Source organism: Streptomyces sp. NPDC037401, assembly GCF_055602345.1.
In genome coordinates this window covers 1-57,671 of the sequence record NZ_JBVJWO010000018.1, presented here as the reverse complement: position 1 = coordinate 57,671, position 57,671 = coordinate 1, and the positions used below count along the sequence as shown (strand labels likewise).

44 protein-coding genes and 8 pseudogenes (1 of these 52 running past the window's edge) are annotated in these 57,671 nt (G+C 70.4%); 30 read left to right on the top strand and 22 right to left on the bottom strand.

Annotated elements, in window-relative coordinates:
* Nucleotides 1–31 carry the 3' portion of a hypothetical protein gene (locus ACZ7H1_RS20825; protein WP_470788535.1) on the top strand. The gene continues 293 nt to the left of window position 1, outside the view, so 31 of the gene's 324 nt are visible here — the last part of the coding sequence; the start codon falls outside the window, past its left edge; its stop codon occupies nt 29–31.
* A gap of 203 nt (nt 32–234) precedes the next feature.
* On the opposite strand, the gene ACZ7H1_RS20820 is transcribed toward ACZ7H1_RS20825, so the two are convergent.
* Entirely contained in the window at nt 235–2,202 is a 1,968-nt protein-coding gene (locus tag ACZ7H1_RS20820; RefSeq protein ID WP_470788533.1) for a CHAT domain-containing protein, read from the bottom strand.
* Between ACZ7H1_RS20820 and ACZ7H1_RS20815 the strand changes: the two are divergent.
* Together ACZ7H1_RS20815 and ACZ7H1_RS20810 are read left to right on the top strand one after the other, a co-directional pair.
* Nucleotides 2,157–2,600, top strand: a pseudogene (locus ACZ7H1_RS20815) (ATP-binding protein); the annotation flags it as partial. The gene ACZ7H1_RS20820 and the pseudogene ACZ7H1_RS20815 sit on opposite strands and share 46 nt — an antisense overlap.
* Before the next feature lie 31 nt (nt 2,601–2,631).
* Nucleotides 2,632–4,530 carry a helix-turn-helix transcriptional regulator gene (locus tag ACZ7H1_RS20810; protein ID WP_470788532.1) on the top strand — a complete coding sequence of 633 codons (1,899 nt, stop codon included), beginning with the start codon at nt 2,632–2,634 and terminating at the stop codon, nt 4,528–4,530.
* 372 nt (nt 4,531–4,902) lie between these two features.
* On the opposite strand, the gene ACZ7H1_RS20805 is transcribed toward ACZ7H1_RS20810, so the two are convergent.
* From ACZ7H1_RS20805 to ACZ7H1_RS20790, 4 genes are all read right to left on the bottom strand, one after another.
* Nucleotides 4,903–5,355: a DUF6069 family protein gene (locus ACZ7H1_RS20805; protein WP_470788530.1), complete on the bottom strand. Its 453-nt coding sequence runs from the start codon at nt 5,353–5,355 to the stop codon at nt 4,903–4,905.
* Nucleotides 5,356–5,500: 145 nt separating this feature from the next.
* Nucleotides 5,501–5,803, bottom strand: a complete 303-nt coding sequence (locus ACZ7H1_RS20800) for a hypothetical protein (RefSeq protein ID WP_470788528.1) — start codon at nt 5,801–5,803, stop codon at nt 5,501–5,503.
* A gap of 161 nt (nt 5,804–5,964) precedes the next feature.
* Nucleotides 5,965–6,264 carry a hypothetical protein gene (locus tag ACZ7H1_RS20795; RefSeq protein ID WP_470788527.1) on the bottom strand — a complete coding sequence of 100 codons (300 nt, stop codon included), beginning with the start codon at nt 6,262–6,264 and terminating at the stop codon, nt 5,965–5,967.
* 132 nt (nt 6,265–6,396) lie between these two features.
* Complete coding sequence (locus ACZ7H1_RS20790; protein WP_470788525.1) at nt 6,397–8,037, bottom strand: helix-turn-helix transcriptional regulator; 1,641 nt, start codon at nt 8,035–8,037, stop codon at nt 6,397–6,399.
* A 214-nt stretch (nt 8,038–8,251) separates the two neighbouring features.
* Between ACZ7H1_RS20790 and ACZ7H1_RS20785 the strand changes: the two genes are divergently transcribed.
* Nucleotides 8,252–8,779, top strand: a complete 528-nt coding sequence (locus ACZ7H1_RS20785) for a DoxX family protein (RefSeq protein WP_470788524.1) — start codon at nt 8,252–8,254, stop codon at nt 8,777–8,779.
* Between the two features lie 287 nt (nt 8,780–9,066).
* Here the strand turns inward: ACZ7H1_RS20785 and ACZ7H1_RS20780 are convergent, their stop codons facing one another.
* The 4 genes and pseudogenes from ACZ7H1_RS20780 to ACZ7H1_RS20765 form a co-directional block, all read right to left on the bottom strand.
* Complete coding sequence (locus tag ACZ7H1_RS20780) at nt 9,067–10,032, bottom strand: restriction endonuclease (protein WP_470788523.1); 966 nt, start codon at nt 10,030–10,032, stop codon at nt 9,067–9,069.
* A gap of 311 nt (nt 10,033–10,343) precedes the next feature.
* Nucleotides 10,344–12,920: a sensor histidine kinase gene (locus ACZ7H1_RS20775; protein ID WP_470788670.1), complete on the bottom strand. Its 2,577-nt coding sequence runs from the start codon at nt 12,918–12,920 to the stop codon at nt 10,344–10,346.
* A 361-nt stretch (nt 12,921–13,281) separates the two neighbouring features.
* Nucleotides 13,282–13,572, bottom strand: a pseudogene (locus ACZ7H1_RS20770) (GNAT family N-acetyltransferase); the annotation flags it as partial.
* Complete coding sequence (locus ACZ7H1_RS20765; protein WP_470788522.1) at nt 13,455–14,153, bottom strand: recombinase family protein; 699 nt, start codon at nt 14,151–14,153, stop codon at nt 13,455–13,457. The pseudogene ACZ7H1_RS20770 and the gene ACZ7H1_RS20765, both read right to left, overlap by 118 nt.
* A 265-nt stretch (nt 14,154–14,418) precedes the next feature.
* Between ACZ7H1_RS20765 and ACZ7H1_RS20760 the strand changes: the two genes are divergently transcribed.
* Complete coding sequence (locus tag ACZ7H1_RS20760; protein WP_470788520.1) at nt 14,419–15,669, top strand: MFS transporter; 1,251 nt, start codon at nt 14,419–14,421, stop codon at nt 15,667–15,669.
* A 90-nt stretch (nt 15,670–15,759) separates the two neighbouring features.
* Here ACZ7H1_RS20760 and ACZ7H1_RS20755 read toward each other — a convergent pair whose 3' ends face one another.
* The 5 genes from ACZ7H1_RS20755 to kdpF all read right to left on the bottom strand — a co-directional run bounded on the left by ACZ7H1_RS20755 (nt 15,760) and on the right by kdpF (nt 21,215).
* Entirely contained in the window at nt 15,760–16,086 is a 327-nt protein-coding gene (locus tag ACZ7H1_RS20755) for a Tn3 family transposase (RefSeq protein ID WP_470788518.1), read from the bottom strand.
* Nucleotides 16,083–16,607, bottom strand: a complete 525-nt coding sequence (locus ACZ7H1_RS20750; RefSeq protein ID WP_470788517.1) for a hypothetical protein — start codon at nt 16,605–16,607, stop codon at nt 16,083–16,085. The genes ACZ7H1_RS20755 and ACZ7H1_RS20750 overlap by 4 nt, the downstream gene beginning before the upstream one ends.
* A gap of 159 nt (nt 16,608–16,766) precedes the next feature.
* Nucleotides 16,767–17,573, bottom strand: a complete 807-nt coding sequence (locus ACZ7H1_RS20745; RefSeq protein ID WP_470788516.1) for an SDR family NAD(P)-dependent oxidoreductase — start codon at nt 17,571–17,573, stop codon at nt 16,767–16,769.
* Nucleotides 17,574–18,209: 636 nt separating this feature from the next.
* Entirely contained in the window at nt 18,210–20,690 is a 2,481-nt protein-coding gene (locus ACZ7H1_RS20740; protein WP_470788514.1) for a DUF4118 domain-containing protein, read from the bottom strand.
* Nucleotides 20,691–21,125: 435 nt separating this feature from the next.
* Complete coding sequence (gene kdpF, locus ACZ7H1_RS20735; protein WP_362044984.1) at nt 21,126–21,215, bottom strand: K(+)-transporting ATPase subunit F; 90 nt, start codon at nt 21,213–21,215, stop codon at nt 21,126–21,128.
* A 243-nt stretch (nt 21,216–21,458) separates the two neighbouring features.
* On the opposite strand from kdpF, the gene ACZ7H1_RS20730 reads away from it, so the two are divergent.
* The 5 genes and pseudogenes from ACZ7H1_RS20730 (at nt 21,459) to ACZ7H1_RS20710 (ending at nt 28,254) form a co-directional block, all read left to right on the top strand.
* A complete protein-coding gene (locus ACZ7H1_RS20730) occupies nt 21,459–23,342 on the top strand; it encodes an APC family permease (protein ID WP_470788513.1) in 1,884 nt (627 codons plus the stop codon).
* Nucleotides 23,343–23,593: 251 nt separating this feature from the next.
* Nucleotides 23,594–25,744 (top strand): potassium-transporting ATPase subunit KdpB, encoded by a 2,151-nt coding sequence (gene kdpB / locus ACZ7H1_RS20725; RefSeq protein WP_470788512.1) that lies wholly within the window; start codon nt 23,594–23,596, stop codon nt 25,742–25,744.
* Between the two features lie 36 nt (nt 25,745–25,780).
* Entirely contained in the window at nt 25,781–26,008 is a 228-nt protein-coding gene (locus tag ACZ7H1_RS20720; protein WP_470788510.1) for a hypothetical protein, read from the top strand.
* 61 nt (nt 26,009–26,069) lie between these two features.
* A pseudogene (locus ACZ7H1_RS20715) lies at nt 26,070–28,006 on the top strand (APC family permease).
* Between the two features lie 77 nt (nt 28,007–28,083).
* Nucleotides 28,084–28,254, top strand: a complete 171-nt coding sequence (locus ACZ7H1_RS20710; RefSeq protein ID WP_470788508.1) for a hypothetical protein — start codon at nt 28,084–28,086, stop codon at nt 28,252–28,254.
* A gap of 43 nt (nt 28,255–28,297) precedes the next feature.
* On the opposite strand, the gene lysA is transcribed toward ACZ7H1_RS20710, so the two are convergent.
* From lysA to ACZ7H1_RS20690, 4 genes and pseudogenes are all read right to left on the bottom strand, one after another.
* Nucleotides 28,298–29,740, bottom strand: coding sequence for a diaminopimelate decarboxylase (lysA, locus tag ACZ7H1_RS20705; RefSeq protein WP_470788507.1), 1,443 nt, complete (start codon nt 29,738–29,740; stop codon nt 28,298–28,300).
* On the bottom strand, nt 29,629–29,985 hold the full coding sequence (locus tag ACZ7H1_RS20700) for an SAV_915 family protein (RefSeq protein ID WP_470788505.1): 357 nt from the start codon (nt 29,983–29,985) through the stop codon (nt 29,629–29,631). The genes lysA and ACZ7H1_RS20700 overlap by 112 nt, the downstream gene beginning before the upstream one ends.
* Nucleotides 29,986–30,203: 218 nt before the next feature.
* Nucleotides 30,204–30,418: pseudogene (locus ACZ7H1_RS20695) on the bottom strand (helix-turn-helix domain-containing protein); the annotation flags it as partial.
* Nucleotides 30,419–30,657: 239 nt separating this feature from the next.
* Nucleotides 30,658–31,749, bottom strand: a complete 1,092-nt coding sequence (locus ACZ7H1_RS20690) for a PP2C family protein-serine/threonine phosphatase (RefSeq protein WP_470788504.1) — start codon at nt 31,747–31,749, stop codon at nt 30,658–30,660.
* 363 nt (nt 31,750–32,112) lie between these two features.
* Here ACZ7H1_RS20690 and ACZ7H1_RS20685 point away from each other — a divergent pair, with 363 nt between their 5' ends.
* From ACZ7H1_RS20685 to ACZ7H1_RS20675, 3 genes and pseudogenes are all read left to right on the top strand, one after another.
* Nucleotides 32,113–32,757, top strand: coding sequence for a dihydrofolate reductase family protein (locus tag ACZ7H1_RS20685; protein WP_470788503.1), 645 nt, complete (start codon nt 32,113–32,115; stop codon nt 32,755–32,757).
* A gap of 228 nt (nt 32,758–32,985) precedes the next feature.
* Nucleotides 32,986–33,192: pseudogene (locus ACZ7H1_RS20680) on the top strand (hypothetical protein); the annotation flags it as partial.
* Nucleotides 33,193–33,584: 392 nt separating this feature from the next.
* A complete protein-coding gene (locus tag ACZ7H1_RS20675) occupies nt 33,585–33,749 on the top strand; it encodes a hypothetical protein (protein ID WP_470788502.1) in 165 nt (54 codons plus the stop codon).
* Between the two features lie 154 nt (nt 33,750–33,903).
* On the opposite strand, the gene ACZ7H1_RS20670 is transcribed toward ACZ7H1_RS20675, so the two are convergent.
* Entirely contained in the window at nt 33,904–34,101 is a 198-nt protein-coding gene (locus ACZ7H1_RS20670; RefSeq protein ID WP_470788501.1) for a DUF1272 domain-containing protein, read from the bottom strand.
* A 353-nt stretch (nt 34,102–34,454) separates the two neighbouring features.
* On the bottom strand, nt 34,455–35,330 hold the full coding sequence (locus tag ACZ7H1_RS20665; RefSeq protein ID WP_470788500.1) for a hypothetical protein: 876 nt from the start codon (nt 35,328–35,330) through the stop codon (nt 34,455–34,457).
* 353 nt (nt 35,331–35,683) lie between these two features.
* Between ACZ7H1_RS20665 and ACZ7H1_RS20660 the strand changes: the two genes are divergently transcribed.
* Nucleotides 35,684–36,073, top strand: a complete 390-nt coding sequence (locus ACZ7H1_RS20660) for a hypothetical protein (RefSeq protein WP_470788498.1) — start codon at nt 35,684–35,686, stop codon at nt 36,071–36,073.
* A gap of 65 nt (nt 36,074–36,138) precedes the next feature.
* Here ACZ7H1_RS20660 and ACZ7H1_RS20655 read toward each other — a convergent pair whose 3' ends face one another.
* A complete protein-coding gene (locus tag ACZ7H1_RS20655) occupies nt 36,139–36,786 on the bottom strand; it encodes a TetR/AcrR family transcriptional regulator (RefSeq protein WP_470788496.1) in 648 nt (215 codons plus the stop codon).
* 131 nt (nt 36,787–36,917) lie between these two features.
* Here ACZ7H1_RS20655 and ACZ7H1_RS20650 point away from each other — a divergent pair, with 131 nt between their 5' ends.
* The 4 genes and pseudogenes from ACZ7H1_RS20650 (at nt 36,918) to ACZ7H1_RS20635 (ending at nt 41,239) form a co-directional block, all read left to right on the top strand.
* On the top strand, nt 36,918–38,651 hold the full coding sequence (locus ACZ7H1_RS20650) for an ABC-F family ATP-binding cassette domain-containing protein (protein WP_470788494.1): 1,734 nt from the start codon (nt 36,918–36,920) through the stop codon (nt 38,649–38,651).
* 70 nt (nt 38,652–38,721) lie between these two features.
* A pseudogene (locus ACZ7H1_RS20645) lies at nt 38,722–39,637 on the top strand (virginiamycin B lyase family protein).
* Nucleotides 39,638–39,714: 77 nt separating this feature from the next.
* Nucleotides 39,715–40,368 carry an HAD family hydrolase gene (locus tag ACZ7H1_RS20640; RefSeq protein WP_470788493.1) on the top strand — a complete coding sequence of 218 codons (654 nt, stop codon included), beginning with the start codon at nt 39,715–39,717 and terminating at the stop codon, nt 40,366–40,368.
* Between the two features lie 334 nt (nt 40,369–40,702).
* A complete protein-coding gene (locus ACZ7H1_RS20635) occupies nt 40,703–41,239 on the top strand; it encodes a hypothetical protein (protein WP_470788492.1) in 537 nt (178 codons plus the stop codon).
* 177 nt (nt 41,240–41,416) lie between these two features.
* On the opposite strand, the gene ACZ7H1_RS20630 is transcribed toward ACZ7H1_RS20635, so the two are convergent.
* The gene (locus tag ACZ7H1_RS20630; protein ID WP_470788490.1) at nt 41,417–41,887 is read right to left on the bottom strand and encodes an RICIN domain-containing protein; all 471 of its coding nucleotides are present in this window, start codon (nt 41,885–41,887) and stop codon (nt 41,417–41,419) included.
* Between the two features lie 665 nt (nt 41,888–42,552).
* Here ACZ7H1_RS20630 and ACZ7H1_RS20625 point away from each other — a divergent pair.
* From ACZ7H1_RS20625 to ACZ7H1_RS20570, 12 genes and pseudogenes are all read left to right on the top strand, one after another.
* Nucleotides 42,553–44,013 carry an amino acid permease gene (locus ACZ7H1_RS20625; RefSeq protein ID WP_470788488.1) on the top strand — a complete coding sequence of 487 codons (1,461 nt, stop codon included), beginning with the start codon at nt 42,553–42,555 and terminating at the stop codon, nt 44,011–44,013.
* A 706-nt stretch (nt 44,014–44,719) separates the two neighbouring features.
* Nucleotides 44,720–45,403: an MmyB family transcriptional regulator gene (locus ACZ7H1_RS20620; RefSeq protein ID WP_470788487.1), complete on the top strand. Its 684-nt coding sequence runs from the start codon at nt 44,720–44,722 to the stop codon at nt 45,401–45,403.
* Nucleotides 45,404–45,794: 391 nt separating this feature from the next.
* Nucleotides 45,795–47,282: an FAD/NAD(P)-binding protein gene (locus ACZ7H1_RS20615; protein WP_470788485.1), complete on the top strand. Its 1,488-nt coding sequence runs from the start codon at nt 45,795–45,797 to the stop codon at nt 47,280–47,282.
* 31 nt (nt 47,283–47,313) lie between these two features.
* Complete coding sequence (locus ACZ7H1_RS20610) at nt 47,314–48,549, top strand: ATP-grasp domain-containing protein (protein WP_470788483.1); 1,236 nt, start codon at nt 47,314–47,316, stop codon at nt 48,547–48,549.
* 14 nt (nt 48,550–48,563) lie between these two features.
* Complete coding sequence (locus ACZ7H1_RS20605; RefSeq protein ID WP_470788481.1) at nt 48,564–49,520, top strand: EamA family transporter; 957 nt, start codon at nt 48,564–48,566, stop codon at nt 49,518–49,520.
* A gap of 379 nt (nt 49,521–49,899) precedes the next feature.
* Nucleotides 49,900–50,343 carry a peptidase inhibitor family I36 protein gene (locus ACZ7H1_RS20600; RefSeq protein WP_470788480.1) on the top strand — a complete coding sequence of 148 codons (444 nt, stop codon included), beginning with the start codon at nt 49,900–49,902 and terminating at the stop codon, nt 50,341–50,343.
* 69 nt (nt 50,344–50,412) lie between these two features.
* Nucleotides 50,413–50,609 (top strand): annotated as a pseudogene (locus ACZ7H1_RS20595) (GNAT family N-acetyltransferase); the annotation flags it as partial.
* Nucleotides 50,610–51,346: 737 nt separating this feature from the next.
* Nucleotides 51,347–52,846 carry an AbfB domain-containing protein gene (locus ACZ7H1_RS20590; protein ID WP_470788478.1) on the top strand — a complete coding sequence of 500 codons (1,500 nt, stop codon included), beginning with the start codon at nt 51,347–51,349 and terminating at the stop codon, nt 52,844–52,846.
* Nucleotides 52,847–53,021: 175 nt separating this feature from the next.
* Nucleotides 53,022–53,609 carry an RICIN domain-containing protein gene (locus tag ACZ7H1_RS20585; protein ID WP_470788477.1) on the top strand — a complete coding sequence of 196 codons (588 nt, stop codon included), beginning with the start codon at nt 53,022–53,024 and terminating at the stop codon, nt 53,607–53,609.
* Between the two features lie 31 nt (nt 53,610–53,640).
* The gene (locus ACZ7H1_RS20580; RefSeq protein ID WP_470788476.1) at nt 53,641–54,261 is read left to right on the top strand and encodes an RICIN domain-containing protein; all 621 of its coding nucleotides are present in this window, start codon (nt 53,641–53,643) and stop codon (nt 54,259–54,261) included.
* Nucleotides 54,262–54,464: 203 nt separating this feature from the next.
* Nucleotides 54,465–55,667, top strand: coding sequence for a hypothetical protein (locus tag ACZ7H1_RS20575; protein ID WP_470788474.1), 1,203 nt, complete (start codon nt 54,465–54,467; stop codon nt 55,665–55,667).
* Between the two features lie 38 nt (nt 55,668–55,705).
* Nucleotides 55,706–57,671 (top strand): annotated as a pseudogene (locus tag ACZ7H1_RS20570) (hypothetical protein); the annotation flags it as partial.

Below are 57,671 nucleotides of genomic sequence, written 5' to 3'. Positions count from 1 at the left end.
GATCACTGTCACCGACATCTTCTGGACCTGACCGGCATCCACTACGCAGGGATGGTCGCGCCGATGGCTCCGTCGATGGGCTCCGGACGTGCCGGGTATCCGCCGTCACGGCGCCGTCGAGCGTCTTCGGTACAGGGGGCGGGTGGTGTCGGCTGCGGCTCCGTCTCGCCCGTCATCGTCGTCCTCCAGGGGTCGGGGTCACCGGTGTGGTCACTGCTGTGGTCACTGCTGTGGTCACCGCGCTCCATAGGCCGTGATGCCGGCCCACTTGCCGGTCTGCGCAGGTGAGTCGTCCTCGTCCAGCAGTGCCACCGCGGCCCGTCGGGCGGCTTCCAGTGGGGCAGTGCCGTGGCAGCGGTGGTCGATCCACTTGTCGCAGAAGCGGAGCGCCGGCCCCGACCACATCGAGAAGGGGCAGGCCAGGACGAAGCCCGCTCCCGCCTCGTGGAAGGCGTGGACCAGCGCGTTGGCGACATCACCGGCCAGTTCGAGCGGGCGCGGCGTCCGCGGCGTCGGCCCGGCGAGGGCCCCGTGCCCACCGCTGCGGTCGGCCATGACGCGTTGGCCGGTGCTGCACGCGATGAGCAGCACCTCCTCGAAGCACATCCGGCTCGTGAGGACTTCGCCCGTCTCGAGCAGGTCGTCGGCCATCTGGACGCCGGAGCCGAAGGGCGCCCCGGGGTCGGACAGGCCGTGGGTGATGATCTGGAGCACGTCCGTACGGCCGCGGACGGGCGGCCCCGAGTTCAGCAGGCCCCGCAGCGTCGCGGCAGTGGCACCGTGGCCGGTGATCGGTTCTTGGCGCAGCCGGTGCGCTCCCAGGAACACGGACAGCCGGTCCACCGCCTGCTCTGCCACTCGAAGCCGCTTGCCGTCCGGCTGATGGGTGACGCCCAGCAGAGTGGCACGGACCGGTCCGTCGGGCCGGTGGTCCAGGAGCGGCACACAGGACAGGTTGGGGACGATGCCGATGGCCGTTCCACGGATCACATGGCGGTCATGGTGGCGCACGACCGTCCAGGGCAGGTTGTGCAGGCGTCCGTGCGGGGACAGCAGGCAGGTGCCGCTGTCCGCGATCTCGTCGGCGAAGGCCGGGGGGATCAGGTCGGCGAGACCGATGCCGCGATGACCCCAGAAGTCCAGGGGTGCGTGTTCTTCGCGGAATTCGCGCTGGTGTGCCTCCAGCGCACCGAGGGTGTTCCCGTCCGGCCGGCGGATGTCCGTGTCAAGCGTGCCGTCCGGTCTGGCCAGGAGCGCCAGGATGCCGTCGGGGCGTTCGTACAGGCTCAGGAGCACGCAGCGGCCGGGATTGCTGCCCGGGGCCGCGGTGCCGTAGGCGGCCAGGAAGCGGGTGAGCCGATCCGGGTCGAAGGGCGGGTCGTCCCTGATGAGGTGCCAGCGAGGATCGGTCGCACGGATTCTGGTGAGCAGCTCGGCTCGCTCGGCGAACATCCGTTGGGCTTCCTTCACAGAGCCGCGTCGGTCGGCGTCCGCAATCCGTTCGGTCAGTTCGGCCAATGCGCCGTGGTCCGGCCCGCTCCGTGCGTTCCGTTCCGTGGTAGCGGCCGCGGCGTCCGGTGTGTTCCGCGCTTCCGAGCGGGCCAGCGACAGCCGTGCCGAGAAGGCGCGCGCCTTGAGCAGATCGGTGACGACGGCGCACAGCCGTGCGTCGCCGGTCACCTCGGCGAAGGCCAGCGCCTCCTCGAGCAGCGGTCGGCGAAAGCGCAGATGCAGGGTGTCGAAGCGGTGGCCGAGCGGCACTCGCAGTACCCGGTCGAGGGCGAGGGCCATCTCGTGATAGGCATGCGCCGCACCGGCTCGGTCCTTGCGGCCGCGGTGGGTCCGGGCGCGCTCGGCGTGCAGGCCGGCCGCGAGGGAGTCGTCGGGATGGTCGGCCGTGCAGCGCGCCCCGCGGTCGCACCAGTGCAGCGCCTGTTCCCACCACCCGTCCCCCTTCGAGCGCCGGGCCGCCTCGGCACGCATACGGCAGTACGCCGCGCCGCGCACCAACCGCAGGTGTGCCCGCATCGAGCTCCGGTCTTCGGCAAAGGCGTCCTCGAACAGCGGGGCGGCCAGATCCAGCCGGCGGGACGCCTCGGCCGGCGCGCCGCGGTCGAGCGCGCAACGGGCCAGCTGCAGCAGACCGGGGGAAATCTGTGGTGACGCTTGGGCCTGGACGGCGCGGGCTGCTGTCGCGCGCAAAGGAGCAGGCTCGCCTGCGGCAGCTCCTTGCGGATGCCCGCCGGGGGCGAAGCGGGGTTCTCGTGCTGCACGGCGAGCCGGGAATCGGGAAGAGCGCCCTACTGGAGAAGACAGTGGCGGAAGCCACGGGGATGACGGTGCTGCGAGCCACGGCGATCGAAATGGAGGCCGAACTCGCCTTCGCCGGGCTCGGTGAACTGGTGCGCCCCGTGGAGCAGCTGATCAACCGGTTGCCGTCCACGCAGGCGCGTGCTCTGCGTACGGCCCTGGCACTGGAGGAAGGACACGCTCCCGACCGGTCGACCTTGGGGGCAGCCACGCTGACGCTCCTCACGGATGCCGCAGCCACGGCACCTCTGCTGGTCGCCGTGGACGACGCCCACTGGATGGACGAGGCCAGCACCCAGGCGCTGCTCTTCGTTCCGGCGCTTGCAGGCCGAGGCAGTCGCGGTGCTGGTCACGGCACGCGACGGCGAGGGCTGTTGGTTCACGAAGGCCGGCCTGCCGACACTGGCTCTCACCGGTCTCGAGCCGGCGGCAGCCGCCAAGCTGGTGCAAGGGGTTGCCGACTTACCCGCCGACGGCGCGCCGTTCAAGCGGCTCTACCAGGAGACGGCCGGCAACCCGCTGGCCCTGCTGGAAGCAGCGCCTGCTCTGGGCAATTCCGAATGGGCCGTACAGCTGGCCGATACCGCCGCGCGTGCCCGCGACCGGGGCGCCCTGCCCGCCGCCGGCCGTGCCTACGAGCGTGCCGCAGATCTTTCGCCCTGCCCGGTCGACCGGGGCCGGTACCTGCTGGCGGCGGCCGAGGTGGCACAGCTCGCCGGCCGAGGGGACCAGGCATTGACTCTGGCCGAGGCGGCGACGAACGCCACCGACGATGCGGCGGTACGTGCCGGGGCGAGCGGGTTGCGCAGTCAGATGCTGCTCGTACGCCAGCCACCCCGCCGCGTACACGATCAGTTGGTCGACATGGCGGACCAGCTCGAGGCGGGGCGAGCGGTCCCCTTGCTGGTGGCCGCCGCGGGCGCGGCATGCATGGGAGGCGCGATCGTCCAGGCACGCGTGACCGCGGATCGAGCCTCGGCGCTGGCCCGCAACGGGGAAACGGCGGTCTTTGATCATTCTGCGGCTCTGATGCGGGCACACACGATGATGCTCGCCGGCGAACGCCGCGAGGCCACTGCCGTGTTCCGCTCCTGCGAGGAGTTCCTCACCGCGACCGACCCGCTCTCCATCGGGGTCGAGGTGATGAGCTTCTCCGCAATGGACCTCATGTGGCTCGAGCAGTTCCCCACCGCGCGGACGCTGCTGGAACGGGCCGTCCGGTGTGCACGCCAGATCGGCGCCTCCGAGCGGCTCGTCCCCTACCTGACCGTCCTGGCCGACACACAACTGCGCACCGGCCGTTGGAACGACGCCTACGCCCTGGCCGGCGAAGGAGCCGGCCTCGCTGCTGAAATCGGACAGCCGGTCCTGCAGGCGTACGCCATCTCCACGCTGGCCCGCATCGAGGCTGCCCAAGGACGCACCGCGGAGTGCACCGAGCACGCCCGTCAGTTCCGCGGACTCATCGAGGGCCGCGGCGCGGAACTGGTCAGCCCCTACATCGAAGCCGCCCTCGGTCTCCTCGAACTGGGCACCGGCAGGAACGCCGAAGCCGCAGCCCGCCTGAATGACCTTCAGCAGCAGGTGGCCGCTTCCGGGCTGAGGGAACCGACCGTGCTCCAGCACCAGCCCGACCTGATCGAAGCGTGCCTGGCCGCGGGCGACCCCTCCGGCGCCCAGGCGGCACTGGGCGAACTCGCGGGTCAGGTCCGGCAGGCGCCTTCCGCGTGGGGCCACGCGGTGCGTGCACGGTGCCGAGGGCTCGTCGACGCCGACGAGGATGCTTACGCGGAGGCTCTGCGGCACCACGAGCAACTCCCGGACCCCTTCGCCAAGGCCCGTACCGAGCTCGCCTACGGACGATTCCTGCGCAGGAAGAGGCAGCGTGGTGCGGCCCGTCGTCCCCTCACCGCAGCCCGACAGGTGTTCGAGCGCCTCCGTGCTGATCCGTGGACCGGGCTCGCCGAGCGGGAACTCCGAGCGGCCGGGTTCGAGACCCCCACCCGCCGCAGCCACGAACCAGTGGCACTGACCGAACGAGAGACGCAGGTCGCCGTCCTCGTCATCAAGGGTTACACGAACCGTGAAGTGGCCGCGGCGCTGTTCCTGTCGGACAAGACCGTGGAGTACCACCTCAACCACATCTACGCCAAGCTCTCCATTCGGTCCCGAGTCGAACTCGCCGGTCGTCTGGCCGTCGACACGCCCCTGCATGAGTGACACCACTGCCGACGCCAGGGCCAACCCTAGGGAGACCACTGGTTTCTCCAGGCCTGTTGCTGCGTAGCGTGCACAGCGCCACTGGCTCCTCGGCTGCCGCAGCGATGCCGCCGCGAACGCGAGCCGTGTGCCGCCCAGGGGAGGGACCGCGAACCGATGCGCAATTTCATCATCTTCGTCGAATTTCTGGCGGCGATCGTCTTTCTGCTGACCTTGGTGTCGACGTGCGCGGCTCCGGATCCTCCTCCCGCCAACCCCTACCCGCCGTACTACATGCCTGCACCGCCCCCGCCGCCCTGTTGCGACGTCGTCAGTTGCCGGTGCCCGCGGTGACACAGAGCACCGCTGACGACGCCGTCGGACGAGACCAGCTCATTGCTGGCGGCGCTGGAGCTTCAGGCTGGTGACGACCGCCACGCCGAGGGTGATGTGCATGAGGGACAGGGCTGCGACGGTGCCGCCGTCAGCGCCGGACGTCAGCGGGCCGGCAACCGACAACAGCGCCAGCCCACCGCCCACGTACTGCGCGATCCGCAGGAAGACCGGCTTCCACAGGCCCAGCAAGAGGGCAACGCCCGTCCCGACGACCAGCGGGACGACGGAGGCGCCGATGACTCCCCCGACCGTGATCGGGTGCTCTTTGCTGCCGTCGACGATGATGAGCGAGGCACCGGCCAGCTTGGCGACGCCGAGAACGATCAGATTGACCACGGCCGCGCCGACCGCGCTGGTGACCAGCACCTTCCACCACGTGAGGCCGGAACGGTCGACCGAGGGCGCGGCGGCCACAGCGGGGCCGGGGTTCGAAACGGCATTGCTCGACATAGGACTTCCTCCAACGTGTGCTGCGCTGCCCGACGGCCAGCGGCATACGAAGAAGCCTCCAACCTGAACCTCACTTGAGGTCAAGCCCTGTCCCGGGATCGGAGCTGAGTGGAGATCTGCCGGCGGTCCACGTGGCGTTGGGCCGTCAGGCGATGAACAGGCTCATGCCGGGGGCCGGTCGCACGACCTGACCCGGCAGGACGGTGCCCGTCACCTGCCCGTTGCAGAACGGTCCTGACCATACGAAGGCCACCTCGTCGGTGAGGTTGGCGACCTCCGAGGGCACGAAGTCACCGAGCGGGTAACAACCCGACGGATCATCGTGCAGCGCCCCGTCGATGATCAGCACTCCGTTGGCCGCCTGCGCCGTGCCCGGCGCCGCCAGTGCCAGCGTCAGCGCCGCCGCGCACGCTCCGAGCACCTGCGCCGCGCGTCGTGTCCCACGCATCCGTCGTCCACCTGCCTCTTCCGTCGTCCTGCAGCAACCACTGCCGTAACCGACGGTAGGGCATCGCTACTCAAGGTGACACGGTGTATGGGAGTGAAAGAGGAGCGCGCGAAACTCCTAGAAGCCCTCGACTCGCTGATGCGACGAAGTTTGACGACAACCTAGTAGGTGACAGGAGCCGGCGACTGCTTCAGGCCCAGTGGGCGGTCGGCGAACGCCTTCTCCGAGTCGACCTCGTAGCAGATGTTGACGCTCGAGTCCCCGAGCGTGCTGTCGGTGAAGCGCTGAACGTCCCCGACGGACTTCGTCTCCCAGAGGCACGTCACCACGGATCCGTCGACGTGCGGGTAGAACTGCAGCACCCGGGTGCCATCGGGTGCTCCGGTGCCGTCCATCAGAGCCTGGCCGCGGGGAAACGCGGTCTCCGGGTTCAAGATCTTGTGCTGGACCACGACGTACATGGCGTCCTCCTCGTTCCGTTCCGTGTCGTTCGGACGATTCGACGCTAGGCGTGCTGCGGCCGCGGCCGCATCGCGCACATTCACCAAACCGCGGTGGACGGCGATGGTCATTCCTGACCAGGCGGCCGCTGCTCAGGTGAGGTGGTGCTCCAGCGCGAAGGTGCTCGCCGCCGTCCGCGAGGAGACCCCCAGTTTGCCGAAGATGTTCTGCAGGTGCCGGGCCACGGTGTGCTCGCTGATCACCAGGGCGGCGGCGATCTGCCGGTTGCTCGCGCCCCCGACCACCTGGCGGAGCACCTCCAGCTCGCGTTCGGAGAGACCGTAGGTTTCCCTGCCCGGCCCGCCGGGAGCGAGGGAATCGACATGAGCGAGGTCGGGCCCGGCCTCGACCTCCGCGAACACCGCGCGAGCCGCATCGAGCTCCAGGGCAGCCGTGTCGTCGTCACCCAGCGAGCGGCAGGCAAGGGCCACGAGGACGCGCGCCCGTGCGGCTTCGTACGGCGCTTCGAGGTCCTGCCACGCGTGCCACGCCCTGCGCCCCGCGGCGAGACCGGCAGCGGCATCGCCCTTGGCCAACGCCACGGAAGCGAGGCCGTACGCCGCCGTCGCGCGGAGTACGTCGCTGTCCTGGTGCTCCGCGATGGCCGCGAGCTGATCGGCAGCCGCAGCAGCGTCGTCCACTTCGCCCCCCGCCAGCATGATCACGACGTACGCCGCGAGGAGGGCCGCTCGCTCCAGCTCCCGGGTGTGCTCGGCCACGGCACGACGGATCGTCGCCGCCGCGGCCTCCCCGTTGCCCTGCGCCAGCCGCAGCAGGGCGAACCCCGGCTGGGGCTCGAACCCACAGCGGTTGGCCTTGCGGTAGGCGTCCTCGGCCTCGGCCTGCGAGCCCCGCAGCCGGTGGATCTCGCCCTGCCGGTAGTACGCCTCTCCGCAGGCGATCTGGTTCAGCACTCCCTGGGTGAAGCGTTCGGAGGCTCGGCGGGCCTCGTCGAGTGCGGTGGTCCATGCGCCGCCGTACTGCAGCACTTCTGCCCGGTGCACCAGGCACAGACCGTTGTGCGCGACCATCTGCGGCCGGCGGCTGCACCAGCGGGTCAAGGCGTCCGTCCACTCACGCTCATGATGCAGGTCGAACAGGTTGCGGCAGAAGATGATGGTGTTGCAGTAGACGATGCCCCTGACGATCGGCGAGAGTGCACCGGACTCGACGATCACGAGCGTCTCGTCCACCAGCCGCAGGCCCTCGGGCACGCGGCCCAGGTTCACCAGGGCCCGGCCTTGCTCGTCGCGTGCCAGCCACAGCAGGTCCGCGTCGCCGAACCGCTCGCCGAACTCGGCGGCCTCGACCGCCGTCGTGTGGCCGGCCTGCCAGTCGCCGCCGCCCATCTGGCTCAGCATCACCGGGAGGAGCAGATACCCGCGTTCGACGCAGTCCCGCCCGTCGGCCTCCAGGAGGCGTTCCCCGAGGGAGAACCAGCCGTTCGCCTGGGCGTGGTGGCCCCGGAACAGCAAGCTGTGGCCGATCCAGAACGCGCAGCGGACGGCGCGGGGTACGTCGCCGGCATTCAGCCACATCGCGTGCGCGCGCTCCAGCCCGGCCACGTACTCCTCGTCCCGCCCGAGCATGTACGCGGACCTGGCCATCAGCTCCAGGTCATCGGGGCCCAGCGACATGGCTCCGTCGGCGGCGCTCAGGCTCTCGAAGGCCTCGGACCATGCCTCGTCGGCGTAGCACGTACGGCCCCGGGCAAGATCGGTATTGGCGTCCACGAGGCGATTATCGACTCGCCGCGCACGACATCGACCGAGGCGCTCCAAGGGCGGCCATGCGATCGCCAGGAGCACGTCGTTTTCGGCTTCAAGCCGCGCTCCGCCACCGGGGGCTCGTCCGTTCGGCGGATGTAACCCGGGGCGCGGGCCGTCACCGCCCAGAAGGGATACGGATGCTCCCGGTACCCGCCCCCGTCGTCTCAGGGAGACTCCGATGAGCTGCATCAACCGACGCGACCTCGCGCTGCTGGCCCTCCGTGCCGGAACGGGGGCCGTGCTGATGGCACACGGTACGCAGAAGCTGTTCGGCTGGTTCGGGGGCGGTGGCTTGGACAAGACCGCCGCCGCGATGGAGCACATGGGCTTCACCCCCGGACGGCAAAGCGCCCTGGCCGCGGGACTCGGTGAGACCGGCGGTGGGGCTTTGCTCGTCCTGGGGCTGGCCACCCCGGCCGCCGGCGCCGCGGCGGCGGGTGCCATGGCGGGCGCGGTCTCCGTTCACGCTCCGGCCGGGTTCTTCGCCCAGGCCGGTGGATTCGAGTACCCGGCATTCCTCGGGTTCACTGCGGCCACCATCGGCCTCGCCGGCGCGGGCCGCTACTCCCTCGACCACGCCACCGGCCACACCTTCGACCAGCGGTGGACGCTCGCACTGGCCTTCACCGCGAGCGCGGTCGCGGCAGCCGCGGTCGTTGCCAAACGGGCTCAGGGGCAGCAGGACGCCGATGAGGAGACCGGCTGACGGGACCGCGCCCCTCCCGGGCGGCGGATCCGTCCTCCTGCGCCCAGCGCGCCGAAGGCCGGGCCCGCCGGGAGGGCACCCGCATCCCGCCGGGAGGGCACTCGTACGTACCGTCAGCAGTTGTCCGGCGCCGGGCGGCCCGCGAAGCGGTCGGCGATCCAGGTCATTCTCTCTATAGCGCGATGACGACCCGGGCGTTTGGGCACGAGGCGCTGCGTAGCTGATTCCGCTCGTCCTTCACCACGCAACAACGTGAGGTTGGAATAGGACGAGTCCGGGCTTGCGGCTCAGAAGTCGGCGCCGAGCAGGGACAAGGCGCGTCGCTCGACGGTTGCCTGCCTGACCTTCTCCCGGATCCACTCGACCATGACTGCCTCCCGTTCCAGCAATAGGGCGATCTCACGCAGTTCGCCGAGCACCACGACCCTATGTGCAAGAGCGTCATCGCAGGCAGCCACGGCGGGCTTTGTGTAACCGGACGCGGAGATGAACAGGCCGCGGACCTCGGCCCTGCTGTACACCCGAACGAGCTGTCGACTCATGGGCTCGATGTCGACCGGCTTGCCCCACCATTTGACTTCGACGATGTACTGGCTGCCGTCGACTTCGATGACCCCGTCGATCTGCTCGTGGGGCACCCCTTCCTCGTCTCGCAGGGTGAAGGAGTCGCGGATCAGGACCCCCTCGACGGCAAACAGATCGTTGAGCAGTGCTTCGAAGCCCGGGCCGCGGACATACGGATCCTTCTCGGCAAAGAGCATCGACAGACGCGACCGCAGCTCTGCGAACTGATGGCGGCGCGCTGCTGTCCGCTCCTGCTCAGCGCGTTGCGCCGCGAGTCTGTCGTGCCGCTCGCTGTCCCGCTCCTGCTGCATGCGCGTAAACGAGTCCCTCGTGTTCACGACCTTGCGGATCTGAGCGACGAGGCCTTCGGCCTTCAGCTGGTCTTCGGGCCAGCAGGAGGAGAAGTTTTCGAAGTCGGTTACGCGCTTGAGCAGGGCTCGGCGGACTCCGAGGGCACCGTCTCCTTGCTCATTGAGTTGTCCAAGCACCAATCGCACGATCTTGAACTTGTTGACCTGCGCGGGATCACTCGCGAGCCGGCGTTGATGGGGCTGTAGCAACTGCTCGCTCACACCGGCTCCTCGGAGGAAGGTGAGCACGCCTTCCTTGCTCCTGATGAGGCGCGGCACGGTCTCGATCATGAGTTCCAGCAGCTCCGGAGGCCAGTGGTAGGCGTCGTCATGCCGCATGCAGCACTCCCTGCATTCGCAATGTCCGCTTCGTCGGTCCGAGTGCCGGCAGTCCTGGCGGAGTTCTCGGCTCCAGGTGATTCTCCCGCCTTCGCGCAGTTCATGGTCACCGGTTTGCAGAATTGATCACGTGGGGCCGCCGACGTGACCGGGTGCTTGACGCGCCTGGCATTTGGTTCAAGTTCATGTTCGATCAGTCCTGTCGTTTACCGAGCAGTCCGCGGGCGCTCAGCAGACCGGGGCGTACGGGCACCCGAGTCGGGTGCAGGGGCCACGGAGGCAAGGCCGGCCGCTCCAGAGGGCGCCGCGGGTCAGAGGTGTTCTGTGGCGGAACTGGCGGCGGGCAGGGACAGGACCATGGTCAGGCCGCCGCCGGGGGTGTCCTCGGGGGTGAGCGTGCCGTCCATCGCCTCGGTGAGGCCTCGGGCCAGGGCGAGCCCGAGGCCGAGTCCGGCGGTGTTGTCACGGTCGCCGAGGCGTTGGAAGGGTTCGAAGGCACGCTCGCGGTCGTCGGCGGCGATTCCGGGGCCCCGGTCGGCGATCCTGACCTCGACCCGGCCGGCCAGGGCACTTGCCGTCACCAGCACCGGACGGTCTCCGGGGGCGTGACGGATCGCGTTGCCGACCAGGTTGGCCAGCACCCGTTCGAGCAGAGGCGGGTCGGCCTGAAGAGCCGGTACCGTCTCCAGGTTCTGTACGTCGATGCCGGGCCCTCCCGCGGACTGCAGTTCCAGTGATTCGAGAGCGGCGGGCAGGACTTCTTCCAGGCTGGTGGCCCGCAGTTCGAGGGTGAGGGCGCCGGCTTGCAGGCGGCTGAGATCGAGCAGGTTCTCCACCAGCCCGTTCAACCGGTTCAGGGACACCTCGGCGGATTCGAGCAGTTCTGCCCGGTCCTCCTCGGAGAACTCCACGTCCTGGTTGCGCAGCGAGCTGATCGCTGCCAGCGCCCCTGCCAGCGGGGTCCGCAGGTCGTGGCTGACGGCGCGGAGCAGGGCGGTGCGCAGGCGGTCGGCGGCCTTGATGGGTTCGACTTCGGCAGCGGCCTCGGCCAGACGGGCCCGCTCGACCGCGGCGCCGACGTGCGCGGCGAAGGCGGCCAGCACGCGGCGCTCGGAAGACGGCAGCGTACGGCCGCGCAGGACGAGTGAGGCCCCGGGGCCGGCCGCGACCATCAGGGCGGGATCCGAGCCGTTGTGGATGCGACGTCCGCTCTCGGTACCGGAACTGCCGTCAGGGGCTTCCGGAGCCAGCTCGACGGTGTCCATGCCGAAGGTCTCCCGGGTGCGTTCCAGCAGTGCCGGTATCGTCTGGTCGCCACGGACGATGCTGCCCGCGAGAGAGGACATCGTCTCCGCCTCGGCTGTGGCCCGGGCGGCACGGCGGGAGAGGCGCAGGGACCGGTCCGCCGCGGCGGACACGGTGGCGGCGACGACGGCGAAGACCATCAGTGCCAGCACGCTGTCCGGGTCGCCCATGGTGAACTCGCCGATGGGCGGCATGAACCAGTAGTTGAGGAGCAGCGTGGCGGTCAGCGCCGCGATCAGGGCGGATACCACTCCGCCGATGCAGGCTACGCCCACGACGGCCGCCAAGAACAGCAGTGCCTCGCTGGTGAGGTTCAGCGTGCCGCGCATCCGGTCGAGGGCGAGGGTGAGCAGCACCGGGAGCACCACACCGGCCACGGGTCCGGCGATGAGCCGGGAGGTGGGGAGCGTACGGCGGCGGGACGGGAGCAGTCGGCCGTGGCCCGCCCGCTCGTGCGTGACCATGTGGACGTCGATGTCCTCGGAGAGCCCCACGACGGTCTCGCCGATTCCTCTGCCGGTGAGGAAGCGTTCCAGTCTGCGGCGCCGGCTCGTACCGAGGACGAGTTGGGTGGCGTTCTCCGCGGTGGCGAAGTCCACCAGTGCGGTGGGTACTTCGTCGCCGACGACGGAGTGGTAGCTGCCGCCCAGGTCCTCGACGAGGCTCCGCTGCGCGGCGAGCGCCGCGTGCGAGACCCCCGCGGCAAGCCCGTCGCTGCGCGTGATGTGCACGGCGAGCAGCTCACCGCCTGCGGATCGGCCGGCGATGCGGGCGGCGCGGCGGATCAGGGTCTCGCCCTCGGGGCCGCCCGTGAGCGCCACCACCACCCGTTCCCGGGTTTCCCAGACGTCCCCGATGCCTTGCTCGATGCGGTACGTCTGGAGGGCCTCGTCCACCCGCCCGGCCAGCCACAGGAGGGCCAGTTCCCGCAGCGCGATGAGGTTACCGGGGCGGAAGTAGTTGGCGAGGGAGGCGTCGATCTGCTCCGGGGGATAGATGTTGCCGTGTGCCAGGCGGCGCCGAAGCCCCTCGGGAGGTATGTCGACCAGCTCGATCTCGTCGGCGCGGCGTACGAAATCATCGGGGACCGTCTCGTGCTGCGGTACCCCGGTGATCTTCTCGACGACGTCGCTCAGCGACTCCAGGTGCTGGATGTTGAGCGTGGTGACGACGTCTATCCCGGCAGCGAGGATGACCTCGACGTCCTGCCAGCGCCTCGGATGCCGGTCGCCCCCCGGGACATTGGTGTGGGCCAGCTCGTCGATCAGTACCGTCTCCGGGCGCCTGGACAGCAGCGCTTCGCGGTCCAACTCCGTGTAAGGGCGCCCACGGTAGTCGTGGTCGGCCAAGGGAAGGATCTCCAGACCCTCGAGCTTCGCCTCGGTGTGCCGGCGCCGGTGGCACTCCACGAAGCCGGCCACCACATCCACGCCACGGGCCGCCCGGCGGTGCGCCTCGTCGAGCATCCGGTACGTCTTGCCGACGCCGGGAGCCGCGCCCAGGAAGACCTTGAGCCTGCCGGGCCGGACGACCGGCCGCGCCCCGGCAGCCGGGCCGGCCTCGTGCGTTGTCGCCACGATCAGAACTTCTCGGGGAAGTGCAACGCCGGCCCCGGACGCCCGACCGGGCTGACCTCGATGGCGATGCCTACGACACCCTCCGTGCCCATCCGTACCCGACTCCTTCGTAAGACCTCAACCTCACCAGCGAACACCAGCGAAGAGCTGAACGACACAGCCCTGACGCGCTCCTGACGCGAGCCGACTGCGACTTTGACGGGGTACTGACGGCTGCTCCGTTGAAAGGGGTGAAGGCGGAGTATCGGGGAGCCGGGCCGGCGTCGCGTTCACCGCGCGGTCAGCGCCGACTCGCGTGGAGGCGGAATGCGCAGCGTCGGAACGGTCCTGTTCCGAGAGGTGGCGACGGCGGGCGTGTGCTTGGCGTTCAGGCGGGCACCGGGGTCGACCGGACCTCGCGTGACAGGGCGCGCCCGGTGGCGTGGTGGACGTATTCGCGGGTCAGCCGGAAGCCGGCCGTCCAGGCCAGCAGCCTGCTGGGCCGGTTGTCGCGCGAGCAGCACCAGCTCGCTGTGTGTCCCCGCGCCTGGATGCCGGCCGTCAGGCCGGCGACAGAGGCCAGTGCGAGGCTCTCGCGGCGGCGATCGGGCACGGTGACGACCGCGATGTCCTCGTAGGCGCTGCCGAGGGAGTAGGTGCAGGCGATGGACAGGATCCGGCCCTTGGCGATCGCCGCCCAGGCGTGGCCGGAGGTGGCGAGCCCGGCGGGTCCGCCCCAACTGGCGCGCGCACGTCGGCGGTCTTGCCGGCCGGGACGGCGGGGCGGCGACCGCCCTTGCTGCCCCTGGCCTCGGCGGCGCGCAGTCCGTCGTAGGCCGGCTCGCGCTGGAGGTCGCGCTGGAGTTCGCCGGCGGCGGCCAGGGTCTGCACCATGAACTTCACGGTGGACAGCAGCTCGCCGGTGCGTGGGTGGCGGGCGGTGAGGTCCATCGCGGAGAACGCGCCGTCGTGGATGCGCAGGGCGACCTGGTCGCGGTGGAGGACGTCGAGCACGTCGAGGATGTGGCCGGTGCCGCGTACGAGGCGGAACATCTCGGAGATGTGCACGGTATCGCCCGGCCGCGCGTAGGTGAGCAGCTCGCGGAACGTCGGCCGCTGGAGCGGGTGGAGGCGGCTGGAGGTGCCGGGGTCCTCCTCGAAGACGACCGGGCCTTCGATCCCGGCCTCGGCCAGGACGAGGTTCTGCCGGGCGGTGGACTGCTGGTCGGTCGAGACCCGCTTGTAGACCAGGTTCGCCACTGAAGGGCCGCTCCGTACGAAGGATCGGACCTTATCTGTCGTCAAACCCTGTCAGCAACCACCATCGGATCTGATTGGATTCGCGCCGCCTCGAAGCCCCGGATTGCACGGGTTCATTGGACGGCCGGGCGTCCTGTCGTCAAACGATCGTTTGCCGACGCCGGCCTTCAGGGGATGGAACACGCGTCGGGGCCTGCGTCGCCGTTAGGGAACGAGATCTTCGTACGACTGCGGCGGGTTCTGCGGCGCTGTTAGCCTGCGGTCCATGATCAAGGGCGGTTTAGCAGGTCGAATAGGCCGGATGGCGGGGGACAGCGGGCCGGAGCGCGTGCTGATCGCCGCCAGTTTCGTCAACCGGGTCGGCAATGGTCTGTTCAACGCGGCGTCGGCGCTCTATTTCACCTTGGTCGTGGGCCTGCCGGCGGTGCAGGTCGGTGCCGCGCTCACCATCGCCGGAGTGATCGGCTTGTGCGCGGGGATACCTGGGGGGCATCTCGCTGACCGGCGCGGTGCACGCGTGATCATGATGCTGGCCCTCGCGGTCCAGGCGGTATCGATGGCGGCCCTCGTCCTCGTCGAGAGCTGGGCCGCGCTCACGATCATCGCGACGGTCGACCAGATCGCCGCGGCGGTCGGAGGGGCGGCGTGGGGGGCTCTGGTGGTCCGGGTCGGGGGTGAGCGGCCGGCCATGTTCCGGGCGAAGCTGCGCACCTTCGTCAACCTGGGCGTCATCCTGGGAACGGTGGGTGCCGGGCTGGCGCTAGCCGCGGACACCCGCGGCGCCTATGTCACGCTGATTCTCGGCAACGCGGCGAGCTTCGCCCTGTGCGCGGTGCTTCTGCTTCTGCTGCCCCGCTATCCGGTGCTGGCAGCGCCGCCACGTCAGCGGCGCTGGCTCGTCTTCGCGGACCGTCCGTTCCTGACGTTCACCGCCCTCTACGGGGCCATGGGACTGCAGTACCCGGTGGTCTCCCTGCTCCTGCCGATCTGGATCTCCGAGCACACCGAAACGCCGCGTTGGACGGTGGCCGCGCTGTTCGGAGTCAATTCGGCCTTCTGCGTACTGATGCAGACCAGGATCGGCTCCCGTATCGAGACCCCGTACGACGGCGGTAGGGCATTTCGTACGGCGGGGCTGCTCTTCCTCGTCAGCTGTCCGATGATGGCGCTGGCGGCGTACGCCCCTGTCTGGGCGGCAGCAGGACTGGTCCTGGCCGCGATCTTCGTTCATAGCCTGGGAGAAGTCTGGGAGTCCTCAGCCGCCTTCGCCCTGGGTTTCGGTCTTGCCCCCGACCATGCTCAGGGCCAGTACCAAGGTGTCTTCGGCCTCGGCTTCAACGCGGGCCAGGCTCTCGCCCCCGCGATCCTCACCACGGTGGTGCTAGGCCTCGGCACGGCGGGCTGGCTGCTGCTGGCGTTGTTCTTCGCAATGCTGGGTGCTGCTGGCCCATCTCTTGCCCGCTGGGGTATGCGGACCCGGCCGCAGCCGGGCGTTGCTGCGGAAGCGACGAGATGACCAGGGAGTAGGTGCCAGGAGCCTTCCGCGTGGCATGGAACAGTGTGTGTGCATCGCGTGGCCGCTGGAGTAGCGACATGACATGGGTGGTCAGGCCGCCTGACCGTAGCCGTCCGGCGCGGGCGGGGCGGCACCGCGCAGCGGGCTGAAGTCGACGTCCAGATGCGGGTCGTACGCCTCGGGCACGAGGCCGAGCTCATGGGTGGAGTACTCGCCGAAGCGGCGGACGTGCTCGGTCAGGTACGGCGAGATATGGGCCAGGTCCTCGGGGTCGATGACGTAGCCCTCCTCCTGGAGCTGGCGCACGATCTCGGCGATGTCCAGGGCGTTGTGGAAGATCACCGCGTTCGTGAGCAGCGCGTTGAATTTCGCGGTCTCCTTGTGGACCAGGCACACCAGCAGCGCGAGCCGCTTCACCAGGCTGTAGTCCCGCAGCTCCGGCGGTCGCCCTGGAAAGCCGCCCAGGCGTAGCCGGAGCGGGCGAGGGCGCCAGGACCGCCCCAGGTGCGGTGGATCCAGCTCATCGCGGGCGGAAGTGTGGTGAGTGCCCGGGCATCCCGTGCGTTCAGCCTGCGCAGGGTGACACCCCTCGGTGGTCGGGCGGCGGGCACGGGGGTGCGCTTGACGTACACCACACGCTGCCACGGCACCACCTGGCGAAACGCGGCTCCGATCAGCGGAAGGAAGTGGCCCGGGGCTTCCAGGTAGTGGTCCGCGAAGACGGTGAGGTCCCTCGGAGAGATGGTTTGCGGGTCTCCGCGCAGGAGCACGTGGTCCCCGCATTCGGCGGCGATCACGCGCGGCTGGATGGCACGGTCCACCCACCAGCGGCCGGCCTCGGTGGTCAGGACGTGTTCGGTCAGGGCGGCCGGGCCCGGGGCCCCGGTGGGGAACCACCGGGTGAGGGCCGGGAGCCGGTGGGACGGCAGGTTGGTCACGAGGGTTCCTTCGACGGCATGGAAGTGGGGCGGACCTGTCGGAGGACCGCCCCACGGGGTGGGCTGCTGGCTAGCAGGAGGGCTTGCTGCCGTGGTTGGAGCCCTTCTTGCGGCGGGCCCTCTTCTTGCGTGCGCGCTTCGACATGTCTTCCGGCCCCTTCAGGCGGTGTGGCCGACGAGGAGGTCGGCGAGCTTGTTGAGGCGTTTGACGGTGCGCTCCTCGGTGGCGGCGGCGGCCGGGGCGACGCGCTCGGAGCGGTCGTAGTAGGCGCCGTTGACGATCTCGGTGGCCGGGTCGCACAGATGCACGACGTGCTGGGCGCCCTCGGCGGCGGGCGCGCCTTCGAGTCCGTACAGCGGGAGCAGGCCGGTCTCGCACACGCCGGGGTTGACGGAGACGGCGGTGACGCGCGGGTCGGCGGCGAAGACGGTCAGCGCCAGCTGCGACTGGGCGTAGGCGGCGAGTCGGGCGTAACGTCGCACGCGCTGGGGGTCGTTCCACTGGATGGCGGCGGTGCGGTGCAGCGAGGAGGAGACGTTGACGACGCGACCGCCGGGGTCGCTGGTGAGTGCCTGCTCCAGCAGGTTGGTGAGGAGGTAGTGGGCGAGGAAGTTGACCTGGAAGGCGATCTCGTTGCCGTCTGCCGTGAGCGTGTGGCGCTCTGGCGCCGCGATGGCCGCGTTGTTGACGAGGGCGTGCAGGAGCGGGTGTTCGCGTACGACGGCGTGGGCGAGGTTCTCGACCTCCTCCAGGCGGGAGAAGTCGGCGGCGAGCGGGTGCAGGCGGGCGCCGTCGATGCACGCGGTGGCGACCAGCCGGTCGGCGGCCGTCCGGGCCTCCTCGGGGGTGCGGCCGTGGAGAAGGACGGTGGCACCGCGTTCGCCCAGCATGCGGGCGGTCTCGAAGCCGATGCCGGAGGTGGCTCCGGTGACGAGGACGGTACGGCCGGACAGGGATGAAGACATGTGGGATTCCCGGAATCGGGCATGGCCGATGCGCCCGGCGCCCCTGCGTCGGGCAGGGACGTGGGCTCAGGTCATGCGGTGAAGGTGAGGATGCGTACGAAGCCTCGATCAGCGCCCTTCAGGGGGCTGGTGGCAGGTACGCGCAGGACGCGCGGCCGGTGTCAGAAGGCCGGGCGGACAGCGGGCGCCGTCGGCCGCACCGACGTGACCCCGTCACGGCTTCGCCGTGACGGTGGCCGATCGTCGTAGCGCGGGCCGCTGTTCATGCCCGCAATCCCAGCGCATCGGGGGAACTCGGGCAAGCCCTGGGCGGCTCCTTGACGGCCTTCTGACGCCCGTCGTCAGGGCCGCGTCAAAGATCGGCTTCCGCCCGGAAGGAACGCGTCAAGGAGTGCTGCGAAGGCCGTCGGCCGTGCGCAGACTGGTGGTGCGACGGAGCGGGATGACGCTACGGCGGCACGCGGCTGGTGGGCGGTGACCCAAGCACCGCCGAAAGGGCGCATGGTCCCACCGTGGGGGTACGGACCGATGCGACCGCGTGCCGGTCACCCGTCGCACAACACATGAGCCGTCTGGCTCTCCGGTGTGGGGATACCGGGCCGGACGGCTCTCGTGTTTCGGTCGCCGACCGCGATGTCAGCTCACCGCTGAGGTCGGGAGCTCCGCGGTGACCGGCGGGGTGCCACCCGCTACGGGGAGGGTGAGGACCATGGTGAGTCCGCCGCCGGGGGTGTCCTCGGCGGTGAGGGTGCCACCGATGGCCTCGGTGAAGCCGCGGGCGACGGCGAGGCCGAGGCCGACTCCGGCGCCGCGCGGGGCGTCGCCGTGCCGTTGGAACGGTTCGAAGATGCGGTCCTTGGCTTCGTCGGGGACGCCGGGTCCGCGGTCGACCACCCGGAGCTCGACCCGGCTCCCCAGCGCGCTGGCGGAGACGTGGACCGGCCGGCCGTCGGGGCTGTACTTGACGGCGTTCTCGACGATGTTGGCAACGGCCCGCTCCAGCAGGCCGCGGTCCACGGCGACCATGGGGAGGGTTTCGGGGATGTCGAGTTCGACGCTGTCCTCGGGTACGGCGCCCAGGGCCATGGGGACGACTTCGTCGAGGTCGGTCTCGCGGATCAGGGGGACGACGGTGCCGGTGTTCAGGCGGGACATGTCCAGGAGGTTCCCGATCAGGGCCGCGAGGCGGTCGGCGCCGTCCTCGATGCCTTCGAGGAGGTCGGCCTTGTCCTCGTCCGACCATTCGACGTCGTCGGAGCGCAGCGAGGTGACGGAGGCCTTTATGCCGGCCAGCGGGGTGCGCAGGTCGTGGCTGACGGCGGCCAGCAGGGCTGTACGGATGCGGTTGCCCTCGGCGAGCTCGCGCGCCTTGCCGGCCTCGTCGACCAGGCGCTGGCGGTCGAGTACGACGGCTGCCTGGGCGGCGAACGCGCCGAGCACGCGCCGGTCCTCGGCGGGCAGGGGGCGGCCGGTCAGGGCCAGCGCCATGTTCTCGCCGATGGGCAGGTCCACGTCCGCGTCCTCGGGGCGGCTGACCGGGCCGGTGCCGACGGATGCCGCCGTGGTCCAGGGGTCGACGTCGCTGGTGCGCTCCAGGAGGACGACCGACTGCATGGCGAACGTCTCACGGAGCCGCTCGAGGAGGGCGTCGAGGGAGTTCTCGCCGCGCAGGATGCTGCCGGCGAGGAAGGAGAGGATCTCGGATTCGGCGCGCAGCCGGGCGGCCTGGTGGGTGCGCCGGGCGGCCAGGTCGACCACGGAGGCCACCGACACCGCCACACCGACGAAGATCGCGATGGCCACGATGTTCTTCGGGTCGGAGATGGTGAACTCGTGCAGTGGCGGGGTGAAGTAGTAGTTCAGGAGCAGGGACCCGAAGGCCGCCGACGCCAGGGCGGGCAGGAGTCCGCCGAGCAGGGCCGCCGCCACCGTGAAGGTCAGGAAGAGCAGCATGTCGTTCGCCAGACCGAGGTCGGGCACGACTTGGCTCAGCAGGACGGTGAGCAGGGCGGGGCCGCCGACGCCGGTCAGCCAGCCCCAGATGATGCGGGACCGGCCGAGCCGCGCGCCGCGGGCGACGGGCAGGCCGCGACCCTTGGCGGCCTCGTCGTGCGTGACGATGTGGACGTCGAGGTCGGGGCCGGATTCGCGGGCTACCGTGGCGCTGACGCCGGGGCTGAAGGCGTATTGCCAGGAGCGGCGGCGGCTGACGCCGAGCACGATCTGGGTGGCGTTGCACCCGCGGGCGAACTCCAGGAGCGCGTCGGGGACGTTGTCGCCTATGACGTGGTGGAAGGTACCGCCGAGATCTTCCACCAGAGTCCGCTGGACCGCGAGTTCCTTGGGCGAGGCCGAGGAGAGGCCGTCGCTGGCGGCGATGTAGACGGCGAGGACCTCGCCACCGGCGCCCTTCTCGGCGAGGCGGGCTGCGCGCCGGATGAGCGTACGGCCCTCCGGACCGCCGGTGAGGCCGACGACGATGCGTTCGCGGGCCTGCCAGGTGGAGCGGATGTTGTGTTCGCCCCGGTATTCCTGGAGGTATTCGTCGACCCGGTCTGCGACCCAGAGCAGCGCCAGCTCACGCAGCGCGGTCAGGTTTCCGGGCCGGAAGTAGTTCGAGAGGGCGGCGTCGACCTTGTCGGGCTTGTAGACGTTGCCGTGGGCCATGCGTCGGCGCAGTGCCTGCGGGGACATGTCGACCAGCTCGATCTGGTCGGCCCGACGGGCCACCTCGTCGGGGACGGTCTCGCGCTGGCGGACACCGGTGATCGTCTCGACCACGTCGCCGAGCGATTCCAGGTGCTGGATGTTGACGGTGGAGACGACGTTGATGCCGGCTTGGAGGAGTTCCTCGACGTCCTGCCAGCGCTTGGTGTTGCGCGAGCCGGGCACGTTGGTGTGGGCGAGCTCGTCCACCAGCGCGACCGCTGGGCGGCGGGCGAGGATCGCGTCGACGTCCATCTCGGTGAAGGTGGAGCCGCGGTACTCGATCTCGCGCCGCGGTACGAGTTCGAGCCCGTGCAGCATCACCTCCGTACGCGGACGGTTGTGGTGCTCGACGAAACCGACGACGCAGTCGGTGCCCCGTTCGATCCGGCGGTGCGCCTCGGAGAGCATGGCGTAGGTCTTGCCGACGCCCGGCGCTGCGCCGAGGTAGATGCGGAGCTTGCCGCGCGGCGCCGGCCTGTGAGGACAGCGCGACGGCCACCAAACGGGCCTCCTCGGGCGGCAGCGGGCGGCCGGGGTGCGCGTCGAGGAGGAAGCGGCCGTAGTACTGGCCGCCGCCGACGACCCGCAGCTCGGTCTCCCCGTCCGGCCAGTCCGCGTACTCCGTGATCCGGCCCGGGCGGCGCAGCCACAGGCCGCCGCCGTGTTCCAGCCGGGCAGGTGCCCCATCAGGGTTCCGTACTCGAAGCGGCAGCCGCGCAGCCCGAGCGCGAGCGCAACGATGAAGGGGGCCACGAGGGCCGCGAGCAAGGCGGCACGGTCGTGGAGCCGGTACCCGGACATGTGGTGCCTCCCGTCCGGAGAGGCCGATCCGGGTTCGGAAGTTCAGAACTTCTCGGGCCTGATCAGGGCGGCCACGAGATAGCCCAGCAGAGCCAGGGCGACGAGCAGCCCGACTACGTTCTCAGCATCCATCTGGAACTCCCTTTGCCGCCCGGCGGGCGCTGTCTCGCCCCACATCAAGCCTGCCCGCGGCCGGACGCGGAGCCGCGCTCCCTGATGAGGTCTTGACGCACCTCATACGGCTTCCCGGCATTGCCGTCAGGAGCGCGTGAAGACTGGGTCTGCAGCCGTATGGATATCGCCAAGAGCACTGGTATTCCAGTCATGCCATTCCGACGCTGTCCTCACTTTGCCCCAATGGAGGAACAGCAAGAGATGGCCATACACATGGGACAGCCGGGCACGGCAGGACAGACCCCTTGCACGGAGGAGCCGCCTGATACCGGCGTCGGCACCTCCTCGGCGGGGGACCGGCATCGGCTGACCGCCCTCCAGGGCTTGTCCGCGCTGTCGCTGGACGCGATGGCGTCCGTGGCATACGGCCCTGAGTCGATCGTGCTGGTGCTGGCGGCGGCCGGTGCGTACGGCATGGGGTTCACCCTTCCCGTCACGCTTGCCATCGCCGCGCTACTGGCGGTGTTGGTGGCCTCGTACCGGCAGGTGATCGCCGCGTTCCCGGACGGCGGCGGCTCGTACGCGGTCGCCAAGCGGCACCTGGGCCGGCGGACGAGCCTGGTCGCCGCGGCCTCGCTGATCCTCGACTACGTGCTGAACGTCGCCGTCTCCGTCACCGCCGGTGTGGCAGCGCTGACTTCGGCCTTTCCGGGGCTGTACGGGGAGCGGGTCTGGATCTGCCTCGGTGTCCTGGTCCTCGTCACCGCCGTGAACCTGCGCGGGGTCGTGGAGTCGGCGAAGGCGTTCCTCGTCCCGACCGCCGTGTTCGTGGGGTCGATCCTCGCGATGGTGGTGGTCGGCCTGTTCCGTGACGGGCCGGCCAGTACCGCCTCGGCCGCCGGGCACGCCTCCGCCCTCGGGGACGGCGCCACCACCGTCGGCGCACTGCTCCTCCTCAAGGCGTTCGCGGCGGGCTGCTCGGCCCTGACCGGCGTCGAGGCCGTCGCCAACGCCGTGCCGTCCTTCCGGGCGCCGGCCGCCCGCCGGGCCCAGCGCACCGAAGTGGCGCTCGGCGCCCTGCTCGGTGTGATGCTGATCGGCCTGTCCGTCCTGATCGGCCGCTTCCACCTCCAGCCCGTCGACGGCGTCACCGTCCTCGCCCAGCTCGCCGACGCCTCCTTCGGACACAACGCGGCTTTCTACGTCGTGCAGTTCGCGACCATGGTGCTGCTGGCGCTCGCCGCGAACACCTCTTTCGGCGGCCTGCCCGTCCTGATGAGCCTGCTGGCCCGCGACAACCACCTGCCGCACGTCTTCGCCCTCAAGGCCGACCGCCAGGTACACCGCCACGGAGTGGTGTGGCTGGCGCTTGTCTCCGGCGCTCTCCTCGTCTTCTCCGGCGGCGACACCAACACCCTGGTCCCGCTCTTCGCGATCGGCGTGTTCGTCGGCTTCACCGTCTGCCAGGTCGGCATGGTCCGGCACTGGTACGGCGAGCGCCCCAAGGGCTGGCAGGCCAAGGCGGCCCTCAACGGCTTCGGCGCGGCGCTGACAGGCGTCTCGGCGGTCGTCGTCACCGCCACCAAGTTCACCGAGGGCGCCTGGCTGATCGTCCTCGCCCTGCCGCTGATCGTCCTCGCCTTCGGACGCGTCCACCGCGCCTACACCGAGATCGGCGCACGCCTTGAACTCGGCCGCATCCCGCAGCCGCCCCGGCGCTCCCGCTCCCTGGTCGTCGTACCCGTCTCCGGGCTGTCCCGGCTGACCTGCCAGGCACTCACCGCCGCCCGCTCCCTCGGCGACGAGGTCCTCGCGGTGACCGTCACCCACCCGGCGCCCGAGGACCGGCAGGCCGCCGAGGCGCTGCGGCGGGACTGGGAGCTGTGGAAGCCCGGCGTCGAGCTGGTCGAGCTGTCCTCGGACACCCGCTCGCTCGGCCGCCCGGTGTCCGGCTACGTGCGCGAGCTGGCGCTGACGCACCCGGACGCGCAGGTGACCGTACTCATTCCGGAGACCGAACCCGCCCGCCTGTGGCAGCGGCTGCTCCAGAACCAGCGCGGTTCGGTCGTCGCCCACGCCCTCCGCCGGGACACCGACGCGGTCATCTGCCGGCTGCGTTTCCGCATCACCACCGACGCACGTTGACATGCCCTTGACGGTGGCTTTACGCGTCTCTTGCGCCGCCGTCAAGAAGGTGGCAATTCCCCCGGCCGGATGGCGGATACCTCCGGAACGGGCAGTAGTTTCCTGCCTGTTGTGCTGCCGGGAGACCGGGTCTCCACATGACGGCCGAGGGGTCGGTGGAGACATCCCCCGGTGGCGACGCCCCGCACCCGTCCTTTGCCAAGCCTTGCCGGCAGGGGGGTGCCCAGCCGAACCCACGAGAAGGTCGCTTCATGCCTCCCGCCGCCGCGCAGCACATTCCTCCGGGTCTCGGGACCCCTCCGCGGACTCCGGTCAACCGACCGCCACGGAAACGCTCCGGCCAGGTGAATGTGCTGGAGCCCGAGCTCCTCGCGGCCTCGACGCGGGAGGCCGCCGCCAAGCTCCACCCGCGCGAACTGGTGAAGAAGCCGGTGCTGTTCGTCGTCGCGGTCGGATCCGTCCTCACCACCCTCTCGGCGCTCGTCCACCCGTCCGTCTTCACGTGGGTGATCAGCGTCTGGCTCTGGCTGACGGTCCTGTTCGCCAACCTCGCAGAGGCGGTCGCCGAGGGCCGGGGCCGTGCGCAGGCGGAGTCCCTGCGGAAGGCGCGGACCGACACGGTCGCGGTCCGCCTCAACCACTGGACGTACGGGACGAACCTGCGCTCCGCCGAAACCGAGGTGGTCACCCCCGCCGACCTCCAGCCCTTCGACTTCGTCCTCGTCGAAGCGGGGGAGCTCGTCCCCGCCGACGGCGATGTGGTCGACGGAGCGGCGATGGTCGACGAGTCCGCCGTCACGGGCGAATCGGCCCCCGTGCTGCGGGAGTCGGGCGGCGACCGCTCCGGCGTCACCGGCGGTACGACCGTACTCTCCGACGCGATCGTCGTACGGGTCACCTCCCGCCCGGGGAACAGCTTCATCGACCGGATGATCGCCCTGGTCGAAGGGGCGTCCCGGCAGAAGACCCCGAACGAGATCGCGCTCAACATCCTGCTGGCCGCCCTCACCGTGATCTTCATCCTGATCGTGGTGAGCCTCCAGCCGATGGCCGCGTACGCGGGCGCCGCCCAGTCGACGACCGTGCTCGTGGCCCTCCTCGTCACCCTGATCCCGACCACGATCGGCGCGCTGCTCTCGGCGATCGGTATCGCGGGCATGGACCGGCTCGTCCAGCGCAATGTGATCGCGATGAGCGGACGCGCCGTCGAGGCGGCGGGAGACGTGAACACCCTGCTCCTCGACAAGACCGGGACCATCACCCACGGCAACCGGGAGGCCGCGGCCTTCATCCCGCTGCCCGGTGTCGACCAGATCAAGCTCGCGGACGCCGCACAGCTGTCCTCCCTCGCCGACGAGACTCCGGAAGGCCGGTCCGTCGTGAACCTGGCCCAGCGGCACGGGCTCCAGCCCGCCGCCGCCGAGGAGCTGAGCAACCCCCGCTTCACCGAGTTCAGCGCCCGCACCCGCATGAGCGGCGTCAACCTGAGCTGGGACAACGGCGCGGGCTGCGCCATCCGCAAGGGAGCGGTGGCTCAGGTCTGCGACTGGGTGGTGGCGCGCGGCGGGGTCCTGCAACCCGAGGCCGCCGAGTGGTCGGCCGCCGTGTCGCAGTCCGGGGGCACCCCTCTGCTGGTCGCGGTCCACGACTGGGACGGCCCGAGGGTCCTCGGCATCATCCACCTCAAGGACGTCGTCAAGGACGGCATCCGGGAGCGGTTCGCGGAGCTGCGCGCCATGGGGATCCGTACGGTCATGGTCACCGGTGACAACGAGCTGACGGCCCGCGCCATCGCCGCAGAGGCGGGGGTCGACGAGTACCTCGCCGAGGCCACGCCCGAGGACAAGATGGCCCTCATCAAGCGGGAGCAGGCCGGCGGCAAACTCGTCGCGATGACCGGTGACGGTACGAACGACGCCCCGGCGCTGGCGCAGGCCGATGTCGGCGTGGCGATGAACACGGGCACCTCGGCCGCCAAGGAGGCCGGGAACATGGTGGACCTGGACTCCAACCCCACCAAGCTCATCGAGATCGTCGAGATCGGCAAGCAGCTCCTCATCACCCGCGGAGCCCTCACCACTTTCTCCATTACGAACGACGTCGCGAAGTACTTCGCGATCATCCCCGCGATGTTCACGGCCGCCTACCCCGGCCTGGAAGCGCTGAACGTCATGGGCCTGAGCAGCCCGACCTCCGCGATCACCTCGGCGATCATCTTCAACGCCCTGATCATCGTCGCCCTGATCCCGCTCGCCCTGCGCGGCGTCCGCTACCGCCCCGCCTCCGCACACGACCTGCTGCGCCGCAACCTCGCCGTCTACGGCCTCGGCGGCCTGATCCTGCCCTTCATCGGAATCAAGCTCATCGACCTGCTGGTGTCCACCATCCCCGGCATCGGCTGAAGCCCTTGCGCCCCGAGAACGAGAACATTCAACGTCATGGTGTTCAAGACCGTGGGCACCGACCTGTATGACACCGAGTGGTTTACGAACGAGCAGAAGCGGACCTACAACGGTTACAAGTTCCGGGCGGCCAACGGCAAGTGCCTCGAAGCAGGAGTGGTCCTTGCGGCTCCGCTGACCGGCAACCCGGCCTTCACTACGCCACACGTGGCTCTGTTTGCGTTAAGGACGCGTCAGGGTTTGCTCGCTCACGTGCATATTTGATCAGCCTGCCTACGCTTGCGCAGCCGTCGATGTCGTTTGCCGTACGACAGGAGCCCCCACGATGGCCACCCCTGCCCGCTCCTCGCGCCTGCGCGCGTGGATGCTGGAAGGCTTGACCGCCCAGACGAGTTCGCCCGCCGCCAAGGAGGCGGCGGCCCAGCCCCATGGCCGGCCGTGGTGGCGGGTGATGTGCCTGACGGGTCTGGACTACTTCTCCACGCTCGGCTACCAGCCCGGTATCGCGGCGCTGGCGGCCGGTCTGCTGTCGCCGCTGGCGACCATCGTGCTCGTCCTGCTCACCCTCTTCGGCGCACTGCCCGTCTACCGGCGGGTGGCCGAGGAGAGCCCCCATGGTGAGGGCTCGATCGCCATGCTGGAGCGGCTGCTGACGTTCTGGAAGGGGAAGCTGTTCGTCCTGACCCTGCTGGGGTTCGCGGCGACCGACTTCCTCATCACCATCACGCTGTCGGCCGCGGACGCGACCGCGCACCTGGTGGAGAACCCGCACCTCACGAGCACCCTGCACGGGCACGAGGTGCTGATCACTCTGATCATGATCGCGCTCCTCGGGGCAGTCTTCCTCAAGGGGTTCAGCGAGGCCATCGGCGTGGCCGTCGTCCTGGTGGTGACCTACCTCGGCCTGAACGTCGTCGTCGTGGCGGTCGGCCTGTGGAACGTGGTCACCGAGCCGCACGTCATCACGGACTGGTCGCAAGCGCTGACGACAGAGCACGGCAACCCGTTCATGATGATCGCCATCGCGCTGGTCGTGTTCCCGAAGCTGGCCCTCGGGCTGTCGGGCTTCGAGACGGGCGTGGCGGTCATGCCGCACGTCCAGAGTGACCCGGACGACACCGAGGACAAGCCGACGGGCCGGATCCGCGGGGCGAAGAAGCTGCTGACGACCGCGGCCATCATCATGAGCGTCTTCCTGATCTGCTCCAGCTTCATCACGACGCTGCTCATCCCCGCCGACGAATTCGAGCCGGGCGGCGAGGCCAACGGCCGCGCGCTGGCCTATCTGGCGCACGAGTACCTGGGCTCCGCCTTCGGCACGGTCTACGACATCTCCACGATCCTGATCCTGTGGTTCGCCGGCTCCTCGGCCATGGCCGGGCTGCTCAACCTCATGCCCCGTCACCTGCCCCGCTACGGTATGGCCCCGCACTGGGCCCGCGCGCTGCGGCCGATGGTCATCGTGTTCACCCTGGTCGCGTTCCTGGTGACGTGGATCTTCGACGCCGACGTGGACGCGCAGGGCGGTGCGTACGCCACCGGTGTCCTCGTCCTGATCACCTCGGCGGCCGTCGCCGTGACCATCGCCGCCCGCCGGGCCGGCGAGCGCGGCTGGACCATCGGCTTCGGAATCATCTCCGCCGTCTTCATCTACACGACCGCGGTCAACGTCGTGGAGCGCCCGGACGGCGTGAAGATCGGTGCCTGCTTCATCGCGGGCATCATGGCACTGTCGCTGCTGTCCCGGCTCGCCCGGGTCTTCGAGCTGCGCGTCACGCACGTCGAGCTGGACGACATGGCGCAGCGGTTCATCCGCGACACGGCCAGCCGCACGATCAGGTTCATCGCGAACGAGCCCGACAACCGGGACAAGGCCGAGTACCGGGAAAAGGTCGAGCAGATCCGTCGGGGCAACGACATCCCGACCGGCGATGACGTCATGTTCGTCGAGGTCACCGTCCTGGACCCGTCCGAATTCGAATCCGGCCTCCGGGTCCGAGGCGAGGTCCTCCACGACCGCTACCGCGTCCTGACCCTGGAGAGCTCCACCGTCCCCACGCGCTGGCCGCCCTCCTGCTCCACGTACGGGACGAGACCGGGCAGCGCCCCCACATCTACTTCGAGTGGACCGAAGGCAACCCGATGGCCAACTTCCTGCGCTTCTTCCTCTTCGGGCAGGGCGAGGTCGCCCCGGTCACCCGCGAGGTCATCCGCGAGGCCGAACCGGACCGCGCCCGCCGCCCCCACGTCCACGCGGGCTGACCTGTTCGCATCAAGACGCCGACAGGAATCCCGTTGGACCCTCGCCATGGCGAGGGTCCAACGGGATTCGCACTACTGTGACCACTCGATCGCGCCCCGACCGTGGAATCCGCCGGACCGTACTCGTCCTGGGGGCGGCGGGCCTGACCGTCAGCACCACAGGCGCCGCCCTCGACGCTCTATGGCTGCTCGGGATCGGGGTCTTTGTCATCACCGCGATGGTGATCGAGCTCGTCTACCGGCCGTAGAGCAGCACTCCACAGTGTCCTCCGTAGGCGCGACGTGGCGGGCCTAGCCGCCGATGTCCCGGCTGCGGAAGTCCTCCAGCGTCTCGCGCCGGACCAGCACCCGGGCGGTACCTTCGTGGACCGCGATGACCGCCGGGCGGCCGACGAGGTTGTAGCCGGATGCCATGGACAGCTGGTAGGCGCCGGCCACCGGTACGGCGAGCAGGTCGCCGGGGTGGAGGTCGCCCGGCAGCTCCACGTCCGCCGCGAGGACGTCGCCGGCCTCGCAGTGCCGGCCGACCACGGTCGTGGTGCGGGATCCGGCAGTGGAGCGGCGGCCGACGAGTCGAGGCGCGTAGCGCACCCCGTACAACGCGGGGCGCGGGTTGTCGCTCATGCCGCCGTCGACGGCGACGAACACCTTCTCACCGGTGTGCTTGACGGCGAGCACCCTGTAGAGGGCGACTCCGGCCGGACCGACCACCGCCCGCCCGGGCTCGATGGTGAGCCGGGGAACGGTCAGCCGGGCGGCGGCGCAGCCCTCGACGAGTTCGGCGCGCAGCCGTCGGGCCAGTGCGGTGAGGTCGAGGGCGGGTTCGCCCGGTCGATAGGCGATGCCGTGGCCGCCGCCCATGTCCAGTTCGGGCAGGACGACGCCGTGCGCGTCGCGGATGCGGGCCATCAGTCCCACCATCCGGCGCAGGGCCACCAGATAGGGTTTGACCTGGGTGATCTGTGAGCCGATGTGGCAGTGCAGGCCGGTCAGTTCGAGCTGCGGCTGGCCGAGGATCCTCGTGACGGCGTGCTGCGCGCCCCCGTCGGTGAGCGAGAGCCCGAATTTCTGGTCGTCCGTGCCCGTACGGATCTTGTCGTGCCCGCCGGCGGAGACGCCCGGAACCACCCGCACCATGACCTTCTGGCGCCTGTCGGGCCCGACGGCGGCCGCGATCCGGGCGATCTCCGAGGGACCGTCGATGACGATCCGCCCCACCCCGAGGCGCAGCGCCGCCTCCAGGTCACGGGGCGACTTCGCGTTGCCGTGCAGCACGATCCGCTCGGGCGGGAAACCGGCCGTGACGGCCAGTTCCAGTTCGCCGGCGGAACACACGTCCAGACCCAGTCCCTCCTCCCGGACCCAGCGCACCATGGCGCGGGAGAGGAACGCCTTGGCGGCGTACAGCACCTCGGCGTCGGGGAAGGCATCCCGGTAGGTCCGGCAGCGCCCGCGCACCTCGGCCTCGTCGACGACGTAGGCCGGTGTGTCGAAGCGCTCGGCCACCTCCGCGAGAGACACCCCGCCGACGGCCAGGCCACCGCGCGGGAGCCGCTCCGTCGACGCGGGCCATATGGACAGGTCCTCCGCGCCGGCGGCGACCTCGGAGAGAACGGCAGTGGTCACCGGGACCCCCCTCGCAGAGCACGGGCCGGAACCGCGGGCGTCCGCGCCGGCACCGGTACCGGGGTGACGGCGGGAGCCGTGAAGGTCGGGTCGATCGTCAGGCGGCACGCGCCGAGCGGCGCGGCAAGCGCGCGGAGCGCCGACTCGGACAGCCGGATCCAGGGCTGCTCCGCGCCGAGCGTGGTCGCCAGCAGGTCGGGGCGGGTGAATCCGACGGCGGTGCGGTCGCCCAGAGGGGTGCGGAACATCCGGAGCACCACCTCCGCGGTCCCCGGCCGGACGGGCACGTAGAGGGGTCCGGCCGGGACCCGTTCTTCAGGCTCGGGGTCGTCGTCGTACTGGAACAAACACATGGGGCCCTCCCAGAGGAACCACGAGTGGCAGGTGGGGCCCCGGATGCGGGGAGGCGGTCCGGGGCACGACACCGAAGCTACCCCCGTGTTCCCGCACCTGTGGTCGTCCCATAACGGGGCTCTTACGGCGACCGGCCGAGTCCATACGCATCGCTGACGGCCTGCGTCGGGCGGCGTCAGGAATCCGTCAGGGTCGTCGATCGCGGCGTGAGAGGGCCCAGCTCCCGGATGATGGAGGCCGCGGATTCCTGCCACTTGGTCTCGGCTCCCCGCCTGAGTACGGGCGCTCGATCAAGGTGTTCGGATGGCAGTGGAGCGCGGCGGCCACGATGTTGATCAGCCCGGCTCGGTCCAGCTCGATCCGGCCCTTCTTCAGCTCGGATGCCCATCCCTGAGTCCGGCCCAGGGCGGCGGCGAGGTCGGCCTGAGTCATCCCGACCCAGAGCCGTTGACGCCCGACCCGGCGCCCGGTCCGCTCTTGCTCCTCGATGTACCCGCTCACACCCACCACCCCGATCTCTGGAGCCGACCGCAAGACCCGCGCCACCCGCCCGCGCCGCAAGGCCGGGACGGGGCGGGCAGGTGGCGCGATCCCCAGTCCCCGGGCAGGACCATTCCGGTGGAAACACCGGGATTGCCGAGATCGCTTGATGATCAGTGCAACGGTGAGCCTCAGGGAGCACTCAGGCGTACGGCGAGGGCGGCGATGTCGTCGTCGAGGCGCCCTCTGGTGTAGCGGAGGAGGTCGCGGTGAAGGGCCGTGAGCAGTTCGCGGGGCGGTGTCGGTGGCTGTCGACGCATCCACGCTGCCAGCGGGAAGAACTCGCCGTCGCGGGCGCGGGCCTCGGCGATCCCGTCCGTGTAGAGGAGCAGCAGGTCGCCGGGGGCGAAGTCGAAGGTGTCGACGTTGTAGTGATCGCCGATCAGCTCCGCGAGGCTGAGCAGCGGCGCGGGGGTGACGGGCTCGAGGACACGGAGTTTCCCGTGGTTCAGGAGCAGCGGCGGGGGGTGTCCGCAGTTGAGGATGTTGATGCGTCTGCCCTCGTGCGGGATCTCGGCGAGAAGGGCGGTGGCGAAGCGTTCCATGGGCCCGTCGGGGGGAAAGGCGGCGTTGTAACGGGTGCTGCTGGCGTCCAGCCTGCGTGCGACGTTGACCATGTCGGTCTCGCCGTACGCCGCCTCCCGGAATGCGTTGACGATCGCCGCGGCCGCTCCCACCGCCGGCAGGCCCTTGCCGCGCACGTCGCCGATGAGCAGCCTGACCCCGAATGGCGTGTCGACCACCTCGTAGAAGTCCCCGCCGATGCGGGCCTCGGCGGCGGCCGCGAGGTACAGCGACTCGATCTCGACGTTCCCGTAGCGGCGCGGCATCGGGCTCAGCACCACCTGCTGCGCCGCGTCGGCGACGAGCCGTACCTGGAAGAGGGTGCGCTCCCGCTGGAGCCGGACGTGGCTTCCGTACGCGGCGGCCACGGTGACCGCGATGATGCCCGCAGCCGTCCACCACGTTCCCAGGTCGGGGAAGACGAGGCTGAGGCCGATCATCAGGAGGAGGCAGACGGTGCCGAGCAGGACGGTGGGGAGGACCGGCCACATGGCGGCGGCCAGGGCCGGGGCCGCGGGCAGGAGGCGGCTGAAGGCCATTTCCGGCGGAGTGGCGTAGGCCAGGCTGGCGATCACGACGGTCAGGAAGACCGGCGACAGCCGCACCAGCCACCCCCGGCCGTAGCGCCGAGGGTGCCGCGGCCGTCCAGACTCGATCACGCTACCCACAATATCCGTGCAATAGGTGCATAGCGCTCTGACGAACAGGGGCGGCTTCCTGCCCCTCCCGCTCCCCAGTCGAAGAGCTCCATGCCCATAACGCAACATATGTTCGAATTCTTGGCTTGTCTGGGGCGGTGCCCGGCAGGGTCGGAGCGGGCCGTTCCGCCGCACTCGCTCGACTGCGCCTCGTCCACGTAGTGCCTGGTGAGCTCGCCTCACCGGTCGCCGGCGAGGCGACCTCGCGGGCATTCCGCCAGACTGGGTGAAGCCGGGTGCCGTCGTGGCGATGAGTCTGCGGGCACCCGCAGGTCTATCTCCTGAAGAGACAACCGAGACACCCGACTCATGGGGAGTAAAGCCATGGGCCTCATCCACATCGAGCTGTTCGCGACCCTCGACCTCGTCGGGCAGGCGCCCGGCGGCCCCGACGAGGACCCGGTGGGATTCCCGTTCGGCGGCTGGCAGGCTCCCCTGCTGGACGAGGTCGCCGGGGCGCAGATCGGTGCCGCGTACGAAGGCACGGACGCACTCCTGCTCGGCCGGCGGACGTACGACATCTTCGCCGCCTACTGGCCCCACCAGGAGGGCGGCGAGGACGACGACATCGCCACGCTCTTCAACGGCGTCCCGAAGTACGTGGCCTCTCGCGGCAGGCCCGACCTCTCGTGGGCCGGGTCCACGCAGCTCGGCCCGGACCTCGCCGACGCCGTGCGCGAGATCCGTGACCGGCACGAGAACGTGAAGGTCGTCGGGAGCCTGAACCTCGTGCAGACCCTCCTGCGCGAGAAGCTCTTCGACCGTCTCGACCTCTGGCTGCACCCGATCGTGCTCGGCGTCGGGAAGAAGGTGTTCGACGACGGGGCGGTACCCAGCAACCTCACGCTCCTCGCGCCCCCGGCAGCCAGCCCGAACGGCACCGTGTACCTGCGCTACGGGCTCGCCGACGGCATCCCGGCGACGGGGGACATGAGCGCACCCGACCGCGGGGCCGGAAGCGACGCCTGAGGCCACCCTGCGCCGCGCAGCCCTGACTGCCGAGCAGCCGACCACCGCACAGCGTGCCGAGCGGCCGGCGGCCGATCGCGAGGTCGTACGCCGCGTGATCGGGGTCGGCATCGGCGACGAGGAATTCGACCAGGCCCCCGACGTCCTGGCCAACATCTACAAGATCGCTGCCGAGAAGGCCCGGGTCGCCCGGGACACCGCCGCGTGATCATCCTCGACGCCAGCGCCGTGCTCGACACCGTTTCCGCCGTCAGTGTGGGCACGATGATCCGCGACGGCTACGGAAGTGCCGACACGTGCCACGCTCTGTACTGCGCACTCCCGCGCCCGGAGTTCACCGGCATGTCCATCCTGCTCACCGGCCGCGAGGACGCCTACCCGCCCGGCACCGTGACGGTCGACATCGACTCGCCCGGCATGCTCGGCTTCCACTGACGAGCAGTCGTAGGGCTGGTCGGCCGGGTACGGAGCAGGCCCGTACGGGGGCGGGTGGACGCGCGGACCGGCGCGTGTGGTCACCCACCTGAGTTCGCTTCAGGCGCCGGTGCCCTCTGGGGCGACGTCCTCGGCCACGTCCGACCTGTAGTGGGTGTGAGTCCGTCGGCGGCGGGGAAGGCTCCGGGAGCAAGAAGACATGAAGGAACCCCCGGGGTGATCGAAATCCGCCCCGTCCTAAGCTGGTTGGGGACTCCCATGTCTTTTATGGGTCCGTCGCCAGCTGGCTGCGGGCCCTTCGTGTTGCGGCGGGCCTGACGAGTCGGTCCGTCGCTCGCCGCGTCCTGGCGGAAGCAGCGCACGGCGGACCCCCGAGGCCGAGGGGGGCCAGCGTGAAGGCACACATCGATCTGACCGCTATCGTCACGATTTCCCTGGGGGGCGTTGTCACCTATCTCGCCTACCGCGACCCGGCGATGGGGCCGGCCATCGTGACCGGCGGCGGGGTTGTGGTCCTGCTGCTCATGCTGTTGAAGGGCGGCGGCGAGGGCCAGTGACGCGGAGGGTGTGACCCGCTGCTGCGGGGTGATGCCCGGCCTCTCCGGTCGGGCATCACCCCACAGGCGCGCAGCCGGTGCCGGCCCGTGCTCTGGCTGGGCTCCGATCCATGAGTGGACCGGTGTCGGCATTACTGACCGGTCCGGTGGCGGATCACCGGTCCGGCAGCGGGGCCGGCGCACGGCGGGGGCGGGCGACGAGTTCACCGCCGCAGTTGGGGCATGTGTCCTGCATGGCGTCGCCGCAGGGAACGCAGAACGTGCACTCGTACGAGCAGATACGTGCGGACGAGTCCTGCGGCGGCAGGGCACGTTCACATCGTTCGCAGCGGTCGCGCATCTCCAAGGCCATGGCTCTCCTACGGGCGTCCATTGCCCGAGTGCTGTCAGAGGAAGTCGGATGTCCATCTTCAGCACAAGGATCTTGTCCTGAAAGCATCGAAGGGGACAGCTTTGCGTAGGATCCGGCCGGGGTCGCGCCCCCTGAAGCCGCCGACGGTCCAGGGTTCCTGGACGCGTGTCCACGGCCTATCCACGGTGTGGACGGGACATCGGCGTCCGGCAAACCCGGAAGGGGGCCGCCCCGCCGGGTGTCGGCAGGGCGGCCCCCTTCGGGGTCGTGCGGGTGGGGTGTGGTCGAGCCGGGTCAGTGGGTGGTCAGGCGCTGGATCGAGTCGGCGATCCGGCGGGTGATCCGCCGCGTGATCAGGCGTGCTTCCAGACCGGGGCGGTCTGGCGGGCGACGCCGTGGACGAAGTTGGAGAGGGTGCCGTTCGCGTTCAGGACCACGATGGTGTTGTCGCTCTGGAGGATCACGGACTTGCCCTTGGCGAAGTAGGTCCAGTTGCTCCAGGTGCCGCGCGAGGTCATCTTGACGCCGTACAGGCCGTCCTTCTTCACCAGGCGGACCTTCGTGCCGCCCGCGACCTTGTACACGCCGAGCTTCGCGGAGGTGGTGGTGGCGCCGGTCCAGCTGTGGATCTCGCCGTCGATGGTGAGGCGGACGTAGCGCTGGCCGACCTTGCGGACGTCCTGGTAGGCGTTGGGCGCCGGGCTCAGGAAGCCGACGCGCTTGCCGTTCTCGACGATGTGCGAGCTGAAGATCTGCGGGCCGGCCTTGTAGGTCTTGACGGTCAGGTTGCCGTACTTCGTCGTGGAGTGGAGGCGGCCCACGGTGATGCAGTGCTTCGACAGCTTCGGGAACGCGGTGGCGGTCCACGGCGTGCTGCCGCCCTGCGTGCGCTGCTTGAACACGGGTGCCTCGGACAGCACGCCGTCGATCCGCAGGCCGCCGGCCAGGTCCAGCGGCTTGGTCTGGTCGACCGTGCCCAGGACCTTGCCGCTCTCGTCGCGCAGCTGGGCCTTGGCGCCGGTGTGGGCGCTGTTGGTCAGCTTGACCGTCAGGCCGGAGAACAGGGACGGGATGACCTTGCTCTTGATGCAGTTCTCGGCAACCACCAGGCTGCGCGCGGGGGAAGCCTGCTGGGCCGGGGAAGAGGCCGCGAAGGCCGCGGCGGGCGTGGCGATCGCCGCGCCGAAGAGGGCGAGGGCGGCGGTGGTGGCGCGGAGGGCGGTACGCATGACGACTCCTTGAAGCGTGGGTGGTGTGTAAGGAGAGCCGTATGCCGTGGTCTCTTCCGGTGGAGGCCGTTGAGTTCGGGCTGCTGGCTGCAGGAGCAAAGTTAGTGATCTTGTTGGGTGGAATGGTCCGGTCCGCGTCACAGGCGTGTGACAGCGGCAAGCAGGCACCATCGCCTCCTGCGCAACCCAGGCGAGGTTCGGCCGTGTGCGGTGCGGACTTGGACCAGGTGGTGCCGTACTCCGCCGGGGGCCCGGGGTGGCGTGCTCGGCGTCGGACCCGAGCCTGTGATACTCGCCGGCCGGTCGTCGGTGCGTTGTGGCAGCATGCCGCCGTCCGTGCCCTGATCGCCGGCGTGGAGACACCCTCGCCGCCGCTCCTCGCTGGGCTGCTGCGAGGTGAGGAGGGCGAGGCCGCGGAGCTGTTCGGCCTGGTAGCGGACGAGCTCGGGTTCGGCTTCCACCCGCCCGAGGGCTACTGGGAGGGCCGGTTGGCGCTCGCCCGCTGGTGGGCGGCCGAGATCGTCGGTGGATGGCTCGACCCCGACGAGGGCGCCTTGCTCATCGTCAACGAGGTGGCCGCGGCCTACGGGGAGTCCGAGGAGTTGGCACCCGTCGTCGACCTGGTGCTGGCGCGCTGGGACCACACCGGACCGCAGGCGTCCCCGGAGGAGATCGACGCAGACGTGATCCGGGCCGCCCGTGAACTCCTGGCCCGCATTCCGCCTCCGTCCACCCCTTTCTGATCTGACGGCACGACTGTCGCCCTGCCCGGGCCGGCCACCCGGGGCGGGGCAGGTCAGTGGCCCGGTCAGTGGAACACTCCGGCCCGGGCCGCCGCGCACGCCGCCCGCGCTGCGCGGCGGGGCAGCTCCGCGTCCGGTGCGCCCCGCAGGAGGAGGAGTTCCTGGTAGAGCGGCGCCGTGGCCGTGACGAGCAGCCCGCGGGTGTTCAGGCCGGGCGGGATTTCACCCCGGTCCACGGCCCGGTCGGCGATCGGCGCCGACCGGGCGTAGCGGTCCTCCCAGAAGCGGGTCAGGGCGCGCGCGGCCTCCGTCGAGCGGAAGGACGCGGCGATCAGGGCGGTGGTGAGGCTTGCGCTCGCGCCGGACTCGTCCGGTTGCAGGGCGTCGTAGACCTCCTGGTTGAGTGCGGTGAGGTCGTCCTCCAGGGAACCGGTGTCGGCCGGGCGCCAGGTGTCGTCGGCAGCGGCCTCGAGGACATCGGCCAGCAGTCCCCCGATGTCGCGCCAGCGCCGGTACACGGTGGTGCGGTGGACGCCGGACCGTTCGGCGACGGCGTCCACCGTCAGTGCGTCGTATCCGGCTTCCACGAGGAGTTCGCCGACCGCCTCGAGGACCTGTGCACGGATCCGGGCGCTGCGGCCGCCCGTACGGCGCCGGGCGGGGGCCTCCGGACCGGGATCGGAAAGATCGCTTGCGTCTGTGGGTGAGGGCATGTCACCATCTTAACGCAACAGTCATCGCGTTAAGGAGCCTCTGGTGATCATCTGCCGTATCCGGCCCGCCGGCCGCCGCCCCGCTTCCACCCCCGCCCCCGCCCGTGCCGTTCACTTCCCGGAGTCCGCCCATGACCGCGACCGAAACCTCTGCACAGCTCACCGCGCTTGACGTCACCAAGGCCTACGACGGCCGCCTCGTCCTCGACACCGTCAGCTGCTCCGTCACGACGGGAGACCGCCTCGGGATCGTCGGCGAGAACGGATCCGGCAAGTCCACCCTGCTCCGCCTCCTCGCCGGAGCCGAACGCCCCGACCAGGGGAAGGTCTTCATCCGTTCCCGCAGCCCGCTCGGCCACCTCGCCCAGGAGGAGCGGCTGCCCGCGCACCTGACCGTTCAACAGGTCATCGACCGGGCCCTCGGTGAACTGCGCACCATGGAAGCCGGCCTGCGCCGGCTGGAACGGCGGATGGCGGACGGGGACACCTCCGTGCTCGCCGCGTACGCCGACCTGCTCACCGGCTACGAACTCCGCGGCGGCTACGAGGCCGAGGCGCGCATCGAGCGCGCCCTGCACGGCCTGGGCCTGCTGCGGCTGCACCGCGACAGCCCCGTCGGCGCGCTTTCCGGCGGTGAGCAGGTACGGTTGCGCCTCGCGTCGCTGCTGGCCGCCGAGCCCGACGTACTCCTGCTCGACGAACCGACCAACCATCTGGACGACTCCGCCCTGACCTGGCTGGAAGAGCACCTGCGTGCCCGCCGCGGAGTCACGGTGGCCGTGTCCCACGACCGCGTCTTCCTCGACCGCGTGACCACGTCCCTGCTGGAGGTCGACGCCGACACCCACGGGGTCGTGCGCTACGGGAACGGCTACGCCGGCTACCTCGCCGACCAGGCCGCCGCGCGCGAGCGCAGGGTCCAGTCCCACGAGGCCTGGAACGCCGAAGCCGCCCGGCTGCGCGACGCCGCTGCCGGCAGCGCCCGGCGGGTGGCGCCCGGACGGGCCCGCAAGGACGGCAACAAGATGGCCTACGACCGGGCCGCCGGCCGGGTGCAGCAGTCCCTGGCGAGCCGGGTGCGCCAGGCCGAGGAGCGGCTGTGCCGGCTGCTGGCGCACCCAGTGGAACAGCCGCCGAAGCCGCTGCGCTTCAGTGCAGTCCCGAGCGGCGGCGATGCGCGCGGAACACTCGTGGAGGCGCAATGCGTTGAGGTTCCGGGACGCCTGGCCCCCACGAGCCTGACCCTCGGGCCGGGGGACCGCCTGCTGGTCAGCGGAGCGAACGGCGCCGGGAAGTCCACCCTGCTGAACCTGCTGGCCGGTACGTCCGAACCTCCGCGGGGGCGCCTCGTACGCCGTGGTCGGATCGGCCTGCTGAGGCAGCTGCCGGACCTGGACCCGGACGCGAACCTGGACGCGGACGAGGGCCTGAACGGGAACCGGGACGAGCGGACCGTTCTCGCCGCCTATGGGCAGGGGCGGGCCGGCCACCCCGAGGAACACGCCGAACGGCTGCTGGAGCTAGGACTGTTCCGCCCCGACCGGCTCGGCGTCCCCGTCGGGAACCTGTCCTCCGGACAGCGGCAGCGACTCGCCCTGGCCCGCCTGGTGACCGAACCGTACGACGTACTGCTCCTTGACGAGCCGACGAACCACCTCTCCCTCGCTCTGGTGGAGGAGCTGGAGGCGGCCCTCGTGGGTTTCCCAGGCGCCGTGGTCGTCGTCAGCCACGACCGGATGGTGCGTTCTCGCTGGCAGGGCGAACGACTCGATCTCGTGGCAGCCGCGACCACCACAGCCGCTGCCGTTGCCGCTGCTGACGAGGACGGTTCCGTGCGGCCGGCGGGCACCGCCCGGGTCGCCTGACCGGACCTCGCGCCGGGCCCTCGCCCCGCCCTTGCCACCCTCGCCTCCCCCTCGTGATGGAAGGACCCGTATGCCCCACATCCACACCCACACCCTCACCACAGACCGCTCCTTCTCCGTGTCGGACCCGGCATCGGGCCCGTACGCCCTCACCGCCGGCGATGACGGCTCGATGTGGTGCACACTCGTGCACGCGGGCCGGATCGCCCGCCTCACTCCCGAAGGCCGGCTCGACGAGTTCCCGTTGGACTCGGAATCCTGCGGGCCCGGCCTCATCACCGCGGGCCCCGACGGCGCGCTCTGGTTCACCTGGATGCGGGACGGCCGGATCGGCCGGATCGACAGGCACGGGCAGGCCCGTTCGTACCCGTTGCCCTCACGGGACGCCGGCCCGTACGGCATCACGGCCGGCCCGGACGGCGCGCTCTGGTTCACCCAGCTGCACACCGGTCGCATCGGCCGCATGGAGACGGGGGGAGAGGTGGCGGAGTTCCCGCTGCCCGGCCTCGAAGGAGCCTTCCCCTCCATGATCGTCGCAGGTGGTGACGGAGCTCTGTGGCTCACCCTTAACCAAGCTCACGCCATCGGCCGGATCACGCTCGCCGGGGAAGTGACCCTGCATCACCTGCCCGCTCCCGAGGCGGCTCCCGTGGGGATCGCGGCAGGCACCGACGGGTCAATGTGGTTCACCGAGATCGGAGCGGGCCGGATCGGGAATCACGGCGGCCGGGGAGATCACCGAGTATCCGCTCCCCGACCCCTCCTGCCGCCCCCACGCGATCACGGCCGCACCGGACGGCTCCGTGTGGTTCACCGAGTGGGCGACCGGCCGGATCGGCTCGCTGACACCTGCGGGCCACCTGGAGGAACACCCCCTCCCCGACCCCGGCTGCGAACCCCACGGTCTGGCCTTCGGACCGGACGGCGCACTGTACGTGGCCCTGGAGACAGGAGAGATCCTGCGTATGGTGCGAGGCAGGGACTGACGGCGTCTGGCACCAGGGTGCGGAGTACGCGTGCGCCCATCGCTGCCGCCGCATGACCGGCCTTCTATCCTGCAGGAATGATCAAGCCGATAGAACTCGTGATATTCGACTGCGACGGTGTACTGGTCGACAGCGAGCGCATCGCCGTGCGCATCCAGGTCGCACTGGGCGCGGAGCTCGGCTGGCCGTTGACGCACGAGGATGTCGTCGACCGGTTCATCGGGCGCTCCAGGGAATCCATCTGTGCACAGATCGCTCAGCGGCTGGGCGAGGAGACGGCCGCACACTGGTGGGACCAGCTGATCCAGCGTCACCGGAAGGAGGTGGACGCCGGGCTCGAGCCCGTGGACGGGCTGCCCGATGCGCTGGCCGAGATCACCCTGCCGGTCTGCGTGGCCTCCAGCGGCTCCCACGAGAAGATGCGTCACACGCTCGGTGTCACCGGACTGTACGACCGGTTCGCCGGCCACATCTTCAGCTCCACCGAAGTCTCCCGTGGCAAACCGGCCCCTGACCTCTTCCTGCACGCGGCACGACAGATGGGCGTCGACCCTGCGGCCTGCGCCGTGGTCGAGGACAGCCGCCCGGGCGTCCAGGCCGCCCGCGCCGCCGGAATGCGAGCCTTCGGCTATGCGGGCGGTCTCACCCCGGCCGAACGACTCGACGGCGCCGACACCATCGTCTTCCACGACATGCGCAAACTCCCCGGCCTCATCAACGAGCAGCAGTAGCCGCACAATCCGGCGTCCACGGGGGAGATCCACATAGCCCCACCGGCGACGACGGCGCCCTGTGCGGATTCCACGTCGGCGGGGCGCCGCGCCGAAAGTGCGAATCGCAGCTTGCGCGGAACTGCAGAACGGCGCGGACTTCGGTGCGCCAGTGTGCCGCGAACACGGTCAATCACCATCGCGGACCAGTCCGCGCCGTAGGTGTGGGACGTGCTCCACTCCGGCGTGTTCAGGTGGAGCAGCGTGGTCTTGGTGACCCGGCCGCGGCCGTCGTACTCGTTCTCGGTGGCGCTGGGGATCGGCTGGCGCGCGTCCCGCGGATGCCACGCACGGGGTGTCCAAGCTGACCGTCAAGATGCTCGCCCACGCGGCCCGCAACACAGTCGACTACACGGTGCCCTCCGTCCCCGCCGGGCGCTCGGCCCGCCACAAACTGACCTTGCACGCCAAGGACGCGGGTCGCCTCCACACCTACTTCCTGCCCACACCCGGGCAGCCGGTGTGGCCCGGACCCGACGTCCGCATCAGTGCCGTCACCACCAGCAAGGGCCTGGACTGCAAGCTCATCACCCCCGGGATCGCCGATCAGCAGCGCAACCTCGACTGCCATGCGACCGAGGGCGAGCACACCATCGAGTACACCCTCACCGCACCGGCCGCGCTGCCCACCCGGCAGATGGATGCGCACACGACGGGAACGGCGGGACGAGGCCGGCGCTCTTGTCGGGTATGCGGTCCGCGCTGCCCGGGGCCGTGCGGACCGGGCACGCGCCCGGTGTGGTTCGCCGGTTCGACGCTCGCCTACGGCCTGTCCCTGCCGCGTGTCCGCGAGTGCCTCGAACCGGCCGTCGCACCCGCGGACTGTCGGTGAGACCGGTGAATCTTCTCTGAGACAGGTCATCTACTGAATTGGCGGCAGCTGGACCATCGGGTCAGCCGTCAGCGCTAACGGCTGTCCCGACGGGAGGGCTTGCGCCGGCCGGTTCCACATTGGTGGAACCGGCGCCCGCGACAACGACGAGCAGGTCATCAGCCCTGCGGGTCGCGGTCAGTTCGCGTGGACTCCCCACCACTTCTGGAAGTTCATCCCGTTGCAGTCGAACGCGCGCAGCCCGTACGCGAAGCTGTCGTCGATGCACCGGCCGGTGGCCCGGTTCTTGAAGGTCGTCCCGCCGGAACTGTTGCTGACCGACCACTGCTGGTAGTTCATCCCGTTGCAGTCGAAGGCCCGCAGGCCGTACGCGAAGCTGTCGTCGACACAGCGGCCGGTGACCTTGTTCCGCAGCTCGTGGTAGTACGTGCCGTCGCCGAACCGGAACTGCTGGAAGTTCGTTCCGTTGCAGCCGAACGCCCGCAGCCCGTACGCGAAGCTGTCGTCCATGCAGCGGCGGGTCGCGTTGTTCTGCCCGTCGAAGTGGAAGACCTCCGCGCGGGCATGTGCGGGCGTGGCGACTGACAGCGCGGCGATTGCGGCGGTCGCGGCGACGACGGCCCATCGCCGTACAGCGGATATCTGCATGACCCCTCCAGATGGATGAGAGACGACGACCGAGGGATTGTCCCTGGACGACAGGCGCGTGCAGTCTCCCCGAGGCCCGCGCCGTGCAGACGACACTAGGCACCGCCTGGTAGGGAGGGCAGTGCTCCGCCAGAGGCCGCCCAGAGGCCGCCCAGGAGCCGACCGTCTGCCACTTCGCCGGACCCACCCTGTTCAGGACGTTCCGCCACGTCTCGGTCATGGGCTGCGCCCCCGCCCTGCCGGTAAGGACCCCGGCAGCGCGGAAGCCGTCCGTCCTCGGGCCGGCGGGAAATGCAGAGTCAGCCGCAGAGCGAGAACTGATCCCCCGGCCGGAACGGACCGCAGGGGCCCTGCGTGTAGCTCTGGCCAAGGTTGCCCCGTCCCGGCTGGACGAGATGCAGCGCACGATGGACGAGGCGTTCTCGCAGTCCATCGACGCGGGTGAGGCCCGCGGGGTCCAGGGCGCCGCCGACAACCGAAGCCCGTGCGCCTTTTACCGGCAGATTATTGCCGCTTGACACTCAAGATCTTGATTGGCAGCATCCTTTGCACCGGCGATATCTTCCGTTCATGTGAAACCGGCGAGGTCGAAGTCCTCCCCGGTCGCGTATTTCCAGCAGCGAGAAACTCACAAGGTTTTCTCGCTGCTTCTGTGTGAGGCTACTTTGAAACAACTGAATTCCGATCGCATCACTGGTGCCATCGAGGAGTCCGAGTCGCGAATCCGCCCCAGTGAAGAGCGGGGCGAATACCAGCGCACGCTCGGCACCCGGCAGACACAGATGATCGCCATCGGCGGCACCATCGGCACGGGGCTTTTTCTGGGTGCCGGGACCGCCATCTCCAAGGCGGGTCCGAGCCTGCTCATCTGGTATGCGGTCGCAGGCGCCGTGGTGTTCCTGGTCGTCCGCGCCCTGGGCGAACTGCTGATGTACCGACCGTTCTCCGGGAGTTTCGCCGACTACGCGCGGGAATTCCTCGGGCCGTTCTGGGGATACGCCACCACCTGGACGTACTGGATCATGTGGGTGACCACCGGCATGGCGGAGATCACCGCAGCCGGCCAGTTCATGCGCTACTGGTATCCGGATTTCGACCAGTGGAAGACCGCCCTCATAGCCCTGGTGGTGCTCACCTGCGCCAACCTCATCTCGGTCAAGCTCTTCGGTGAGCTGGAGTTCTGGTTCGCCATGGTCAAGGTGACAGCCATCATCGGCATGATCCTCGTCGGCCTCGGGGTGCTCATCCTGGGCTTCGGCGACGCCGGTGACACCGCGTCCGTGAGTCACCTGTGGGCGGACGGGGGAATCGCCCCGCACGGCGTGTGGAGCTCCCTCATGACCCTGCAGATCGTGCTCTTCGCCTACCTGGGCGTGGAGTTGGTCGGTGTCACCGCGGGTGAGACCAAGGACCCGGAGAAGAACCTGCCGCGGGCGATCAACACCCTGCCCCTCCGCTTTGGGCTGTTCTACATCGGCGCCCTCCTCGTGATCCTGTCCGTCGTCAGCTGGAGCGAGTTCCAGCCCGGTACGAGTCCGTTCGTCGCTGCCTTCACGAAGATCGGCATCCCCGCGGCGGCCGGCATCGTCAATTTCGTCGTGCTGACTTCCGCGCTGTCCTCTTGCAACGCGGGCGGCCTCTACGCGACGGCCCGCATGCTGCGGACCGCGGGTCTCAACGGTGACGGCCCCGGGGGGCTGGCACGGCTCACGGACAAGGGCGTGCCGAGGACCGCCCTGTTCGCTTCCGCCCTGGTCATGGCCGGCGGAGTCGCGATCAACGCGATCGACCCGGAGCGCGCCTTCATCTACATCACCAGCGTCTCCACCGGCGGTGCGATCCTGGTGTGGAGCGTCATCCTCGTCACCCACCTGCGCTATCGCGCGGCAGTACGCGAAGGACGGGTCGCCGCGTCGCCGTACCGCATGCCGGGCGCCCCGTACACCAACTGGCTGGCACTGACGGCCTTCGCCTTCGTCACGGTCCTGATCGCCTGGAACGCCGAGACCCGGATGGCCCTGTACGTGATCGGGGTGTGGATCCTTCTGCTGGTGGCGGGCCATGCCCTGCGGCGCACTCGCACCCCGCACACCCCTGCAGAGACGGCCCCCGGCCGGCGGGTCTGACACCCGCCCCGCCTCGGCACCGGCGTCGGACTCTTCAGGAGGAGGCCCGCTGCTGTGACGGCCCGTGGCGTACCCCTCCAGCCGGTACGCCACGGGCCGTCGGGTTGTTCCCCGCCCACCCCGTTCGCACCGTCGTGAGCCTCCGGAGGAGAGCTCGGCGAACTCCCCGGGCCCGTGTCGGCCGCGGGGCGGATTGCCGCAGGCCGCGCGGGTACCGCTGGTCACGCGCCGGGCCGTCGCGCCGCGGCCCCCGCCGAACGCCCCTCCGGCCCAGCTGACCGTTCCGGCTGTTGCACTTGCAGACAACAGTGGTGGCGCTGAAGACCGGAATGCATGCTCTGCATGCGGTGCGGATCGGGCGATGAACCCTCAGAAGGTCACAAAAGGTCCTATTTCCGCTCACTTCACCCATGACCACCTTAGAGGTGATAACAATCACCGGTCTGGGGCTTGGAAGTGAAGGAACCAGCCACCCTCTGAGGGGAAAATGATCAGCGAGGGGGGCGTGAGCGATGAGAAGTTCGCTTCGCTGCAGGAAACGTTGGAGAAGAGGGGCCCTTCCGTGCAACTGGTCGGACTTGAGGACGAGACTTATCCGCACGAGGCCTCTGCGCCGCTCCAAGTCTTTCTCAGAGCATGGCGGGCTTCGGCCGGAGCCAAGCTGGGGCGTGACAAGCCGATCTCGCAGAAGGAAGTCGCCGAGCGCATGCAGGTGAGCGAGCGCTGGTACCGCAGCCTGGAGAGCGGTGATCCCGTACCGCTGTCCGGCGAGCGGCTCGGCCAGCTCGCCTCCGCACTGGTCCTGGGGCCCGATGAGCAGATGGCGCTCTACGCCCATGCGCTGGGCGGTGAACCAGAGCCCCAGGAGGACGCCGGCGAAGCGCTGGACGCGCTCACGCTGCTGGTGGAGCAGGCCGGACCGTACCCCATGTACCTGGCCGATCGCGCGTGGAACGTCATCGCGTACAACGCGGTCGCGGCCGAGTGGTTCCCCTGGTTCCGCGCGCCGTCGCCCAACGTCCTCCGATGGGCTCTGACCACCGCCGAGGCCCGCGAGGAGCTGGTGGACTGGCAGCACAACGCCGAGATGTACCTGGCCCAGCTGCGCTTCACCATGCTGAGCGGGCACGACGACGCGGAGGTGCGGAGCTTGCTCGACGAGGTCCTCGCCGTTCCGGAGTGCCGTCGGCTCTGGGAGCAGGGCACGCAAATCATCGCCTACCGCCAAGGGCACCGGTTCACCCTGCGGCTCCCGTGGGTCCGGGCCCAGAACATCTCCGTCACCGCACAGGTCCTCCTGCCCGCCTATGTGGCCGGCATCCGCAGCGTGGTCCTCATGCCGGACTTCAGGGCCACCGAGGTGCCGGGTACGGGCTCGCCCCGGAACTGAGCCCGTCCGGACCGGCTGCGATGACCGCGAGCCGGACGCACCTGCGCCAGGACGAAGCTCCTGCCGGACAGGCGCATCGGTCCGGAAGTACAAGGATTACCGAGGCCCGGGCGAATTCACGCCCGGGCTTCGCCATATTCTTGCATAAGGTGCACCGGCATTTTTTTGCCTCCCATAACTGTCTGCCGTGCCGGGACGCGGCAATTTTCTGCCGGTCGGCCGAGGAGATTTTCCGGCGGCCGTGCGGCACTTTTTTGCCTCTTGACGGTCGACGGAAACAGCGGCAGCATTCACCCCGGTCAAAGGCCGCCCTCCCACAGAGATTGGGCGGTAGCTCTTCAGCCGGAGAGGTGCCCACGAGGAACTCTCCAGGCTCCGTCAGAGGACTGCAGTGAAATTCGCTATTATCGGCGGCGGCGCCACCAGTGTGAGTCTTGTTGATGCACTCGATCGCCGCGGCCTGGCACAGGAAATCGACCTGACCGTCTATGAGCCGGAAAAGGAGATCGGACGGGGAAACGCCTACCGCGTGGACGCCGGATCGGCGCTCCTGAACCGGCAGGCGGAGTTCATGTCGATCCGATGGAACGAGCCGAGGCACTTCCTCGGCTGGCTCGAAAAACACCAGGAACCGGAAGTCCGAGCGTACGCACAACCGGGTTCCTTCCCGCCGCGATACCTGTTCGGTGATTACACCTCCGAGTGCTTCGCCCGCCTCAAGGATTCCTGGGCCGACCACGGCCGGTCGGTCGAGGTCGTCCATGACACCGTGGTGTCGATGACACGCGGTGACGAGGGTCAAGAACTCAGGGTCACCACCACCTCCGGCACCACGCACGCGTACGACGGCGCCGCGCTGTGCGTGGGAACCGCCGATCCGGTCGACTGCTACGGGCTCGCGGGAATTCCCCGGTACACGAACGACCCCTACCCCCTGTGGGTCACCGTGGAGACGGTCGCTCAGGAGGATCACGTCGCCGTGCTCGGAACGAGCCTGACGGCAGTGGACATCGTCATGGCGCTGCTCGATCGAGGGCACCGCGGGCCGATCACCATGGTGTCGCGCCGCGGACTGCTGCCCGGCGTGCGGCAGCAGCACCGCGACACCACCTCCGCGGTACTCACCGAGGCGGCCGTCCGCCTGGCGGCCGGCGCCCCGGAAGGGCTGACGCTCGCAGCGGTCCTGGAGCTGATGCGCGCCGAACTCGCCGCGCACGGCATCGATCCCCACATCCTGGACCGGGAGGCCGACCCGCGCGAAGAGCCGGCCGCCCGCCTCGCGCGACACCTGGAGCTGGCCGAGCGCGCAGAGCTGTGGCAGCCACTGCTCATCACCGCGGCGAACGACCTGATCGAACTCGTCTGGTCGCTGTGGTCCGACACCGAGCGCGCCACCTACCTGCGCGACTACCACCACATCTTCCAGAGCCTGTGCAACCCCATGCCCATGCGTACGGCGCGCAAGCTGCTCACGGCAGCCGGGACCGGGCAACTCCGCATGCTCGGCGGAGTCCTGGACGTACGGGCGCAGGGCGAGGCGTTCGGCATCGCCTGCAGGGACGAGACGTTCCGGGCCGACGCCGTCATCAACTCCGCCAAGCGCGAGAAGGCCCCTTCCCCGGCCGCGGCGACCGAGCTGTGCGCCTCGGTCGTGAACGCCGGCCTGGGACAGTACGACGCCTTCGGCGGTCTGACCGTCAGCACCGCGGACAACCGGCTCGTGACGGCGGGCGCCACCACGCCCTCGCCCGTCTTCGCGCTGGGACAGCTCACGGCCGGCTCCCTCTACTACACCAGCTCTCTCGCGATGATCGCCCGTCGGGTCGAGTTGGTCGCCGACCGCGTCGCCGAAGCGGTCGCCCTCACGAAGCAGCAGTAACCCCTCCCCTCCTACAGAAGTGCAAGAACCAATGAACTCTCCTGTCGTCATCGTCGTCGATCCCACCTCCACCGGCGTCAGCCTCAGCGCCGCCTGCGCCGAGTACGGTGCCCACGTCGTCCACCTCTGGCAGGCCGGCCTGCGGGACGCCTACAGCGCCGACCCGCACCCGCACAAGCTGCTGTGCACCGGGACGGAGGACGCCCTGGGCGCCCTGGCCGGACTCGCACCGGCAGCGGTGTGGCCGGGCAGCGAGTACGGCGTGACCTTCGCCAACCAGCTCTCCGCCGAACTGGGCCTGCCCCACAACGACCTCGCCCTTGCCGGCGCCCGCCGGGACAAGAACGAGATGCTCCGCGCGGTCTCCGCCGCGAGCCTGCCGACAGGTTGGAGCAAGGAGCTGTACAGCGGGGAGGAGGTGGAGGAGTTCCTGACCGGCTTCGACGCCTACCCCGTCGTCGTCAAGCCCGCCAACAGCGCCGGCAGCGACGGCTGCGCGGTCTGCTACAGCGCCGACGACCTGCGCACGGCGTACTCGGCGATCGCCGGTCAGGAGAACTACCTGGGGGAGACCAACTCCCGTGTGCTCGTACAGGAGTTCATCGACGGTCCGCAGTACATCATCGACACCGTCAGCGTCGGCGGACGGCACCTCCTGTCGGACGTGTTCCTCTACCGCATCGACGAGGTCGACGGAAAGCCGCTCATCCGCGACGCCGTCCTGCTCAAGGAACTGAACGAGGCGGAACGGGACGCCGTGCGCTACGTCATGTCCTGCCTGGACGCGCTCGGCCTCAAGGAGGGTGCGGCCCATACCGAGGTCCGGCTCACCTCCCGCGGCCCCCGGCTCATCGAGGTCAACGCCCGCCTCATGGGCCCGATCCAGCCCGCGGACGTGTACACCGCGGCGCTGGGGTACAGCCACGCCACGCTCCTCGCGGAGAGCCTGCTGGACCGGGCGCGCTTCGAGCAGCGCTTCGACCAGGACTACCGTCCGCACCAGGCCATGGCCATGGTCCTGCTGCGCATCTACCAGGAGGGCCACATCACGGCGATGCCCGGCCTGGCGGAGATCCGGCGGCTGCCCGGCTTCCACAGCTTCCTCAAGCTCCCGGCCCTCGGCACCGCCGTCTCCCCGGCGAACCCGCTCACGGTCGGCACGACCGGTCTGGCGTTCTTCGCCCACGTGGAACCCGACGTGGTCGACAAGGCGCTGGCCGAACTGCACGTGAGGGAAGACGCCGACGCCGTCTTCACCGTCGGCTGAACGCGAGGTTCGCCGTGCACACTCCGCCCTCGCCCACCGGCGCGTACGGGCTGGGCTGCGTCGTCGTCGCGGTCGTCCTGCAGGCCATCGGAAACGGTGTCTTCGACGGCCGGATCAGTTCGACCGACAGCTTCCTCATCTCGTTCCTCGCGTTCTTCTCGGCCGCGGTGATCTTCAACGTAGTACAGGCCGTGCAGCGGCGCGGCGTCCCCGGTGCCGACGTGCCGCTCGGCCGGCGGGGGCGACGCCTCCTGGTGCAGCTGAACGTGGCCACAGCGGTGACGTTCCTCGGCTTCTACCTGGCCCTCAGCCTCATGCCGTCCGGAGCGGCCAGCTTCCTCGAGGCCGGCGTCGTCCCCCTGGTGATCTTCGTGCTCCTCGCGCTGTCACCGCACGCGCGCCCCGCGTGGCGCGATCTGCCGGTGGCCATGCTGGTCTTCGGGCTGGCCTGCGTCAGCGCGTGGCGCTTCTACCAGGACAGCACGCCGGGGCGCGCCGGTGACCTGCTGACCGGTGCGGTCCTCGCGCTCGTCGCGGGAGTCGGCGCCGGGTGCATCGGGCTGATCTCGCGTCGTCTGGGCGAGGCGCGGGTGAACCCCGTGACGGTGAGCGCCCACCGGTTCCACCTGACGTACCTCATTGCCCTGGGCGTCCTGGTGTTCCGGGCGGACCGGCTGGGCTCGCCCGCCCATGTCGGACAGCTGTGGCTGATCTCGCTGCTCACCGTGACCATCCCGCTGTTCGTGCTGCAGATCGGGCTGCAGCGGTCCGACACCTTCCGTGCCGGAATGGTCATGTCGTGCCTGCCCGCGTGCACCTACCTCAGCGCGGCAGCGCTGGGCGGGGAGTTCGACGTGCCCACGATGTGCCTCATGGGCGCCGCCGTCGCGGTACCCGCGCTCTTCACCGTCTTCACCCGCCGTCGGACCTCTCCGGCCGACGGCACCGCGCCCACGCCGTCCCCCGCATGACGCGGTAATGGACCAGGGCCGCCGGGACAAGATCGCGGCGGCCCTTCGGGCTGCAACGGGGACCGGCCGCGAAGGAGGGCCAACTCGGCAAGTCTCACCCGGGCCGTCACGCAGCCGGATCGCCGGCGACCCCTTCGGGAGCCTTCGTACAGTGCCGGACGTGTTTCCGTCATCTTCGCACCGGTATGCGGCCACCGCGGGCGGGCCTGCGGACGGCCGCGCGAAACGGCTCCCCGGATCCGGCCAGACTCTCGAGGCACGGTTGTAACCGCCGGTAAGTCTGCGGCAAGGTGTGGCCGTCTCCCGGGCCGGGCGCACTGCGCCGGCCGGGATGCGCGCGTCATCCCCTCCTGCTCACCCAGCGAAAGGGATCTTCCGCATGCGCAAGAACCGTGTGGCCATGGCCGTGTCGGGCGCCGTGCTCGCCGTGACCGCCGCGATGGTGCCCGCCACCGCCCAGGCCGCCCCGGCGGGGGCCGCCGCCGTACCGGCACCGAGCAAGGCCGCGCTGGCCCGCGCCGCCCTCGATTGCGGTTCCGGGAACGTCTGTTTCTGGACGGGGTTCGACTTCACCGGCGACCGCTGCGCCTGGTCGGACGCCGATCCCGACTGGCAGAGCGGCAGCATCCGCTGCTCCTGGTCCGCCACCAAGAACGTGAAGTCCGTCTTCAACAAGGGCACGTCCAGCGCCACCGGCGTGGCGTACTACATCGGCGCCAACTACAGCAGCCGCATCGGCTGCGAGCCCCAGGGCGAGGGAGCCAACCTCGCCGGCACGTACAAGGTCCGTTCCCACAAGTGGATCTCCGGCTCCTGCGGCTGACCCGCCCTGCCCCCGCGAGCATCCCCGGCGGCTGCTTACGCTGCGCCGGTGAACGACAGCACACGAGACATGCGGATCCGGCCCGGCAGCCCGGACGACGCACCGGCCGTCCTGGCCATGCTGGACGCGGCGGTGCTCTGGATGAATGCGCGCGGGAACACCGAGCAGTGGGGCACGGTGCCGTTCTCGCAGCGTCCCGAGGGGGCCGCGCGCGCGTGGACCGGTACCTGACCGAGAACGAGCCCTACATCGCCGAACTGGACGGGGTACTCGGCCGGAGGCTCGGCTGCAACTGACGATTTCCGGACACAGCTGCCGCGGGGGGGGGGGGGGGGGGGGGGGGGGGGGGGGGGGGGGGGGGGGGGGGGGGGGGGGGGGGGGGGGGGGGGGGGGGGGGGGGGGGGGGGGGGTGGTCCCCCCCCCCCCCCCCCCCCCCCCCCCCCCCCCCCCCCCCCCCCCCCCCCCCCCCCCCCCCCCCCCCCCCCCCCCCCCCCCCCCCCCCCCCGCGTCCGGGCCGCCCGCCCCCGCCAGCCGCTTGCTCGTGTCACTTGTCCGAATCGCGGTGCATATTACCCCGCTTAAAAGGTGCCAAATCTCGATGTGTGTCGGGCCACACCGGGCTGCCGGTGGCCGCCGTTACCCCGGGGCACCGCTGCAATCCAGCGGGAAGCGGGCATCTGCCGCAGCGAATGGAACCAGCCATTCCTGCCGACTGGATGGCCGCTTCGGCCGCCCACAAGTCGCATTCCAGCCAGAAGCTGGCGCTAACTCGACCAATATTCCGTCAAAGCGGTAGCTGAGGGGACAGGATCCTCAAGTTCCGCTTTGACGCCCTTGTGGTGATCTTCAAGACTGCCGCCCGACCACCTCGCTCCCGGGGGGAAGCCGGGGGCGGGATCTAGCAGGGGGAACCGAAAACCGAATGATGAAGAGCCACCCGAGCTCCGCTCGTATGGGCAGGGCCGTGACGCGCGGTCTTGTGACCGCGACTGCGCTGGCCGCTGTGACCGGTGTTGCTGCGCCGTTGATCGTGGTTGCGACGCCGACCGGTGCCGTTGCCGCGGCTGCCGGTATCGGAACGGACGACAAGCAGCGTGTGGATGCCGCCGCCGTGGTGCGTCTGGACCCGTCTCCGGACGTGCTGCTGCTGAGCGACCACGATTTCATTTTCGCCTTGTGGCAGAAGGCCCGTGACGGCGGAGAGCCCTTCGAGTCCGTGCGTGTCGCCGCGGAGACCGCGATGACGAGCGCGCTGGACGCCGACCACGTCGCGTTCATCGTGACCGGCATCCACACGGCGTACGCCGTGGACAAGCAGCGGGAGAAGGACAAGGCGGACGCCGCGCGGGCCGCCCGTCAGGCGAAGACCCAGGTCCTGATCGCCGTCGGGATCCCGCAGACCCCGGATCTGCTGGATCTCAGCGATGACAACTTCATCCGTGCCGTGATGCGTCACGCGGCCTCCGGTCCCGAGGTGCGCTCGGCTGCGGCGAAGGCCCTGGCCGAGAACGCGACGGTGTGGCACGCGTTCATCATCAGCGGTGCGCGCGAGGCGCATCAGCGGGATGTGGACCGGGAGCTGAAGGAGCTCGCGGAGAAGGACGCGGCGGAGGCCGCGCGCCGCAAGGAGATCACGGCCCGGACGAACGCGGCCGCGCTGTTCCGGATCACGCCGACCGAGGCGATGCTCGCCCTCAGCGACGAGAACTTCATCCGCGAGCTGCTGCGTGCGGCGCCCGCCGACACGAAGACCAGCGAGCTGGTTGCCGCAGCCCAGCGTGCGGTGCTGAGTTCGGACCCGGCGGTGTGGAAGGCGTACATCCACACGGGTGCGGAGGAGGCGTACAAGAAGGACGACGAGGCGCGCCGCAAGAAGATCGCGGAGGCGAACCGTGCGCTGGTGCTGCAGATCCAGGCGGCCGCGGAGAAGACGGGTGTGAACCCGAACCTGGTGGCGGCGGCGAAGAAGGCGCTGGCTGGGGATGACGTGGCGGTGTCGGAATTCCTCAAGGAGGAGAACCAGTACCGCGCCAAGCGCCAGACCCTGGTCCCGGCGGCCGGCATGGCGGGCTTCGTGATCCGTCAGTCCTCCGTCGATGCGGGTGAGGCGTTCCTCGCGCCGGTGGCCGCGGGTTCGAAGCAGGCGGACCGTGAGGACGCGACCTGGGTCGTCGTGCCGGGTCTGGCCGGTGAGGCGGGCTGCTACTCCTTCGAGTCGGCGCGCAAGCCCGGGCACTACCTGATGCAGAAGGACCTGCGGGTCCGCCTGACGGCGAGTGACGACAGTGCGCAGTTCCGCAAGGACGCGACCTGGTGCGCGAAGCCGGGCCTGTCCGGCAGTGGTACGTCGTTCGAGTCGGCGGCCGAGCCGGGGCGCTTCCTGCGCCAGCACTGGGGCGACCTGTTCGCGGGCAACAAGGCCGGCGGCGCGAACCGCTTCGACACGGAGAAGGAGTTCGTCCAGGAAGCGTCCTGGAAGATCGCCGTCCCCCTCGCGCGCTGACCCCGCACGGCACCACGGCCGGCGCCCGACCGGGCCCGTACCGGCACAACCGCCGCGGGCCCGCCGTTTGCGCCGCCGCACTGCCGTGCCCCGGCGTCCCCGTGCACCCGGGCCCTCGCCGAGGGACCCCGCCAGCCTCCTCCTGATTCCTTCAGACCGAAGAACGGAACTCCCCATGTCCCGGATCCTGCGATCCGCCCTGGCCATCGGGGCCAGCACCGCCGCCATCGCGGCCGGAGTGGCCTTCGCCGTCGCCCCCCAGTCCGCCCAGACCGCCCCGCGGACCGAGACCGTCGCCGCTGCCGCGCCGGCCGCCCTGCAGATCAAGGCCCAGCACAGCGGCCAGTGCCTGACCGTCCCCCAGCTCAGCCTGCGCAACGGCGTCGGCGTCGTGCAGTCCCCGTGCGCCAAGGGCGCGCTGAACCAGCAGATCGACATGGTGCCCACCGGCGCCGGCACCTTCGAGCTGCGCTTCAAGCACTCCGGCAAGTGCCTGGACGTGCAGGGCTGGGGCACCACCACCGGCACCAGCGTGCAGCAGTTCTGGTGCCTGAGCGGGCAGCCGAACCAGCAGTGGCGCATGGTCCTGACCGACATCGCGAACGACCTGTACGAGCTGGTCCCCGCCCACCTCCCGGCGAACGGCAAGCTCTGCCTGGACGTGGCCTCGTCCAGCAAGGACGACGGCGCCGCACTCCGCCTGTGGGCCTGCAACGGCACGTCCGCCCAGAAGTGGCGCCTGTCGCCGGTCACCACCGCCTGACCCCCTTTACGCAAGAGGAAACGGAACCCATATGTTCAAGATCACCCGGGCCGCCCTTGCCGTAGGGGCCACCGTCGTCGTGCTCGCGGGCACCGCGACCGCCGTACAGGCCAGCGGCGGCGACCCCGGCACGGCGCGCCCCGCGCTCGACGCCCGCGAGGCGGCCGCGCGCGCCGCCGCCGCGGCCATCGAGGCGCAGAACCGCGCCGCCATGCCCGAGACGGTCATCCGGCTCGCCAACGCCGCCAGCGAGAAGTGCCTCGACGTCGAGGGCGGCTGGGGCTCGGACGGCGTCAACATCCAGCAGTTCACCTGTCACGACGGCAACGCGCAGAAGTGGGCCGCCGTCGCCGCCCCCGAGGGCGGCTTCCAGCTGCGCTCCGTGGTCAGCGGCAAGTGCCTCGAAGTGCAGTCGGAGAGCACCCAGGAGCGCGCCGTCATCGACCAGTGGACCTGCGGCCGCGGCGCCCACCAGCGCTGGCAGCTGAACCTGGTCGACCAGGTCCGGAAGCTGTACGAGGTACAGCCGATGCACGCCCCCGGCATGTGCATCGACATCCCCGGCGGCTCCAAGCAGGAGAGCCTGAAGACCCAGCTGTGGACCTGCAACCGCAGCGACGCGCAGCTGTGGAAGGTCGAGAAGGTCAAGTGAGCCGACCGGGGGGGGGGGGGGGGGGGGGGGGGCACGCCCGGGGGGGGGGGGGGGGGGGGGGGGGGGGGGGGGGGGTTTCTGCCTTCCCCCCCCCCCGGGGGGGGGGGGGGGGGGGGCCGCCCCCCCCCCCCCCCCCCTCCGCTGTCCGCACGTCCTTCCTCCGCCCGGAGGAAGGAGTTGCAATCTGACATTGGGGGGCTGACATGAGTTCTGACAGGGGCTCCGCACACGAGTCCGCGCCGTACCGCGCACGGGGCGCGGGCCGGGCGGGCGGCCGGACCGCGCGCGCCTGGACCGTCGGTCTGCTGGTCGGCGGGATCGCCGTCACCGGCACCGTGCCGGCCTGGGCGGACGCCGCAACGGCAGGCCCGAGGGCCGGTTTCGTCGCGACCGCACCGGCGGCCGCGACCGACACGACGACGACCGACACGACGACGGCCGTCTCCGCCGAGCTGTCCGCGGTCATCGAGGAGGCGCGCCGGCGGGTGACGTCGATGGCGAAGACGCATCCGGCAGCGGAGGTGCGCACCTCGGCGTGGAACGCGCTGCGGAGCAGCCGCGGGGACGCGGCGCTGCTGGAGTGGCTGGCGCCGGGCGGCGGCTTCGACTACGCGAAGCAGCGGGCGCGTGAGACGCGGGCCCGCAACAAGGCCTTCTGCGAGCGTGTCGCCGCCACGCACACGGTCGGCTTCTCGCCGGCGGTACGCGCGGCTGCGGCGCGGGCGTTGAAGGGGACCGTCGCCGAGCAGGCGGCGTTCGTGAAGACCGGGTACGCGGAGGCGCAGCAGCGCGACCGCGCGGCACGCGAGGCCGGGGAGCAGCAGCGCCTCGAGGTAGCGGCGAAGGACCGGGAGTTCGTACGGGCCCTCGGCGAGGCCGACCCGGGTGAGCAGGTCCGCGTGGCCGCGCAGTGGGCGCTGCGTCCCGGTGCCGCGGAGGGCGACGTGGCGGAATTCTTCGGCTACGGCTGGGCCACCGGCTCGGTCCTCGACCTGGAGGCGTACCGGACGCGCATCGCCGATGCCGAAACGGTCCGCCACTTCCAGCTGACCCGGCTGCTCAAGGAGGCCGAGTCCGCCGAGGCGGCCGTGAAGGGCGCGGCCGACGCGGCAAAGGCCCGTGCCGAGGCGGAGCGCGCCTGGCAGGCGGTGTCCGAGCACGCGGGCGCGGCGCAGCGCGCGTGGCTGGCGGAGCAGGCGGCCGCGGCCGCGCAGGCGGAGAACTGGCGGTCGATCGCCCAGCTTTCGCGCGAGTCCGCGGAGCAGCTGTGGAAGGCGATCTCGGGTACGGCCGACGGCAACCAGGAGGCCTGGGCCGCACAGCTCGCCGACGCCGAGAAGGCGGCCGAGTTCTGGAAGGCCCGGTTCGACCTCGCCCAGGACGGCGAGAACCGGACCCGCGGCTGACACCTGCCGTCCGTGCGGCCGGGAACATACGCAAGGCCGTGTCGACGGCAGTGGTCGTGGCGGTGCTCGGCACCGCTACGGGTCAGGCCGCGGCCGCGACGCAGGCGCGCGGGCAGCAGGAGCAGTTGACGTCGGCGCAGGCGCTGGCCTCGCTGGACCAGCTGGCCGCGGCGTTGAAGCCGAAGACCGCCGCGGGTGCTCCGGCGCCGGTGGCGAAGTCGGAGCTGCAGCGGCTCAGCGACGAACGCGACCGGCAGCTGGTGGAGGACTTCGCGGAGTTCGACGAGGAGGAAGAGGTCCGCGAGGCCGCCCGCAAGGCCCTGGAGAGCACCGATCCGAACGCGATCGCCGAGTTCCTGGCGCATGGTGAGGCCGAGGCCCGCCAGCGTGCGAAGGACAAGCGGGCCGGCGATGACACGGCGAACCGGGAGAAGATCGAAAAGCTCCGCGGGACGGGCGGGCCGTTCTTCAACGCGGAGGTCGAGCGCGTTCTGAAGGGCACCGCCCAGGACCGCACCGACTTCCTCGCCTTCGGCGCGGACATCGCCCGCCAGCGGGACGCGGCCGACCAGCAGAACGCCGCCAAGCGGGCCGAGGAGAACCGCAAGCGCGTCGAGATGCTGGCCTCCGTCGGCGGCCCCGCCGTCAAGCGGGCCGCGCAGGCCGCCCTCGATTCCAAGAACGACGCGGTCATCGCCCAGTTCCTGGAGACCGGCTACCAGGCGGCCGCCCGTCAGGACGCCGACGACCGGGCCGCGCACGAGAAGGCCCAGAAGGAGGCCCTGGAGGCGGCGGAGAAGCTCCGCGAGCTGGCGAAGAAGGCCGCGGTCGCGGCCGAGGCCCGCACCAAGCTGATCGCCGCGCACGGGGATGCGGTCACGGCGTTGAAGAACGCCTCGAACGCCATGTCCGCTGCTGCGGCTTCGGCGCGTGAGGCGGACCGGATGCTGTCCGCGGACCGCGCCGGCAAGCGCCTGTCGAACTACGAGCAGGTCAAGACCGAGGCCGCCCGCCAGGTCGGCTACGCCGAGGACGCCGCGCGCGCCGCGCAGGTCGCCGCCGCCCAGGCGAAGATCCAGGCCGATGTCCTCGTCCAGACGGGTCTGGAGCACGGCACGCAGTGGTCGGAGGTCGCCGCCGGCATCGCCGCCGCCGCCGACGCCGCTGCGAAGGCGAGCAAGACGGCGCAGCACGCCATCGACGCCACCGCCGCCGACGCGGCGGGCCTGAACGCCCAGAACCAGGCCGAGCTGCACGAGGCGCAGGCCAAGAAGTGGCGTGCCAACGCCGAGGAGCACGCGAAGGCCGCCGCCCGTCTGGCGGAGGCCGCGGACAAGCAGGCGAAGATCGCCGCGACCGCTGCGGCGCGTGCGAAGGATGCGCGGCTGGCGGCCGAGCAGGCCGAGCGCGAGGCGTGGGAGCACGCCCGCAAGACCCGCGAAGCCCGTATCGAGGCGCAGCGGCAGGCCCAGATCGCGGCCGAACAGCGCAAGATCGCCGAGCGTGAGCGCGACCTCGCCGCCGCCGCCCGTGCGCGTGCGGAGCGTGAGCGCGACATCGCCGCCGCGGCCCGTGCACGCGCCGAGGCCGAGGCCCGTACGGCCTCCGCTGCCCGCGCGCAGGCCCAGGCCGCCGCCGCGACCGCCGCCTCCGCCCGCGCCAGCGCCGAAGCCCAGGACGGCATCGCCGCCGAAGCCGACCGCCGTGCCCAGGGCGAGGAGACCAACGCCCGCAACGCCCGCAACGCCGCCTTCGCGGCCGAGCAGAACCACAACGCGAAGGAAGCACGCGCCAAGGCCATGGAGGCCCAGGCCGCCTCCGGCCGCGGCACCATCGACGCAGGTGTCGCCCGTGGCGCCGCCGATCAGGCGCGCGCGGATGCCAACACGGCCCGTGACGCGGCCGGTGTCGCCCGCGGCGCTGCGAACACCGCGAGCGGTGCCGCTGTCCGTGCCCGCTCGGCTGCCACCGAAGCGGCCGGCGCGGCTGCCCGTGCGCGTGCTG

What these genes read in the sequence shown, in the direction of transcription:
- ACZ7H1_RS20805 (WP_470788530.1), bottom strand. Translation starts at nt 5,355, where the DNA reads ATGTCGAGCAATGCCGTTTCGAACCCCGGCCCCGCTGTGGCCGCCGCG.
- ACZ7H1_RS20800 (WP_470788528.1), bottom strand. Translation starts at nt 5,803, where the DNA reads ATGCGTGGGACACGACGCGCGGCGCAGGTGCTCGGAGCGTGCGCGGCG.
- ACZ7H1_RS20795 (WP_470788527.1), bottom strand. Translation starts at nt 6,264, where the DNA reads ATGTACGTCGTGGTCCAGCACAAGATCTTGAACCCGGAGACCGCGTTT.
- ACZ7H1_RS20785 (WP_470788524.1), top strand. Translation starts at nt 8,252, where the DNA reads ATGAGCTGCATCAACCGACGCGACCTCGCGCTGCTGGCCCTCCGTGCC.
- ACZ7H1_RS20780 (WP_470788523.1), bottom strand. Translation starts at nt 10,032, where the DNA reads ATGCGGCATGACGACGCCTACCACTGGCCTCCGGAGCTGCTGGAACTC.
- ACZ7H1_RS20760 (WP_470788520.1), top strand. Translation starts at nt 14,419, where the DNA reads ATGATCAAGGGCGGTTTAGCAGGTCGAATAGGCCGGATGGCGGGGGAC.
- ACZ7H1_RS20745 (WP_470788516.1), bottom strand. Translation starts at nt 17,573, where the DNA reads ATGTCTTCATCCCTGTCCGGCCGTACCGTCCTCGTCACCGGAGCCACC.
- ACZ7H1_RS20740 (WP_470788514.1), bottom strand. Translation starts at nt 20,690, where the DNA reads ATGCTCTCCGAGGCGCACCGCCGGATCGAACGGGGCACCGACTGCGTC.
- kdpF (WP_362044984.1), bottom strand. Translation starts at nt 21,215, where the DNA reads ATGGATGCTGAGAACGTAGTCGGGCTGCTCGTCGCCCTGGCTCTGCTG.
- ACZ7H1_RS20730 (WP_470788513.1), top strand. Translation starts at nt 21,459, where the DNA reads ATGGCCATACACATGGGACAGCCGGGCACGGCAGGACAGACCCCTTGC.
- kdpB (WP_470788512.1), top strand. Translation starts at nt 23,594, where the DNA reads ATGCCTCCCGCCGCCGCGCAGCACATTCCTCCGGGTCTCGGGACCCCT.
- ACZ7H1_RS20720 (WP_470788510.1), top strand. Translation starts at nt 25,781, where the DNA reads ATGGTGTTCAAGACCGTGGGCACCGACCTGTATGACACCGAGTGGTTT.
- ACZ7H1_RS20700 (WP_470788505.1), bottom strand. Translation starts at nt 29,985, where the DNA reads ATGTGTTTGTTCCAGTACGACGACGACCCCGAGCCTGAAGAACGGGTC.
- ACZ7H1_RS20685 (WP_470788503.1), top strand. Translation starts at nt 32,113, where the DNA reads ATGGGCCTCATCCACATCGAGCTGTTCGCGACCCTCGACCTCGTCGGG.
- ACZ7H1_RS20670 (WP_470788501.1), bottom strand. Translation starts at nt 34,101, where the DNA reads ATGGCCTTGGAGATGCGCGACCGCTGCGAACGATGTGAACGTGCCCTG.
- ACZ7H1_RS20665 (WP_470788500.1), bottom strand. Translation starts at nt 35,330, where the DNA reads ATGCGTACCGCCCTCCGCGCCACCACCGCCGCCCTCGCCCTCTTCGGC.
- ACZ7H1_RS20655 (WP_470788496.1), bottom strand. Translation starts at nt 36,786, where the DNA reads ATGCCCTCACCCACAGACGCAAGCGATCTTTCCGATCCCGGTCCGGAG.
- ACZ7H1_RS20650 (WP_470788494.1), top strand. Translation starts at nt 36,918, where the DNA reads ATGACCGCGACCGAAACCTCTGCACAGCTCACCGCGCTTGACGTCACC.
- ACZ7H1_RS20640 (WP_470788493.1), top strand. Translation starts at nt 39,715, where the DNA reads ATGATCAAGCCGATAGAACTCGTGATATTCGACTGCGACGGTGTACTG.
- ACZ7H1_RS20630 (WP_470788490.1), bottom strand. Translation starts at nt 41,887, where the DNA reads ATGCAGATATCCGCTGTACGGCGATGGGCCGTCGTCGCCGCGACCGCC.
- ACZ7H1_RS20620 (WP_470788487.1), top strand. Translation starts at nt 44,720, where the DNA reads ATGCAGGTGAGCGAGCGCTGGTACCGCAGCCTGGAGAGCGGTGATCCC.
- ACZ7H1_RS20610 (WP_470788483.1), top strand. Translation starts at nt 47,314, where the DNA reads ATGAACTCTCCTGTCGTCATCGTCGTCGATCCCACCTCCACCGGCGTC.
- ACZ7H1_RS20600 (WP_470788480.1), top strand. Translation starts at nt 49,900, where the DNA reads ATGCGCAAGAACCGTGTGGCCATGGCCGTGTCGGGCGCCGTGCTCGCC.
- ACZ7H1_RS20585 (WP_470788477.1), top strand. Translation starts at nt 53,022, where the DNA reads ATGTCCCGGATCCTGCGATCCGCCCTGGCCATCGGGGCCAGCACCGCC.
- ACZ7H1_RS20580 (WP_470788476.1), top strand. Translation starts at nt 53,641, where the DNA reads ATGTTCAAGATCACCCGGGCCGCCCTTGCCGTAGGGGCCACCGTCGTC.
- ACZ7H1_RS20575 (WP_470788474.1), top strand. Translation starts at nt 54,465, where the DNA reads ATGAGTTCTGACAGGGGCTCCGCACACGAGTCCGCGCCGTACCGCGCA.